Source organism: Kocuria sp. HSID17590 (assembly GCF_003989485.1).
In the GTDB taxonomy this organism is placed as follows: domain Bacteria; phylum Actinomycetota; class Actinomycetes; order Actinomycetales; family Micrococcaceae; genus Kocuria; species Kocuria salsicia.
On record NZ_RBMB01000027.1, the window covers coordinates 1 to 48433 of the forward strand.

The following is a 48433-nucleotide window of genomic DNA, read 5'->3' on the forward strand; positions in this document are numbered from 1 at the left end:
CGAAGGCGACCACCGCGCCGGGCTCCGGCTCCCCGGGAACCGGGCTGGGCGGCGTCGTCGGCCGGTCCTGGGGCCTCAGCTGCTCGGCCGCCGCTCCCGCTGCGCCGCCCGCGAGCGCGTCCCCACCGCGGACCCGCCGCACCACCAGCTCGGCGATCTCGGTGGAGCGCTCCAGGTGGCGCATGGCGCACAGGATCTGGACCACCGAGAGGTGGCCCCCGGCGGCGCGGACCTGCTCGATTCCCTCGGCCAGTCCCTGCTGGACGGCATCCACCGCGGCGTCGAGGGTGAGACCACCCGCCACGTGCTGCTCCGGCGCCCAGCGCACCTCCGCGTGGACGATTCCGTCCGCCACGCAGGTCTGCGTGTACTCGCGGGCCACACGTCGCAGGGCGTCCGCGGTCTGCATCACCGCCACCGTGTGCTCGAAGGTCTCCAGGTAGCGCACCAGACTGCCCGAGTTCGCACTGTCACGGAACCAGCGGCCCAGGGACTCGGCGTCGGAGGCGGGCAGCTCGTGACCCGCCTCGCGCGCGAGGTCGAGGACCGTTGCCGGGCGCACTCCCCCGTCCAGGTGGTCGTGCAGGCAGATGCGGGGACGTGGCCCGAGGGCCCCGCCCGCGGTGCGGACGGGGCCCTCGGGGGACTCTCGTGTGCTCATGCTCAGTAGTTCCAGTCCTGCAGCGCCTCGTTGACGTGCTGCGGGATGTTGGAGCCGGTGCGCGGGTACATCCGCAGCTCCTCCAGGTAGTTCTGGCCCGGCAGCCGCTGCTCGTAGCGCACGAACGCCTCCTCGTCCGAGTAGTCGAACGTGACCTCCGGGGGCAGCCCCGGACGGAAGCGGAACATCATGGCCAGCGGCGCACCGGAGCCCTCCACGTAGGAGTCGTCCTTGAGCTCCTGGACCTTCAGCAGGTCTTCGGGCACCAGGTCGAACGTGGGGCGCTGGTCCCAGAAGCCGTTGAGGCGCACGTGGGTCAGGGCGTCGTAGTAGGTGCCGAGCGCGCGCACGCGGATCAGCACGGTGGAGACCTCGCGGGCCGTGCCCTCCGAGCCGAAGAGGTGCCGCTGCGCCTCCGCGAGGCGGGCGAGCACGTCACCGGTGGTGAGGGTGAGGTTGCCCGGGGCCAGCGCGGACATGTCCACGCCCTGCTCCTGCGAGCCCCGGTAGGACGGGGACACGTCCGTGGCGGCCGCGAGCTGGGGCGCGCCTTCGGGGTCCTCGTCCGCGTCGGTCGCAGCACCCGGGACCAGCGGGTCGCTCGTCTCGGTGCCGAACGCCGACTCGTCCACGTGGGCGGGCAGGTCCTCGGAACCGGTCGCGGGGCTCTCCTCCGGAGCGGCCGTGGCCGCGGCCGGGAGCTCCTGCTCGTCCAGTGCCACGCCCCGCTCGGAGACGTTCTGTTCGGGGAGGTCCTGGCCGGAGAGGTTCTGCTCGGTGAGCTCCTCCCCCTCGGCGCTGGTCAGCGTCTGGGCGGTCCCGTCCGTGACCACCTCGTCCTGGGCGTCCTCGACGGGAGCGGTGAACGGGTCCTCGTCCGCCACGCCGGTCCCGGGCGCCACGTCCTCGGCGTCCCGGCCGTCCTGGGCGTCGAGGCCTTCGGCGCGGGCGGTGTCCGTGGTCGCGGCGTCCTCGGCCAGGGAGTCCCCTGCCGTGGTCTCCTGCGCGGCTGGGGCGTCCGTGACCAGCGGTGCCGGGTGCTCGCCGGCCGCCACGACGTCGCCGTCCTCGGCGGGCTGGGCCACACCGTTGTCGACCACGCGCACGGCGTCGTCCTGGCCGCCGAGCTCGGTCTCGCCCTGCGTCGCGGAACCGGCGCCGCCGGCACGGTCCGTGGATGCGACGTCGTGCCGGGCGTCCTCGGGGAGGCCGTCGGTGGAGTCCTCGGCGCCGCCGCCCCGGGAGGCCTGGTCTGCCGCGGCACCGTGCGCGGCTGCGGCCGCGCCGACGCCCGTGACTGCACCGTGGCCGACGGCACCGTGGCTGTAGTGCTCCACGCGGGACTCGCCGTTGGGGAAGTCGTAGGACACGGTGATCTCACGCCGCCCCTCGTGCGGGGCGGCCGCGGCGATGTCCAGCTGGCGCCACGGGCCCACGGGGGTGCTCATGGCCTGGGTGTAGAGGTCCGCGACGTCGTCGAACAGCGGGGAACCCTGGTCCACCGTGCCGTTCTCCACCTCGTCCTGCGCCTCGCCCACGGCCTGCCGCGTCTGGTGCGTCATGATGTTGCCGGACTGCACGAGCGTGAGCCGCGCACGGTCCGCGCCGCGGGAGAGCAGCAGCTCCACGAGGTTGTGCAGCGCACCGCTCTCGGGCAGGGGCGCCGCCTGGGTCTCGGGCCGACGCCGGGCGCTCTCCTGGTGCGCGGACGCCTCGGCTGCGTTCGGCTGCGCAGGGCGCTCCGCCGCGGGAGCGTCAGGCCGCGGGCCGGGCGACGGCTGCGGCGCCGGGCTGGTGTTCTTGTTGCTGCGGAACAAATCTCTCAAACCCACGTGATCGTTTCCCTTCAGAGCCTGGCGTGGTTTCTCGTCCAAAGTATATGCGGGGCGTCCCTGGCGGAGCCTGGACCCGTGACGTCGGGAGTCCCCGCGCGCACCGCCGTGACCTGCGCCGAAGCCCCGTCTGCCGCGTCCCCGCGTCCATCCTGCTCGCGCAGCCCTGAGCTCATGGCCCGAGGAGACGGGCGGGGCAGGGGACGGTGCCGGTCCGGCAGGAATCTCAGAGGTTCTGCGGCCCGAACGCGTCCGGCAGCACCTCGTCCATGGAGCGGACACCGCTGACGGTGAGCAGCTGCATGTCCTGGGCGCGGTGCTCGTAGAGCAGCTGGCGGCAGCGCCCGCACGGCATCAGGACGTCACCGTTGCCGTCCACGCACACGAACGCCACGAGGGACCCGCCCCCGGACATGTGCAGCGCGCTCACCAGCGAGCACTCGGCGCACAGGGTCACGCCGTAGGAGGCGTTCTCGATGTTGGCCCCGGTCACCACCCGCCCGTCGGAGACGAGCGCTGCCGCCCCCACGGGGAAGTTCGAGTAGGGCGAGTAGGAGTGGGCGAGGGCCTCCGTGGCCGCTCGCTGCAGCTCCTGCCACGTGGTCTCATCCACGGGGGCGTGGGTGTGTGCGTCCTGCATGGGTGCTCCTGTCTCCTGGCCGCCCCAGGCGGGCGGCGTCGTCATTCCTTGGTGTAGGGCTCCCCGGAGGCCGCGGGACCGCGCGAGCGGCCCACGAGCCCGGCCACGGCGAGGATCGTGACCACGTACGGCAGCATGGCCAGGAACTGGCTGGGGACCGGCGTCCCGAGGAACGAGAGCATGGACTCGAGGTTGGACGCGAAGCCGAACAGCAGGGAGGCCAGCAGCGCACCCACGGGGTTCCAGCGCCCAAAAATCAGTGCCGCCAGGGCGATGTACCCCGCACCGGCGGTCATGTCCCGGGTGAACGCCGAGACCGAGACGAGCGTGTAGAACGCGCCGCCGATGCCTGCCACCGCGCCGCCCAGCAGCACGTTGCGCACGCGCAGCGCGTTGACGGACACGCCCAGGGTGTCCGCGGCCTTGGGGTGCTCCCCCACGGCGCGGGTGCGCAGCCCCCAGCGGGTGCGGTAGAGCGCAAACCACACCACGGCCACCGCGAGGTACATGAGGTAGCCGATCACCGACTGGTCAAAGAGCACCGGGCCGATCACGGGGATCTCTGCGAGCAGCGGGATCCGCACGAGTGGCAGCCGCTCGGGAGCGTTGAACACCGCGGCGTTGGGCTCCAGCACGGTGGCGAAAAGGAAGCCGGTCAAGCCCGAGACCAGCACGTTGAGCACCACGCCCACGATCACCTGGTTCACCCGGAAGCGGATCGCGAACAGTGCCAGCACGGCGGAGACCAGCACGGAGCCGAGCACCGCCGCGAGCAGGCCCACCCACGCGCTCCCGGCCAGGGTGCCCGCAACCGCCGCGGCGAACGCGCCGAACAGCAGCTGCGCCTCGATTGCGATGTTCACCACGCCGGAGCGCTCGCACAGCAGCCCGCCCAGGGACCCGAAGACCAGCGGGGTGGCGAGTGCCACCGAACCGGCGAGCAGCGCGGTCACCGAGAGGCTGGGGGTGCGCGCGGTGGCCACGACCCACACGAGGAAGCCGGTCACGAACAGGAACCCTGCCAGCACGGCAGCCCAGCGTGGCAGTTTCCGGGCCCGGACGGCGGCCCAGACCGCGAGCGCCGCGAGCGCGACGGCCACGAACCATCCCCAGGGCGCGGAGGGCACGGTGAGGTCGGGCAGCCGGACGGCGTCGTCGTCCTCGGAGAGGCGGAACTGCACCGCCTGCCCGGAGGCGCCCAGTGCGAAGACCAGCAGGGCGAGGAGAGCGAGGACGCCCAGGCCGAGAGCGGGCCGCAGGGTCCGCACGCCCACGGCGCGGTTGGCCGCGGACGTGGCGAGCTCGGTCTCGGGAACGGACCCCTGGCCCTGGGCTCCAGGAGCCGGGGTGGTGGCGGTGCTCACGCGGCGACCTCCTGGGTGCGGCGACGGCGGGTGGCGAGCGTGAGCAGCGGCGGCAGTGCCACGAACAGCACGATGAGGGACTGCACGACGAGCACGATGTCGATGTTCGTGCCCGTCATCGACTGCATGGTCACGCCTCCGGCGCGGAACGCCCCGTAGAGGATGCCTGCGAAGAACGTGCCCCACGGCGTGGAGCGTCCGAGCAGCGCCACGGTGATGGCGTCGAAGCCGAAGGACGCCGCGACCCCGGAGGTCAGCGAGTGCTCGGTCCCGGAGATCTGGGCCGTGCCCGCGAGTCCGGCGAGCATTCCGGCGAGCAGCATCACGACGACGAAGCCGCGCGTCACCGAGATCCCCGCGGTCCGCGCGGCGCGCGGGTTGGCTCCTACCGCGCGCAGCTCAAAACCCACCGTGGAGCGGTTGAGCAGCCATGCGACGGCCACCGTGGCGAGCACGGCCACCACGAAGCCCCAGTGCAGCCGAAAGTGCTCCCCCAGCAGCTTGGGGAACATCGCATTCTCGTCGACGGCCGGGCTGATGGGGTTCGAGGAGCCCTCGCGCTGGAAGCCCGGCAGCGTGAGCAGCCACGCGACCAGGTTCAGTGCCACGTAGTTGAGCATGATGGTGAGGATGACCTCGTGCGCGCCGGTCCTGGCCTTGAGGAGGCCGACGATGCCTCCCCACACCGCGCCGCCCAGCGCGCCCGCAGCGAGCACGGCCAGCAGGTGCACGCCGGCGGGCAGGTGCCACGAGAACCCGACCCAGGCCGCGAGGGTGGCCCCCACGAGGATCTGTCCCTGGGCACCGATGTTGAACAGCCCCGCCCGGAACGCGAGTGCCACGCCCAGGCCCGCAAGGATCAGGGGTGTGGCCACGGTCAGGGTCTCGGTGAGGGGGTAGAGCTTTCCCGAGAGTCCCGCGCCGGACGGGTTGTAGACGGCCCCGTGGAACATCGCCACGTACGCGCTGGACGCCGCTCGCCACATCGCGGCGAACGTGTCCCCCGGGCGGGCAAAGAAGTACCCGGCGGTGTGGCGGACCTTCTCGTCCGTGACGGCGACCAGCAGCCCGCCCAGCAGCAGGGCGGTGACCACGGCGAGCACGGACTGCACCGTGGAGCCCAGCAGCGTCCTGCGCTGCCCGTCCGCGGAGAGCTCGGTAGGTGGTGGCGCGGAGACCTGCTCCGTGGGTGCCGGTGCGGTGGAGGCGCTCATGCGGTGGGGTTCCCCTCGGGTCGGTCGGTCGCCGCGGATCTGGGTCGCGCGGCGTCGGCACTGCGGACAACCGCGCCGTTGTCCTGCTCGCTCGGCGAGGGCTGCTGCGAGTAATCCCATGGCACGGGCGGCACCACCGCCACCGCGGGCTCGCCCGCCATCATCCGGCCCAGTGCCTCGCGCGGGGTGTCCGGGCCCACGATGCCCATGAGACGGCCGTGGAAGAGGACGGCGATCCGGTCTGCGAGGGCGTAGACCTCGTCCAGCTCGGTGGACACGATCAGCACGGCGGTGCCGGTGTCGCGCTCGGCCACGATCCGGCGGTGGATGAACTCGATCGAACCCACGTCCACGCCACGGGTGGGCTGGGAGGCCACGAACAGACTGAGCGGGCGCCCGAGCTCGCGGGCGATGACCACCTTCTGCTGGTTGCCCCCGGACAGCGTGGCCACTGCGGAGTCAACCGAGCCGGTGCGGATGTCGTACTCGGCCACCTGTGCGCCGGCGTGATCCGTGATCGCTCCGAGACGCAGGGACGGACCCCGGGAGAACTCCCGGTCCCGGTACCTGTCGAGCACGAGGTTCTCGGCCACGGAGAAGGTCCCCACGAGACCGTCCGTGGACCGGTCCTCCGGCACGAAGCCCACGCCGAACCCGAGCACCTCCCGTGTGCCGAGCCCCACGAGCTCCCTTCCCTCCAGCCGCGCTGAACCGCTCACCCGCTCCTCGAGACCCACGAGCGCCTGCGTCAGCTCGGTCTGCCCGTTGCCCTGCACGCCGGCCACCGCCAGGATCTCGCCGGGTGCTACGTCGAGGTCCACACCGTCCAGCAGCACGACGCCGTTGTCCCCCACCACGGTGAGGCCGCGCACCTCCAGTGCGGCGCCGCCGCCCCGGGCGGGCTTCTTGGCCACGGTCAGGCTGACGTCCCGGCCCACCATCAGGGCGGCGAGCTCGTCCGTGGAGGTCTCCGGGCCCACCTGCGCGACCACGCGGCCGCGACGGATCACGGTGATCACGTCCGAGACGGCGCGCACCTCCCGCAGCTTGTGGGAGATGAAGACGATCGAGGTGCCGCTCTCCCGCAGCTGGCGCATGATCTCGAGCAGCTCGTCCGTCTCGCGCGGGGTCAGCACGGCGGTGGGCTCGTCCAGGATCAGCACCTCGGCGTCGCGCACCAGCGCTTTGATGATCTCCACGCGTTGCTGGACACCCACCGGCAAGTCCTCCACCACGGCATCGGGGTCCACCGCGAAGCCGTAGCGCTCGGAGATCTCCCGGATCCTGGCCCGTGTGCTCTCCAGGTCCAGGGACGCCCCGCGGGTGCTCTCGTGGCCCAGCGCCACGTTCTCGGCCACGGTGAACACCGGGACCAGCATGAAGTGCTGGTGCACCATGCCGATCCCAGCCGCCATGGCATCCCCGGGGCCGCTGAAGCGGACGGGTTCGCCGTCGATCTCGACGGCCCCGGACGTGGGCTCGTACAGCCCGTAGAGGACGTTCATGAGGGTGGACTTGCCCGCGCCGTTCTCACCGAGAAGGCAGTGGATCTGGTGGGGTTCCACCGTGAGGCTCACCCGGTCGTTGGCGGTGAAGTCACCGAACTTCTTGGTGACCTCGTTCAGTGTCAGCTGCACGTGTCGGCTCCTGCCGGGAGTGATCGGTCAGGACTTCGGCGCGCTCTTGGACTCGACCGTGACCTTGCCGTCGATGACGTCCTGCTTCAGCTGCTGGACCTGCTTGTCGAGGTCCTCGCCCACCGCGTCCTCCTGGTCGTGGTAGGGAGCCAGGCCCACGCCGCCGTTCTCCAGCGTGCCCACGTACTGGGTGTGGTCAAAGGTGCCGTCCGCCGCCTGCGTCACGACCTCCTCCACAGACTTCGACATCTCCTTGAGCACCGAAGTCAGCACGTACTCCTTGCCGGAATCCAGGGACTCGTAGCCGTCGGTGTCCGGCCAGATCAGGCGCACCTCGTCGCCGCCCTTGTTCGCCTCGGACACCGCGTCCACCGTTCCCTGCGCAGCCTGTCCGGCCACGGGCAGCACCACGTCCGCGCCGTCCCCGATGAGGTTCTGAGTGACGGTCTTCGCCTTGGACGAGTCCTGGAAGGAGCTCAGGAACGTGCCGTTCTGCGAGTCCTTGTTCCAGCCCAGGACCTTGACGTCCTTCTTGTTCTTCTCGTTGTAGTACTTCACGCCGTCCGCGAAGCCGTCCATGAACACAGTCACGGTGGGGATGTCCATGCCCCCGTACGTGGCCACCTTGCCGGTCTGCGTGGTCCCCGCGGCCAGGTACCCGGCCAGGAACGCGGCCTCGGCGGAGTTGTAGACGATGGGCTTGACGTTGTCCGCCGTGATCGAGTTGTCGTCCACGATTGCGAAGTGCTTGTCCGGGTTCGCGGCGGCAACCTTCTTGGTGGTGTCCGCGAGCAGGAAGCCCACGGAGACCGTCAGGTTGCAGCCCTGCTGCGTCATGGAGGTGAGATTGGGCTCGAACTCCGTCTCGGACTGGGACTCCGCCTGGCTGACCTGGATTCCCTTGTGCTCCTCAGCTGCCTTGAGGCCCTCGTAGGAGCTCTGGTTGAAGGAGCGGTCCTGGAACCCGCCGTCGTCGGAGACGATGCAGCCCTTGAAGTCGGAGGCCTGCTGGCTGGACCCACCCGAGCTGTCCGGGGCGGAGCCGCAGCCGGCGAGGACCAGGCCGGTGACCCCGGCCAGTCCGAGCGCGCCGAGAGCGCGGAAACGTCGAGTGGTCATGGGGGTCCTCCGGTTGGTGGGGCTGGGGGACGCCGTGCGCTCGCGGGGCGGCGCAGGCGGCTCGTGAGTCTGCTCAGTGTAGCCCCGGAGAACCCCGTGAATGCCCTCACCCCGGGCGTGTCAAACCTCTGCGCCCTCCGTGCCCTCCGGCGGCAGTGTCGCATCCGCGAGTTCGCGCACCCTCAGGCGCAGGGCCCGCAGCGCGGTGGAGGCCATGACCTGGACGCCGCAGCGGATGGCCTCCTCCTGGGGGGCGTAGTCGGACTGGTGCAGGTCGAAGGTGCGCCCACCCGGCTCGCGCGTGCCCAGGCGCATCATGGCGCCCGGCACGTGCTGCAGGAACCAGGCGAAGTCCTCCCCGCCCATGGACTGCTCGACCAGCAGGATGCTCTCCTCCCCCAGCTCGGCGCGGGCCGAGATCTCCAGCAGGGTGGTCTCGGTCTCCCCGTTGACCACCGGTGGGACGCCACGGATGTGCTCGAGGTCCACGTTCACCCCGTAGGGCGCGGCCACCTGTCCCACGACCTCGTCCAGCATCTTGCCCGCCCGGTACCACGCGTCCGCGTCCAGGCAGCGCATGGTCCCGGCCATGAAGCCGCTCATGGGGATCGCGTTGGGCGCCACGCCGGCGTGGATCTGCCCCCACACCACCGCCACCCCGGAGCGCACGTCCACACGGCGCGAGAGGACGGCCGGCACGTCGATCGCGATCTGGCTCATCGCGTAGACGAGGTCTTCGGTCAGGTGCGGGCGGGAGGTGTGCCCGCCGCGCCCGGAGAGCTCGATCCGGATGGTGTCGGAGGCCGAGGTAATGGCGCCGATCCGGGTGCCCACGCTGCCCACGTCCACCTTGGGCTCGCAGTGCAGCGCGAACATCCGCGGCACCCCGGCCAGCACGTTCTGCTTGATGATGCTCAGCGCACCGCCGGGCAGCTTCTCCTCCGCGGGCTGGAAGACCACGCGGACGGTGCCGGCGAACGGCGAGGAGCGGTGCAGGTCCGCGAGCACACGGGCGACGCCGAGCATCACCGTGGTGTGGATGTCGTGGCCGCACGCGTGCATCACGCCCTCGTTGATCGAGGCGTAGTCCAGCCCCGTCTCCTCGAGGATGGGCAGGGCGTCGATGTCCGCCCGCAGCCCCACCATGACCGGACCACGGCCGATGTCCACGTAGCACCCCGTGCGCTCGAAGCGCACAGGGCGCAGCCCCGAGGCCTCCAGCGCGTGGACGATCCGCTCCGTGGTGCGGTACTCCTCGTAGGACAGCTCCGGGTGCCGGTGGATGTCGCGGCGGAAGCGGACCAGGTCCGGGAAGTAGTGCGAGAGCAAGGGTCCGATGGCGGGAGGCTGGCCGATGTCGTCGGCGTTCGGCAGTGGCAGATCCAACATGGCTCTCAGGTTACCGCCGGGGCTCTACCGCACGCGCCGCCACGCCCCGCGCCGTGGGGAACGGGTCACAGGACGTCCGTGTCCCCGTTGCGCTTGAGGGAGTCCACCGCGTTCTTCACGCGCTGGGCGTGCTCAGCCGTGGTGACCAGCAGGGCGTCGGGGGTGTCCACGACCACGATGTCGTCCACCCCGATCAGCGCGATCAGCCGGGCGGTGTCCGAGACGACGATGCCGGAGGACTCGTCCGCGAGCACTCGCTTGTTGCTGCCCAGGATCGAGACCTGGGAGTCCGTCTGCGGGTCCACCTTGTTCAGCCGGTTGATCGCCGCGAAGTCCCCCACGTCCTCCCACGTGAAGTCGCCGGGGACCATGGCCACGTCCCCGGCCGCCGCGGCGGGCTCGGCCACCGCGTAGTCGATCGCGGTCTTGGTGAGGGTGGGCCACACCTCGTCCACGACGGCGTCGCGCTCGGTGGTCTCCCACGCGTCCGCTATCCGGTCCAGGCCCTTCGCGAGCTCCGGCTCGCTGCGCCGCAGGTAGTCCAGCATCAGTCCCACGGGCGCGACGAACATCCCCGCGTTCCACGTGTAGCGCCCGCTGGCCACGTACTGCCGGGCGGTCTCCTCGTCCGGCTTCTCCACGAACTGCTCGACCGTGAGCGCGTGGGGGGCCTGCTCGAGGCCCAGGGAGCGCCCCGCCTTGATGTAGCCGAACCCGGTGGCAGGGGACGACGGCGTGATGCCGATCGTCACGATCCGCCCCGTGTCCGCGGCCTGGATGGCCTCGCGCACCACGTCCTGGAAGGCCTGCGCGGGCTCCACCACGTGGTCCGCGGCGAACGAGCCGATGATCGCGGTGGGGTCCCGCCGCTCGATGAGCGTGCACGCCAGGCCGATCGCCGCGGCGGAGTCCTTGGGGGAGGGCTCGAGCACGAGGTCGGTGGCGGAGAGCTCCGGGAGCTGCTCCTGCACCGCCCCCGCGTGCGAGCGTCCGGTGACCACCATCAGCGGGCCGGCGGACAGGCCCTCGAGCCGGTCGTAGGTGGCGCGCAGCAGCGACGAGCCGGAACCGGTGAGGTCCAGCAGGAACTTGGGCGCGTCCGCTCGGGAGAGCGGCCACAGCCGAGAGCCCACCCCGCCCGCGGGGATGAACGGATGGAATCGTTGCAATGGCGAAGTCACGACCGACAGTGTACGGGCCGCCCCCTCAGCAGCACCGGAACCCGGCTGTGTGACGCCCCGGGAGGGTGGCCCGGCAGCCAGTCGCGGGAACCCCTGCTCGATCCCGATTCGGACACGTCCGAGTGCCGTAATTCCCCGTCACGGCGCGGGTCACGCTTGCAGACACGTTGTCAGTCACCGTGCGCGGGGCTGGTATCTTTGCTGAGAACTACCGCATCATCCATGACAGAGCCAGCCAGGGCTCCGCCGTCGCCGTGCACGAGCGCGAGCGCGAGAACGCTGCCGCTTCCACCACTTTCAGTGCGCACGACGACGAGCGACACAGGGAGGACATTCCGTGGCGAACTCATCCAGGGGCACCCTTTACCGCGGCCAGTACGGCATGTGGTCCTGGGTTGCCCACCGAATCACCGGCGTGGCCATCTTCTTCTTCTTGTTGGTCCACGTCCTCGACACCGCCCTCGTGCGTGTCTCCCCCGAGGCCTACAACGCAGTGATGGCCACGTACAAGAACCCCGTAATGGGTCTGGGCGAGGCGGGCCTTGTGGCCGCCATCGTGTACCACGCCTTCAACGGCCTGCGCATCATCCTGATCGACTTCTGGAAGGGCGGGACCAAGAACCAGAAGGGCCTGCTCTGGGGCGTCATCGCCCTGTGGGTCATCGTGATGATCCCGTTCCTTATCCGTCACCTGTCGCACGTTTTCGGGGGTTGATACCGTGAGCACTCCTCTCAAGACCAAGATCCAGGTCCCTCGCAGCCGGGACCTCGAGGTCGACGGCGTGAAGTACAACCGCGCCAGCTCCTCCCGCAGCAGCTTTGAGATGTTCGCATGGCTGTTCATGCGCATGTCCGGCGTCGTGCTCGTCGTCCTCGTCTTCGGCCACCTCTTTGTCAACCTCATGGTCGGCGAGGGCGTCCACGCCATCGACTTCGGCTTCGTGGGCGGCAAGTGGGCCAACCCGTTCTGGCAGGTGTGGGACCTCCTGCTGCTGTGGCTCGCCATGCTGCACGGCACCAACGGCATCCGCACGATCATCGACGACTACGCCGGGCGCAGCACCACGCGCTTCTGGCTCAAGGTGCTGCTCTTCGTGGCCTCCGCGTTCGTGATCCTTCTGGGCACCATGGTGATCTTCACCTTCGAGCCGTGCCCCGCCGGTGCGAACCCGTCCCTGCTGGCCTCCTTCTGCCCCGCACAGTGACCCGGTGACCGGTGGCGCCCCTCGCGGGGCCACCGGTCACGGTCGTCCCGGCCCGGTGCCGGGCCCCGCACTTCTCACCCTCACCCACGTAGAAAGAACATCTGGTATGCAGGTTCACAAGTACGATGTGGTAATCGTCGGCGCCGGTGGCGCCGGCATGCGTGCCGCCATTGAGTCCGGTCAGCGAGCGCGCACTGCCGTGCTAACCAAGCTCTACCCCACCCGTTCCCACACGGGTGCCGCTCAGGGCGGCATGTGCGCCGCCCTCGCCAACGTCGAGGAAGACAACTGGGAGTGGCACACGTTCGACACCGTCAAGGGTGGCGACTACCTGGTGGACCAGGACGCCGCGGAGGTCATGGCCAAGGAAGCCATCGACGCGGTGCTGGACCTGGAGCACATGGGACTGCCCTTCAACCGTACCCCCGAGGGCAAGATCGACCAGCGCCGTTTCGGCGGGCACACCCGTGACCACGGCAAGTCCCCGGTGCGCCGCGCCTGCTACGCCGCGGACCGCACGGGCCACATGATCCTGCAGACCCTGTACCAGACGTGCATCAAGCACAACGTGGAGTTCTACAACGAGTTCTACGTCCTGGACCTGATCATGGTGGACACCCCGGAGGGCCGCCGCCCCGCAGGCGTGGTCTCCTACGAACTCGCGACCGGCGAGCTGCACGTGTTCCAGGCCAAGTCCGTGGTCTTCGCCTCCGGCGGTGCCGGCAAGGTCTTCAAGACCACCTCCAATGCCCACACCCTCACGGGTGACGGCATGGCGATCGCGTTCCGCAACGGCCTGCCGCTGGAAGACATGGAGTTCGTGCAGTTCCACCCCACGGGCCTCGCTGGGCTCGGCATCCTCGTCTCCGAGGCGGCCCGCGGTGAGGGCGGCATCCTGCGCAACGCGGACGGCGAGCGCTTCATGGAGCGCTACGCCCCGACCATCAAGGATCTCGCCCCCCGGGACATCGTGGCGCGCTCCATGGCCAACGAGGTGCGCGAGGGCCGCGGCTGCGGCCCCAACAAGGACTACGTGCTGCTGGACCTCACGCACCTGGAGCCGGCGCACATCGACGCCAAGCTGCCGGACATCACGGAGTTCGCCCGCACCTACCTGGGCGTGGAGCCCTACACGGAGCCCGTCCCCGTGTTCCCGACCGCCCACTACTGCATGGGCGGGATCCCCACGGACATCAAGGGCGAGGTCTTCCAGGACTCCGAGACCACCGTTCCGGGCCTGTACGCGGCTGGTGAGGTGGCCTGCGTGTCTGTGCACGGCTCCAACCGCCTGGGCACCAACTCCCTGTTGGACATCAACGTGTTCGGCAAGCGCGCCGGCACCTTCGCTGCCGAGTACGCCCGCGATGCCGAGTTCCTGCCCGTCCCGGACGACGCCACCAAGCGCACCGAGGCGCTGCTCGACAACGCGCGCAGCCCGCACGGCAACGAGAAGGTGGCCGCGATCCGCAAGGACCTGCAGGACACCATGGACCTCAACATGCAGGTGTTCCGCACCGCGGAGACCATCCAGAAGGCCCTGGACGACATCGCGGCCCTCGAGGAGCGCTACGCCAGCATCTCGATCCAGGACCAGGGCAAGCGCTTCAACCTGGACCTGCTCGAGGCCGTGGAGCTGGGCTTCCTGCTCGAGCTCGCCAAGGTGATGTCCGTGGCGGCCCTGCACCGTGACGAGTCCCGCGGCGGCCACTTCCGCGAGGACTTCCCGAACCGGGACGACGAGAACTTCATGGTCCACTCGATGGTCTACGAGGACCCCTCCTCCCCCACCGCGGGGATCCGGCAGGAGACCAAGCCGGTGATCATGACCCGCTACGAGCCGATGGAGCGTAAGTACTGATGTCCACTGCAGTCACCGAGAACCAGAACAAGGACGCTCAGCAGCCCGCTGCCGAGGGCGAAGAGGCCATCCCCACGTACGACATCGTGCTCAAGGTGCGCCGCTACAACCCCGAGTTCGACTCCGAGGCGCACTGGGACGAGTGGCCACTGACCATGTACGGCACGGACCGTGTGCTGGACGCCCTGCACAAGGTCAAGTGGGAGCTGGACGGCTCGCTGTCCTTCCGCCGCTCGTGCGCGCACGGCGTGTGCGGTTCGGACGCCATGCGCATCAACGGCCGCAACCGTCTCGCGTGCAAGACCCTGCTCAAGGACCTGGACCTGTCCAAGCCCATCACGGTGGAGCCCATCAAGGGCCTGCCGTGCGAGAAGGACCTGATCGTGGACATGGAGCCGTTCTTCCAGTCCTACCGCGAGATCATGCCCTTCCTGGTGAACGAGGACCACACTCCCACTGGGGAGCGGTACCAGTCCCAGGAGGACCGTGCGCGCTTCGACGACACCACCAAGTGCATCCTGTGCGCGGCGTGCACGTCCTCGTGCCCCGTGTTCTGGACGGACGGCCAGTACTTCGGCCCCGCCGCGATTGTGAACGCGCACCGGTTCATCTTCGACTCGCGTGACCAGGCGGGTGACATGCGCCTGGAGATCCTCAACGACAAGGAGGGTGTGTGGCGCTGCCGCACCACCTTCAACTGCACCGAGGCCTGCCCCCGCGGCATCCAGGTGACCAAGGCCATCGCCGAGGTCAAGAAGGCGGTCTTCGCCTCCGCCCTGTGACGCCCCGCAGTGCCTGAGCGGCCCCGGAACTTCTCGTCGAGTCCGGGGCCGTTTCACATCTCGCGCACGACGCCGCCGCCGTCGTGGTGAGCGCGGCTACCGGTCGCGGGGCGTCGCGGCGTTGCAGATCGCGTTGTCCTAGGAGACCGCGTCGTCGTCAGCGGACACCGTGTGGGAACCGGCGCGGACCGCGCTGCTGCCGGCGCTGGGGCTGTCGAAGCGCACGGCGGGTTCCATGCCCCTGCCCCGGGCCGCGTTCGGCAGGGAGGCGGCGGCGACGACCGTGACGGCGCGGTCTTCGCGCTCGGGCTGGGCACGCGCCCCGCGGATGTCCGCCTGCACCACCGCACCGGCGGCGGCCGCGAAGAGCAGGATCTGCCCGTAGAGGTTGAACCACAGCAGCACGCCCACGAGCACGGCGGCCGAGAGCACGTACGGGTTCTGTCCCACGCGCCCGATGATCTCGCTGCCGCCGTAGCGCAACGCTTGAGAGCCGACGGCACCCACGATCACCGTGACGAGCAGCGCCCTGCGGTGCAGTGCCAGCTGCGCCACGCCCCGCACGAGCGAGAGGCTCATGAGCACGTCCACGAGCAGGCCCACACCGAAGATGATCGCGGACTTTCCCCCGCCGTCCAGCAGGGGCTGCACCCGTGTGAGACCGATGCTGCCGAGCCAGCGGATCACACCGTCCACCGCACCGGAGGCGAAGACGCTCACAGTGGCGGAGGCGAGCAGCAGGACGCCGATCACCACGAGCCACGCGAGGTCCCGGGGCACGGCCGCGAGCGGGACCCCAGGGGCCGGCGGGAGCTCGAACATCCGGCGGGTGGCAAGGCGCACCCCGGCCACCCAGCGCCACGCGGTGAACAGCAGCACCGCCACGGCCACCGTGGACGCCACAGTGAAGGGCCCCGTGTTCTCGAGCAGGGTCAGGGGGATCACTCCGCCGCGGCCGTCGCCGGTGTCCAGCAGGCCGGGAATGTTGCGGATCAGCCCCTCCACCAGCGTCTGCTGCAGCGGCGAGTCGGTTCCCAGGAATGTGGCGAGCCCGGCGAAGAAGATCACGAGCAGGGACGTGGAGGCGAAGAGCAGCTGGTACGCGAGCCCGGCCGCCATGAGCGGGCCGCCGTGGAACATGTAGTGCGAGACCAGCCGCACGGGGTAGAAGGCCATGAAGCGGGCGAAGAGCCACGCAAAGAAGGCCCCCAGGCGCCGTGGTGCCGGTGCGTGGCGGGAGGCCAGGTCCCGCCGGACGGCCCGCAGCCTGTGGTGTTCCGCCACCAGGCCGGCCCGGTCCACGAGCGCCGGGACCACCGGGGGCGGCTCAGGGGCCGTCACGGTGCCCCACCGCTTTCGCACCGAAGGGGACCTTGTCGCGGACGTGCCAGGCCCCGTGCTCGTCCGCCTCGTAGAGGTCGATGTGGTCCACCATGAACCCCGCGCGGTAGGTGCGCAGCATGGCCTGTGCGCGGTTCAGGTCGTCCTCCGTGGTGCCGTGCGCCAGCGTCACGTGGGGGTGGAAGTCGAAGGGGGACGCGGAGCGCATCGTGTCCCCGTGGAGCTCGCGGTGCAGCCGGACGCACTCCTCGAAACCGCGCCCGATGCGCAGGTAGACCACGGGTGTCAGCGGGCGGAACGTGCCGGTGCCGTCGATCTCCACGTGGAAGGGCTCCCACCCGGAGACCACGTCCCGGACGTGGGCCACGAGCTCGTCCCAGTCCTTGCCGCGGGTGGAGATCATCAGGGTGATGTGGGCGGGAACGGTGCCGGCCTGGGTGTCCCCGAAGGATGCCCGCCAGTCCTGCAGCTCCCTGCCCAGGGGCTCGGGCAGGCGGATGACCACGCCGGCGTACACCTGCCCGGGTCGCACGGTGGGAGAGATGTGACCCTCGCTCACGCGATCCTCCTCAGTTCGGCCGCGTCCCACAGTATCCCACCGGCGTGATCGCACACACGGTGCTCAGACGCCGGGCAGGAACCCCATCCGGTCGTAGACCTCGCGCAGGGTCTGGGCGGCGATGCCCCGCGCCTTGTCCGCGCCGCGGGCGAGCAGACGGTCCAGTTCAGCGGGGTCGTCCAGCAGCTCCTGCGCGCGCTTCTGGATGGGGTCCAGGGTCTGGGTGACCACCTCCGCGAGATCCACCTTGAGGTGGCCGTACATCCTGCCCTCGTACTCGGCCTCGAGCGTGCCCACCGGCGTGCCCGTGAGCGAGGAGTAGATGGTGAGCAGGTTCGAGATGCCCGGCTTGGCCTGCCGGTCGAATCGCACCTCGGTGCCGTCATCGGTCACTGCGGACTTGATCTTCTTGGCGTTCTTCTTGGCCGGGTCCAGCAGCCGCACGAGCCCGGCGTCCGACGGCGCGGATTTGGACATCTTCGCCGTGGGGTTCTGCAGGTCGTAGACCTTGGCGGAGTTCTCCAGGATCTTGGCGTCCGGCACGGCAAAGGTCTCCCCGAAGCGGGAGTTGAAGCGCTGCGCGAGGGTACGGGTCAGTTCCAGGTGCTGACGCTGGTCCTCCCCCACGGGCACCTGGTTCGCCTGGTACACGAGGATGTCCGCGGCCATCAGCACCGGGTAGGTGAACAGGCCCACGGTGGTGTTCTCCGCTCCCTGCTTCACGGATTTGTCCTTGAACTGGGTCATGCGCGCGGCCTCGCCGTAGCCCGTGATGCAGTTGAGCACCCACGAGAGCTGCGTGTGCTCGGGCACCTGGGACTGGATGAGCAACGTGGAGCGCTCCGGGTCGATGCCCGCGGCAATGTACTGCGCGGCGGTCACCCGGGTGCGCTCGGACATCGTGGCCGGGTCCTGACCCGTCGTGATCGAGTGCAGGTCCGCCACGAAGAAAACGCAGTCGTTGTCGTCCTGCATGTCCACCCAGTTGCGCAGCGCCCCCACGTAGTTGCCCAGGTGCAGGCTGTCCGCGGAGGGCTGCACACCCGAGACGACGCGCGGTACCGCGCGGTGCTGCGTGCTCTGTTCGGTCATGGTGTTCCGGCTTTCTTCTCGGTCGTTGTTCTGGAGTGCGTGGCGCAGGGGGCGACGACGCCGCGGGGCCACCGCGGCGTCGTCCTCGTGTGTATGGAGTGGCCTTCCTGTACACCGTGCCCGGGACCGGCCCCCGGGAGTCACCGGGCGCATCGGCGGCGGGGTCTCACGGGCGCTCGACGCTCAGGCCAGGCGGTAGTCGACCACGAGCGGGGCGTGGTCGGAGAAGCGGGTGTCATAGGAATCGGCGCGGTCCACGACGGCCTCGGCCGCGAGCGCGGCGAGGCCCGGGGTGGCCATCTGGTAGTCGATGCGCCAGCCGGCGTCCGTGTCGAACGCCTTGCCGCGGTAGGACCACCACGTGTACGGACCGGGCACGTCCCCGGCGAGGCTGCGGGCCACGTCCACGTAGCCCACGTCCCCGAAGAACCGGTCGAAGTAGGCGCGCTCCTCGGGCAGGAAGCCCGCGTTCTTGACGTTCCCCTTCCAGTTCTTGATGTCCAGCTCAGTGTGGCCCACGTTGAGGTCCCCCACCACGAGGGTGTGGTCGCTGCGCGCGGCGAGCTGCGGCAGGCGGGTGAGCATGGCCTCCAGGAAGCGGTACTTGTCCTCCTGCTTGGGGGTGTCCACCTCGCCGGAGTGCACGTACGCGGAGACCAGCGTGAGGTTCTGTCCGTTGGGCAGCCGGACGTCGTTCTCGATCCAGCGCCCGGAGTCGTCGAAGTACTCCTCGCCGATGCCCACACGGGACTCCACCGGCAGCAGGGCGCCGTCGAAGGCGTCTCGGCGCGTGGCGATGGCCACCCCGGCGCGGCCCTTGGCCGCGGCCTCGGTGTGCCGCACGTCCCAGACGTCCTCGTCCAGCAGCTCGCGCGTGATCTTGTCCGGAGCGCGCACCTCCTGCAGGCACAGCAGGTCCACCCCGCGCGGGGCGAGCCAGTCCGCCATGCCCCTGCGGTACGCCGCGCGGATGCCGTTCACGTTCACCGTGGCAATGCGCACCGTCTGCCCTGAATCCGCCATGTCCGTCCGTCTCCTCGTGGTTCCTGCGCGTTGGTCGTTCGTACCGGTGGGGGCCGGTCTCAGTCCTCCACGGTACCGCTGACCGGCGTGCCGGAGTCCTTGAGACTGCGCAGCCCGTTGGCGGCGGTCATGTCGATGGTCTCCAGCGCGCGCTGGACGTGCTCGGCGTCCGGGTCCGGCGAGGAGAGCTGCTCCTTGACCACCTTGGACTGCACCAGGATCACCTGCATGCCGTGGGCGAGCTTCTCGTCCCGCAGGGACTGCCCAGGGCCGGCGGCCGCAGCGGACGTGGCGGGGGCCCGCCCGTGCTGCGCGCGCAGCTGCTCCTGCGCCTGACGCATCTGCTCGCGGCCGAATACCGCGGCCTTGTGCACCATCCACAGTGCCCACACGGCGAGCATGAGCCACCCGAGCGCGATGCCCGCCAGCACCCAGCCCAGCAGGGAGTTGGAGTGGGCCGCCTGGATGAGGGCCACCGCGAAGATCACCACCAGCACGGCGAGACCGATCACCGTTCCCCACAGGGCGGTGCGCCCGGTGCGGGGGCCCTGGGCGGAGGCGGCGGTGTGGGCGTTCGAGGATCCGATCGGCTGCATGGGGCCATTGTCTCAAAACCCGCGGTGCGCGCCGAATCCCAGCGCGCCCGGTGCGCCTCCGGGGACGACGACGCCGCGGGGCCCCTCGCGGACGAGGCGGCACCGCGGCGTCGCGAACCGGGCAGTGGTGGCGCTCAGGCGCCCTCGGAGACTGCCCGCTCGCAGGACTCCACCACGTTGACGAGCAGCATGGCCCGCGTCATGGGGCCGACACCGCCCGGGTTCGGGGAGATCCAGGAGGCAGTCTCCGCCGCCGCCGGGTCGATGTCGCCGGTGAGCTTCTTCTTGTCGGTCTCCGGATCCACCACGCGGGAGACGCCGACGTCCAGCAGCACGGCGCCCGGCTTGATCTGGTCCGCACCCACCATGTGCGGCCGCCCGGCGGCTGCCACCACGACGTCCGCCTGCGCGAGCAGCTCGGGCAGGTTGGTGGTCCCTGTGTGCGCGAGGACCACTGTGGCATTGACCGGCTTGCGCGTGAGCAGCAGCCCGATGGGCCGCCCCACCGTGACACCGCGTCCGATCACGAGCACCGTGCGGCCCGCGAGCTCCACGCCGTGGCGCGTGAGCAGCTCCACGATGCCGTTGGGCGTGCACGGCAGCGGAGAGGTCATGGGCTCGTTGACGTTGAGCACCAGGCGTCCCAGGTTGGTGGGGTGCAGTCCGTCCGCGTCCTTGGCCGGGTCGATCCGCTCGAGGATCGCGTTGGTGTCCATGTGCTCGGGCAGGGGCAACTGCACGATGTAGCCCGTGCACCGGGGGTCCTCGTTGAGCTCGTCGATCACCTGCTCGAGCTCCTCCTGCGAGGCGTCCGCGGGCAGCTCCCTGCGGATGGAGGCGATGCCCACCTGCTCGCAGTCGCGGTGCTTGCCCGCCACGTACGAGCGCGAGGCGGGGTCGTCCCCCACGAGGACCGTCCCGAGGCCGGGCACCACGCCCTGCTCCGCGAGCCGTGCCACACGCTGCGCGAGCTCGGACTTGATCTGTGCGGCAGTGGCCTTGCCGTCCAGGACCTGGGCCGTCACCTCACCACTCCTCGAGGCCGGGGTACAGGGGGAACTGCCCGGTCAGCGTCTCCACGCGCGAGCGCAGGGCCGCGATGTCCGCACCGGGCTTGAGCGCCTCGGCAATGATGTCCGCGACCTCGGTGAACTCCTGCGCGCCGAAGCCGCGCGTGGCGAGCGCCGGGGTGCCGATCCGCAGCCCGGAGGTGGTCATGGGCGGGCGGGGGTCCCACGGCACCGCGTTGCGGTTGACGGTGATCCCGGCCTGGTGCAGGAGGTCCTCCGCCTGCTTGCCGTCCAGCTCGGAGTCCCGCAGGTCCACGAGCGTGAGGTGCACGTCCGTGCCCCCGGTGAGCACGGAGACGCCGTGCTCAGCGAGGTCCGGGGAGACGAGGCGATCGGCGAGGATCTGGGCACCCTCGATGGTGCGCTGCTGGCGCTCGGCAAACTCCTGCGACGCGGCGATCTTGAAGGCCACGGCCTTCGCGGCGACGGCGTGCATCAGCGGCCCGCCCTGCTGGCCGGGGAACACCGCGGAGTCGATCTTCTTCTTCAGGTCCGCCTCGCACAGGATCACACCGGAGCGGGGTCCGGCGAGGGTCTTGTGCACGGTGGAGGTGGTGACGTGCGCGTGGGGCACCGGGTTCGGGTGCAGCCCCGCGGCCACGAGACCGGCGAAGTGGGCCATGTCCACCCACAGCTTCGCGCCGACCTCGTCCGCGATGGAGCGGAACGCGGCGAAGTCCAGCTGCCGGGAGTACGCGGACCAGCCGGCCACGATCACCGCGGGGCGGGCAGCCAGGGCCTGCTCGCGCACCTGGTCCATGTCGATCCGGTGGCTCTCAGGGTCCACTTCGTAGGCCGCGATGTTGTAGAGCTTGCCGGAGACGTTGATCTTCATGCCGTGGGTCAGGTGGCCGCCGTGGGCGAGCGAGAGCCCCATCAGCGTGTCACCGGGCTGCATGAGGGCGGCCATCACGGCGGTGTTCGCCTGCGCGCCGGAGTGGGGCTGCACGTTCGCGTGGTCCGCGCCGAAGAGCTTGCACGCCCGGTCGCGGGCGAGGTTCTCCACGACGTCCACGTACTCGCAGCCGCCGTAGTAGCGGCGGCCCGGGTAGCCCTCCGCGTACTTGTTGGTCAGCACGGAACCCTGCGCCTCGAGCACGGCCCGCGGCGCGAAGTTCTCGGAGGCGATCATCTCGAGCGTCGAGCGCTGGCGGCCCAGCTCGTCCTCGATGGCCTGGGCGACGTCCGGATCCACCTCTGAGAGCGGCTGGTTGGTCACGGAATGTCCCGGGGATTGCGTCATGCTCCACCTTCTCTGTGCGCTGTAGGGTCCGCCCCAGCATATCCGGGCCACCCCCGTTCGCTGCCCCGCCGGGGGCCCATCATGTCATGTGGTACCGGGAGGTCACATGAGGGTAACGTGTGTGTAGGTACCGCGCGCGTGCCAGCTGTCCGCGCGGAGCCCCGCGACGATGCCGGGCCACGGCCCTCGACCAGTGAACATGCGCACCCGCAGCACCCGATCTAGGCCCTCATTTCCCCGTGCTAGGAGTTCCCGCACCGTGAACGCTCTTCCCACTGCCCCGTTCACCACGGCCATGCCCCGCGTCGCGGACGGACCCGTCCTTTCCCACCCGGTGGACGTGCTGCGCACCTCCTACTCCGCGGTGATCTTCGACATGGACGGCGTGGTCACGGACACCGCCAGCGTGCACGCGCGCGCGTGGAAGAAGCTGTTCGACGAGCTGCTCGCGGACCCTCGCCTCGAACCCGCCCAGGAGGGCGACGAGGTGGACCGCTCCCCCTTCGACATGGTCGCCGAGTACCGTACGTACGTGGACGGACGACGCCGCGAGGACGGCGTGCGCGCCCTGCTCGCCGCGCGCGGCGCAATGCTTCCGGAGGCCGAGAACCGCGAGGACCCGCAGCCCGGAGACTGGACCGTGCAGGGCCAGGCCGCGGCCAAGGACGGCTACTTCCACGAGGAGCTCGACGTCCACGGCGTGCGCGTGTTCGACGGCACCGTGGCGCTGATCGAGCGGCTGCGCGAGGGCGGGGTCCCCGTGGGTCTGGTGACCGCGAGCCGCAACAGCGACGTCGTGCTGGCGGCGGCCGGGCTGCGGGACTCGTTCGACCGCATCGTGGACGGCAACTGGGCCGCCGAGCACGATCTCCCGGGCAAGCCCGCGCCGGACACCTTCCTGGAGTGCGCCCGGCTGCTGGACGTGGACCCGGCCAACAGCGTGGTCGTCGAGGACGCCGTGGCCGGCGTGCAGGCCGGCGCCGCGGGGGGCTTCGCGCTCGTCGTGGGCATCAACCGGGACGGCGCCCGCGAGCGGTTGTACCGGGCCGGCGCGCACGTGGTGCTCAACGACGTCGGTGAGCTGGACCTGGGCGCGCGGCGCACCGATCCCTGGGCACTCGTCTTCGACGGCTTCGACCCCGCGTCCGAGCCCCGCCGCGAGGCGCTGCTCACCCTGGCCAACGGCTACATGGGTGTGCGCGGCGCCGCGTGCGAGTTCCCGGCGAACTCCGTGCACCACCCCGGCACGTACCTGGCCGGCGTGTTCAACCGCGTGCTCAGCCACCTCAACGGGCGGGACGTGGAGCACGAGTCAATGGTCAACGCCCCCAACTGGCTGCACCTGGACCTGCGCTTCTCCGAGGGCCAGTGGTGGTCCGAGGGCGGGCTGGTCCCCTCGCACGAGCGCGAGGAGCTGGACCTGCGCCGCGGGCTGCTGACCCGCACGCTCGTGCTCACGGACGCGGACGCCGATCCGAACTCGGACGAGCCCGCCCGCAGCCTCGAGATCACCCAGCGGCGCCTGGTTTCGCTGCGCCACCGCCACCTGGGCGCGCAGGAGACGCGGATCGTCTCGCGAGGCTACACCGGGCGCCTGCACGTGCGCACGGGCGTGGACCCGGCCGTGACCAACAGCGGCGTGGCCGAGTACCGCGAGCTCAACGCCCACCACCTGGTGCTGCTGGAGTCCACCACGCTGCCGGACGAGCACGAGACCCTGCTGTCCCTGGTGCGCACGTCCCAGTCCAAGATCGAGATCGCGATGGCCCAGCGCACACGCGTCGACTCCGAGTCGCCTGTGCGCGAGCGCCGCGAGGTGCGTCCCGGCGGCATCGAGTTCCGCCGCCACACCGTGCAGATCTCCCCGGAGGCGCCGGTGCTGGTGGATAGCACCACCGCCGTGGTCACGAGCCGCGACGCCGCGATCGGCTCCCCGCGCGAGGGCGCCCTGGCGGAGCTGAACCGCACCCCGTTCGGCGTGCGCAAGCTGCTCGCGTCCCACGAGATCGAGTGGGCGCGGCTGTGGGACCGCTACGAGGTCACCCTGGAGTCCGCGGAGGACACCCCCCAGCATCTGAGCACCCAGCTGGCGGTGCGCACGCACCTCTTCCACGCCGCACAGACGCTGGCCCCTCACCTGTCGCTGCGCGACGCGGGTGTCCCCGCCCGCGGTCTGCACGGCGAGGGCTACCGCGGCCACATCTTCTGGGACGAGCTTTTCATTCTGCCCGTCATCAACATGCGCCAGCCGCACGTGACCCGCTCGCTGCTCTCCTACCGTTGGCGCCGGCTCGCGATGGCGCAGCAGCGCGCGCAGGACATCGGCCTCTACGGCGCGGCGTTCCCGTGGCAGTCCGGCTCGGACGGCCGCGAGGAGACCCCGCCGGAGCTCTACAACCACCACTCGCACCGCTGGCTGCCGGACAACTCCTGGCGCCAGTTCCACGTGGGCCTGGCGATCGCGTACAACGCGTGGCTGTACTACGAGTCCACCGGGGACATCGACTGGCTCTCGGGCCACGGCGCGGAGCTGATCATCGGCATCACCCGCCTGTTCGCGTCCCTCGCGGAGTACGACTCGCACGACGGCAAGTACCACATCGCGGGTGTCATGGGCCCGGACGAGTACCACGACGGCCCGGCGGGCCAGCACGGCGGAGGACTCAAGGACAACGCGTACACCAACGTGCTGGCGTCCTGGCTGTTCCGCCACTCGGCGCACATCTTCCACGACATGGTCGAGCACCAGCGCGAGGAGCTCGAGTCGCGCTTCGAGATCTCCGCGCGGGAGGTGCAGACCTGGCTGAACATGGCCAAGAACATGTACGTCCCGTTCAACGCGGACGGCACGATCGCGCAGTTCGAGGGCTACGACGACCTCCTCGAGCTGGACTGGGACTTCTACCGCAGCAAGTACCGCAACATCGGCCGCCTGGACCTGCTGCTGGAGAACGAGGGCGACCTCACGAACAACTACAAGCTGTCCAAGCAGGCGGACACCATCATGCTCGTCTACCTGCTGGGTCCGGACGGCGTGATCGAGGAGCTGGCCCGCATGGGCTACACCACGGACCTCGACGCCGTGCAGCGCACCGTGGACCACTACATCGCGCGCTCCTCCAACGGCTCCTCGCTGTCCCGCGTGGTCAACGCGGCGGTGCTCGCGTGGCTGGACCCAGACCGCTCCTGGGGCTCCTTCCAGGACTCGCTCATGATCGACATGGACGACACCCAGGGAGGGACCACCGGCGAGGGCATCCACCTCGGTGCGATGGCCGGTTCCGTGGACGTGGTGACCCGCGCCTACGCCGGGCTGCGCGTGCGCGGGAACTGGCTCGAGTTCCAGCCCGCCCTGCCCCGCGAGCTCGACGCCGTGGACTTCACGGTGCTCTACTGCGGCCAGGTGATCGAGGTCTCGCTGGACCACGACATCCTGGAGCTCGAGGGCGTCTCTGTGAAGGCCGCGCCCGTGACCATCCACGTCAACGGCGCCGAGTACGTCCTCAAGGGCGGGCAGAAGATCTCCGTGGCGCTGCGCCACCGGGAATCCCGCCGTCCCGAGAAGGCCATGGCAGCGCTCAAGCGTCGCTTCGTCTCGGACGAGGGCCGCGACTGAGCCTCCCGGCACCGCCGACGACGACGCCGCCCCGCCACCGTGCGGGGCGGCGTCGTCGTCGGCACCACGGGACACCACGCCCCGGCGTGAGGAGCATCCCGCACTATGCTGTGACGCATGACACCGCAGCACGAGCCCCTGATCCTGCCCTACGGCCCCCACCGCCCGTCCGTGGCGGAGACGGCGTTCGTGGCACCCACCGCAACCCTCATCGGCGACGTCACGGTGGGTCCCGGTTCCGGGGTGTTCTACGGGGCCGTGGTGCGCGGTGACCGCTCGCCCATCCGGCTCGGGGCGAACTCCAACCTGCAGGACAACGTGAGCGTCCACTCGGACCCGGGCCATCCCACGACGATCGGCGAGCGGGTGAGCGTGGGCCACGGCGCCGTCGTCCACGGTTGCACGCTCGAGGACGACGTCCTGGTGGGCATGAATGCGACCGTGCTCAACGGCGCGGTGGTGGGCAGCGGCAGCCTGATCGCCGCCGGGACCGTTGTGCTGGAGGGTCAGGTGGTCCCGCCCGGCTCCCTCGTGGCGGGGGTCCCCGGGAAGGTGCGGCGCCAGCTCACCGAGCAGGAGCGCCACGGGGTGAGTCGCAACGCGCAGAACTACATCGGTCTCTCCCGGGAGCACCGGGCACTGAACTCCTGAGCGCACCTGCCCCCTGAACTCGCTGACCTGCTGAATGGGCCGGGCCGAATTCTGAGCACGCTGAACTCTGAACGGGCCGACCGGCCCCGCGACGCCAGAGGCCCGCACCCCCGTGACGGACGTGCGGGCCTTCTGCGTACCTGTGCCGTGTGCTTCCGGAGGCCCAGCGCAGGCGGAGCACCATAATCAGGACCGGGGCGGGCGGTGTCAGCCCAGGCGGGGACGGCTCAGTGGATCATCAGTGGAAGAAGTGCCGCGCCCCGGTGACGTACATGGTCACGCCGGCCGCCTCGGCCGCCGCGACGACCTCCTCGTCCCGGATGGAGCCGCCGGGCTGGACCACGGCCTTCACACCGGCGTCGAGCAGCACCTGCAGCCCGTCCGCGAACGGGAAGAAGGCATCCGAGGCCGCCACGGCCCCGCGGGCGCGCTCGGCACCATCCTCGGCAAGCGTGTTGGCCCGCTCCACGGACAGCCGGCACGAGTCCACGCGGTTGACCTGGCCCATGCCGATGCCCACGGAGGCGCCGTCGTGGGCGAGCAGGATGGCGTTCGACTTCACGGCCCGCAGGGAGCGCCACGCGAACTCGAGGTCCGCGAGCGTCTGCTCGTCCGCGGGCTCCCCGGAGACAAGGGCCCAGTTCGCGGGGTCGTCGCCCTCGGCGTCCAGGCGGTCGGCCTGCTGGAACAGCGTGCCGCCGGACACGGCACGGTACTCGAGCGGATCGCGCGTGAAGTCCTCGGGCAGGGTGAGCAGCCGGATGTTCTTCTTGGCCTGCAGCACCTCCAGCGCCTCGGGCTCGAAGCCGGGGGCAATCACGACCTCCGTGAAGATCGGCTTGAGGTTGCGCGCCATCTCCCCCGTGACCGTGCGGTTCGCGGCCACCACTCCGCCGTACGCGGACAGCGGGTCGCACGCGTGGGCCTTGAGGTGGGCGTCCGCGATCGGGTCGGCCGCATCCGGGGTCGCCACGGCCACGCCGCACGGGTTGTTGTGCTTGACCACGGCCACGGCGGGCTGCTCGTAGTCGTAGGCGGCGCGCACGGCGGCGTCCGCGTCAACGTAGTTGTTGTAGGACATGGCCTTGCCGTGCAGCTGCTCTGCCTGGGCAACACCCGGGGACGCGGCGTCGTTGGTGTACAGCGCAGCCTTCTGGTGCGGGTTCTCGCCGTAGCGCAGGGACTCGGCACGCTGCAGCGCCAGCCCGGCGTAGGGCGGCCAGAAGTTGGCCTCGGGGTCGTGGTCGAACTGCTGGGCCGTCCACGTGGCCACCGCGGTGTCGTACGCGGCGGTGTGGGCGAACGCGGCGGCCGCGAGCTTCTGGCGGGCCGCGAGGTCGTAGCCGCCCTCGTGCGCGGCGCGCACGACGTCCGGGTAGCTCGCCGGGTCCACGACCACGGAGACGGCGGCGTGGTTCTTCGCCGCCGCGCGCACCATGGAGGGCCCGCCGATGTCGATCTGCTCCACGACGTCGTCCTGGGCAGCGCCCGAGCGAACGGTGTCCTGGAACGGGTAGAGGTTCACGATCACGAGGTCGAACGGGTCGATTCCGAGCTCCTCGAGCTGGTCCTCGTGCTCCTGCTTGCGGCGGTCCGCGAGGATTCCCGCGTGCACGCGCGGGTGCAGGGTCTTCACGCGCCCGTCCAGGCACTCCTGGAAACCGGTGACCTCGGAGACCTCGGTGACGGGCACGCCCGCAGCCTGGATGGTCTTGGCGGTGGAGCCGGTGGAGACGATGTCCACGCCGGCGTCGTGCAGCCCGCGCGCGAGGTCCTCCAGACCGCTCTTGTCGTAGACGGAGACCAGTGCCCGCTTGAGCGGCACGCGGTTCAGGTCGGAAGTGTTCACAGACTCTCCAGTGCAGACGTGGGTTCAAGTGCAGCGGTGCCGCCCGGGCGGGGAGCGCGGTGGACACCGCTGGTGTGGAGCTGGGGTGGGACGGCGACGTCGCCCGCGGGTCCTCCCCGCGCCCCTCGCCATGCAGAGAGGGCCGCCGGAGGTCCTGCGGACCGCCCGTTCCAGTCTACGGCCGCGCCCCAGGGGCCTGCGCGCCGTCGTGCTCACGCGCCAGGCGTGCCAGCGTGCTCACGAGCAGCTCCCGCTCCGCGGCCTTGATGCGCTCGTGCAGCTCGCCCTCGGTGTCCTGCTCGGCGACGGGCACAGCCACCTGGGCGAGGACCGGTCCGGCGTCCACGTCCGCGACGACCTCGTGGACCGTGGCACCCGTGATCTTCACCCCGTAGGCCAGGGCGTCGCGCACCGCGTGGGCACCGGGGAAGGAGGGCAGCAGCGAGGGGTGCGTGTTCACGATCAGGCCGGGGAACGCGGCCACGAACTCGGCGTCCACGATCCGCATGAACCCCGCGAAGACCACGCGGTCCGGGTGGTGGGACGCCACAGCACGCTGCAGTGCGCGGTTCCAGTCCGCGCGGTCGACGTGCTCGCCGGGCGGGACGACGAACGTCGCGATGCCGGCGGACTCCGCGCGCTCCAGTCCCTGGCAGGGCTTGTCCGCGCCCACCGCGACGATCTCCACCGGTTCCTCCCCCGCGTGCAGGGCGTCGAGCATCGCCTGCAGGTTGGTGCCGGAGCCTGAAACGAGAACCACTAAGCGCATGGACCCATGCTATCGGTGCGCCACACCCGGCGCGCTGCGCCGCCGGGGGGCATGGGCTGCCCCGCGCCTCCCCTACAGTGGAGGGCATGCACGAATCCGGCCCCCGGGGCACAGCACCGCACGACCAGCGCCCGGGCGGCCCGGCCACGGGCCCCCGCCAGGACGGCTCCGGATGGGTCCGGCTCGCCACGGCGGGCGCCGGCCTCTCCGTCCTGTCATCCGCCCTCGTGATGGGCGGGATCTGGTCCACGGCCGCGGGAGTGCTCGCCGCCGTGACGGGAACCGTCCTCGCCCTCGTGGCGCTCGTGCGCTCCCGGGGCACCACCTCGCGCGGGGTCGTGACGGCCCTGGCCATCCTCGCGATCGCGTGGGGCGTGCTCAACGCCGTGGGCGGCGGCACGCGCCTGGTGGTCTGGCCCGCCAGCGAGGCGTTCCAGCAGTGCACCGAGAACACGCTGACGCTGTCCTCCACCGAGCGCTGCGAGCAGCAGCTCACCGACAACGTGTGGCACCACTTCTCGGGCACCCCGCTGCAGACGGGTTTCCCGCAGGACTCGGCGTCCCCGACCGCCGGCCCGAACGCGTCCCCCGGTGCAGACGCCAGCGCGGATCCCAGCGCGAGGACGACCTCGTCCGCCACCCCCGGATCGGACCCCACCACGGCCTCACCCTCCGCGAGCGCCTCTGCCACTCCCTCGCCCACACCGACCACGAGCCCCACGGACCGCTGAGCACTGGCTGGAGGGCCCGGGAAACGTATCCGTCCACGGATCCAGCTCGGCCACGGCGTTCTTCTCGTCCGGTTGCGGTCCGTGACGCGGGCACGGCACCCGCTGAAGACTACCCGCGGTCGTCCTCGTCCAGCGCGGCGAGCCGGGCGGCCTTGCGCTTCGCGGACTTCTTCGCGGCCCTGCGCTGCCTGGCCTCTGCCCGCCGAGCCACCCGGTCCGACGTCTCCTCCGCGGGGGTCTCTCGGGTGCCGGCGCCGTTGTCCGCGCGCGTGCGCGGACGGGTACCGGAATGGACAGGGAAAGCCGCGGCGGGCCGCTCGGTCCGCTCGGCCGGCCGGGTGGCGCCCACTGCGGAGGACCCACCAGCGTGTGGCGCACGATCCGTGGCGGATGCGGACGGCGCGGGGGTCCGGGGAACACCTGCCCCGGGAGCCACGGACTGGGGGGAGACCCCACGGGCCGCGGTGCGTCCGCGCCGCGCTCCGGCCGCCGCATCGACGTCGTCGACGGGATCGGGATCCGCCGCGTCGTCGTCCGCCTGCCACGCGCGCGAGCGGTAGCCCTCCCGCTCGAGCCAGGGCCCCAGGACGTAGCCGAGCGCGGCGCCAACCGCGAACTCCGCGCCGAGCCACAGGAAGACCTGCCACGTCTGGGGACCCACGGTGGTCAAGCGCCCGATGCCCAGCGACCCGTTGGACAGCCACGCCAGCAGCGAGACGAGGCCAGCGCCCACGGCGGCGATGAGCACGACCGTGAGCAGCGTGGAGAGCAGGAACGTGAACCACCGCAGGGGCAGCCGGATGGCCATCCAGTCGTCCAGGTGGTTCTCGCCCTCGCGGCAGAACCACCACCCCGCGAGCAGACCCGCCAGCACCGGCAGCACCAGCACGGCGGGGGCCAGACCCCAGGGGTCACCGGAAGGCAGCGCCGCGAGCGCGGGCACCTGCGGAAGCGGTCCCAGGACGCTCTCGAACGGAGAGGTGATGGTGCCGGTGCCGAGCGAGAACCCCGCGCCGGTGGCCCATGCGAGCGCCCAGAGCACCAGGTTGGGCAGGTAGCCGAACTGCAGCGCCGTGAGCGCGGTGTCCCCGGCCGCGTCCGCGCCGAGGTCCTGGTAGACGGTGACCACGCGGTCCCAGTGCCACAGCAGCGTCACGGCGAACAGCAGGGCCCCGGCGCCCACCGCGGCCACGGCGGCCAGGAAGCCCGCCCGGATCACGGCCCACACGTAGGAGCCCGCCCAGCGGGAGTACTGGCTCGTGCGCTCCAACCAGGAGGCGGCGTCGGCCCCGAGGACCGCGGCGAGCGAGCGCGAGACGCTCCAGCCGCCCACGAGCGTCCCCAGCCCCGCGGGAATGAGGGGCAGCAGCGTGGCGGGCAGCAGCTCCACCCGGACCTGGTCCGTGCGGCTGAGCAGCCCCACGAGCCCGGCGAACAGTCCGTAGCCGATCATGCCCGCGACGAACGGCACCAGGAACTGGCCGCGCCAGCACGCCCGCGCGATCCGGCGGCCGGCCACCACGGCCAGACCGAACGGGATGAGCGTGAGCCCCAGGGGCACGAGCGTGAGCGTGCCGCCGCCGTCCAGGGAGAGGCCCTGCACGGACTCGATGGTGAGGGGCGTGCAGTGCGCGAGCAGCCAGACCTGGCCGGCCAGGCGGAAGCTGCCCGCGGCCCCGAGGGTCGCGAAGCCGCCGGCCACCCACACGGCGCCGAGCAGCACTGCGCTGAGCAGCAACCCCACCACGGCCACCACGAGCAGCTCGATCACGCCCTGCAGTGCCAGGGGCATGGGCATGCCCGGGTTCTCGCCACGCGGAGGTCGGGTGCGCCCGGTGGCACCCGCGGCAGTGGAGCCACTGGTGCCCGAGCCCGGGTTGCTGGAGTCCCGGTTGCTGGAGCCGCGGGTGGTGAATCGGTCGCGTACGCCCGAGATCGCGCCGGGCACAGAGGGAAGTTTCATCGGCTTCATCTTTCCACGTCCGCGGGGGCGGGGCCCGCAGCCGTGTTCGCCCGTTCTTCACCGGCGCGTCACTGCCGCGTGACCCGCCCGTGGACCGGACCCGTCACGGTGGGGGCATGAGAATCGCAGTGGTCGCCGAACAGTTCCTCCCCCACATGAACGGTGTGACCCACTCGGTGCTGCGAGTGGTGGAGCACCTGCGGGCGCACGGGCACCGCGTGATGGTCGTTGCCCCGTCCTACGAGAAGGGTCTCTTTCCCGGTGCGGAGCCCGGGCTGCCCGGGGTGCACGTGGAGCGCATACCGTCCCTGCCCCTCGCCGGCTACCCGGAGGTGCGTGTGGCCGGCTGCACGGTGCACCGGATGCAGCGGGTGCTCAGCCGCTTCGCTCCGGACGTGGTGCACGTTGCCTCCCCGTTCGTCCTGGGGTGGCGCGCCATCCAGGCTGCTGCCGCCCTCGGCCTGCCGAGCGTCGCGGTCTACCAGACAGACGTGCCCGGCTACGCGGCGCGCTACGGCGCGGGAGTGCTCGAGACCGCGCTGTGGGCACACGTGCGCACGATGCACAACGCCGCCACCCTCACGCTCGCGCCGTCCACGGCGTCCCTGCGGCAGCTGCGGGGCCACGACGTGCAGCGCGTGCACCTGTGGCGCCGGGGCGTGGACACCGTGCGCTTTCGCCCCGAGCTGCGGGACCACGCGTGGCGCGAACGCGTGGGTCAGGGACGCAGGCTCGTGGGCTACGTGGGCCGGCTCGCACCGGAGAAGCAGGTGGCGGACCTGGCGGTGCTGGACTCCCTGCCGGGCACGCGGCTCGTGGTGGTGGGCTCCGGGCCTGAGAAGGACGCGCTGCGCACCGCGCTGCCCCGCGCACACTTCGAGGGCTTCCGCACCGGTGACGAGCTGGCCGCGGTGATGGCCTCCCTGGACGTGTTCGTGCACCCCGGCGAGCACGAGACGTTCTGTCAGACCATCCAGGAGGCCATGGCCTCGGGCGTCCCCGTGGTGGCGGTGGGGCGCGGCGGGCCGCTGGACCTCGTGGACTCCTCACGCAACGGGTGGCTCTACCCGCCCGGGAACACGGCACGGCTGCGGGAGCTCGTGCAGGACCTGGTGGGCGACGAGGCCAAGCGCCGCGCCTTCGCCGCCACCGCGCGGGGCACGGTCCGGGACCGCACCTGGCAGGCCGTGTGCGACGAGCTGCTCGGCCACTACGAACGTGCCATGGCGACGTCGCCGCGCCCCACGACGCTGCGCACCCGACGCACCCGACGCACCCGAACTGCACACCTGGCACGCAACGGCACCTTGGTTAAATTTTGGTGACATTCTCGGCCCGGACCTGGTTGCGGCACAGCTCACGCGGATAGGCTCGACAACGACTTCATGAGATGTGCCTGCGCACGGGCACCACGCCCGCGCGCAACCGGAGCTCCAACTCGGCACACGCCAACCCTCGGTTCAGGGGTGGATTGGATGACGAAGCGGCCGTGTCCACACCTGTGGCCCCGGCAAGCAACCAGGAAAAACTCAGAGGCACAGAACATGAACACCGCAGCACAGACACCCCCGCAAGCTCCCGAAGCGAGCAACGAGTCCCGCGAGCAGTGGGTGGACGTCACCGTCAACGCGGACCCCGTCCGCCACGTCGTCGCCCTCACTGGATCGGACGGCACCCCCCACGAGTACTTCGCGGACGACGTCCGCGAGCTCGCCCTGGCCACCCAGCACACCAAGGGCCGCGGCCAGTGGTGCGCCAAGTACCGCAGGCTCCTGGTCCCGGGTGCGTCCCGCGTGACCGGTGGCGCCTCCTTCTACAAGCTGGAGCCCATGCCGGCCTGAGCCGCGGCTGCGCACCCAGCACAGAGGGCGGGCCCGGCGCGTGAACCACGCGCGGGGCCCGCCCCTTCTCATGTACCTGTGCTCATCAGAGTCGGTGCCGCGAAGATCTCGTGCCCCATGGAGCCGGCACTTCCCGGGCCCCTCCCACAAGGAGAGGCGCACCCGTGCCGGAAGCCGGCAGAGACGCCCGCAGCGGGTCGCGTCGGGCCCTGGCCCCGACTACTCGCCGGCGCGCTCCTCGCGGATCAGCTCCGCGGCGCGCTCGCCGATCATGTAGACGGTGATGTTCGGGTTCACCGTGACGAGCTCCGGCATCACCGAGGCGTCCGCGACCCGCAACCCGCTGACGCCCTTGACCCGCAGCTGCGGATCCAGGGGCGAGTCCGCGTCCGTGGCCGGGCCCATGCGGCACGAGCCCGCCGGGTGGTACACGGTGTTGTGGGTGCGGCGGATGTAGTCCGCGATCTCCTCGTCGCTCTGGACATCCTCTCCGGGGAACAGCTCCCGGCCGGCCCACTGCGAGAGCCCGTTCTGGGAGACGATCTCGCGGGCCCGGCGGATGCCCGCAGTCATGATCCGCATGTCGTAGCCCTCGGGGTCGGTGAAGTAGCGCGGGTCCACGCGGGGCTTGTCCCGGAAGTCACGCGTGCGCAGCCGCACGGTGCCGCGGGAGCGGGCGTGCGTGACGTTCGGGGTGAGGCAGAACGCGTTGTCCGCCGTGGGGTAGCCCTGCCGGTAGGTGTGCATGTCGAAGTTCACGCTGCCGTAGTGCATCATCAGGTCCGGGCGGTCCAGGCCCCCGTCCACCTGGTCGAAGATCCCGATCTCCCACCACTGGGTGGAGTCTTCCACCATGGGCTTCTTCGCCTCCCACTGGATGACCGCCTCCGGGTGGTCCTGCAGGTGCGAGCCCACGCCCGGAGAGTCCACGAGCACGTCCACGCCCACCTCGGACAGGTGCTCGGCGGGGCCGATGCCCGAGAGCATCAGCAGCTTGGGGGTGTCGATCGCACCCGCCGAGACGACCACCTCGCGCCGGGCGGAGATCCTGTGAGCCTTGCCGAACGCGTTGTCCGTGACCTCCACACCGGTGGCGCGGCGGTTCTCGTCGAAGAGCACGCGCTTGACCTGCGTGCCGGTGAGGATCGTGAGATTCTCCCGGTCCTGCGCGGGGTGCAGGTAGCTGACGGAGGAGGACGAGCGGGTGCCGTCCTCCCGCGCGCTGATCTGGAAGAAGCTCGCACCCTGCGTCACGGTCTTGCCGGTGTTGAAGTCCGCGCGCGGGATCCCGGCCTGCTCGGCCGCGTCCAGTAGAGCGACGCCGCACGGGTCCACCGCGGGCACGTTGCGCAGCCGCACGGGCCCGTCGTGGCCGTGGTGAGCGCCCAGGTCCTCGTTGTTCTCGAGCTTCTGGTAGAGCCGGAACGCCATCTCCGAGTTCCAGTCCTCCAGCCCGTAGACGGACTCCCACTCGTCCAGGTCCTCCGACGGCGCCCAGAAGGCGATGCACGAGTTGTGGGACGAGCAACCGCCCAGCACCTTCGCGCGGGCCATGCGCATGAAGGAGTTGCCGTTCTCCTGTTCCTCGAGCGGGTAGTCCCAGTCGTGGCCGGACCCCAGCAGCTCCATCCAGCGGTTGAGCTGCAGGATCTCCGGGTAGCCGGAGTCGTGGTCCCCGGCCTCGAGCAGTGCCACGGTGACGTCCGGGTCCTCGCTCAGCCGAGCGGCGACCACCGCTCCCGCGGATCCTGCGCCCACGACCACGTAGTCGTACTCGGCGATGGGGTTCTTCTCACTCATGTGTTCTCCGTTCGGTGGGTGCCCGACGCCGTGGGCGCTCCCGCGCGGCGGCGGTGCGCACGCGGCGTCGTCGGCGGTGACTCGTGTCCCCGCCGCGCCGGGCCGGAACCCGGCGCGGCGGGGAGGAGCTCAGTGGTGCTGAGCTCCGTGTGACGAACCTCGGTGGAGCGCGGCGCTCAGTGCTGTGGGAACCACCCGGTCACCGCGGGGCGGATGTTCTGGTAGACGTGCTTGGTCTCCTGGTACTCTCCCAGCCCGTCGTGGCCGAGCTCGCGGCCCACGCCGGACTGCTTCATGCCGCCCCACTCCGCCTGCGGCAGGTAGGGGTGGAAGTCGTTGATCCACACGGTGCCGTGGCGCAGCCTCCCGGCCACACGCTGGGACTTGCCCGCGTCCTGGGTCCACACTGCACCGGCGAGGCCGTAGTGGGTGTCGTTGGCGATCGCCACGGCCTCCTCCTCGGTGCGGAAGGTCTCCACGGTCACGGTGGGGCCAAAGGCCTCATCGTGCACGCAGTCCATGTCCGGGGTACAGTTGTCGATCACCGTGGGCAGGTAGAAGAAGCCGTCTTCCAGCTGCAGGGAGCCGTCCGCGGAGGGGCCCTCCGCGAACCGGCCACCGCAGCGGATCCGGGCGCCCTGCTCACGAGCGTGCTCCACGTAGGCGTGCACCTTCTCGCGGTGGGCCTCGGAGATCAGGGCACCGGTCTCGGCCTTCTCGTCGAACGGCCCGCCCAGCAGGATGGCCTCCGCGCGCGCAGCGAGGTCGCCCACGAACTGTTCGGCGATGGACTCCTCGACCACCAGGCGTGCGCCGGCGGAGCAGACCTGCCCGGAGTGCACGAAGGCGGCGTTGAGAGCGTTGTCAAGCGCAGCGTCGTAGTCGGCGTCCGCGAAGACCACGTTCGGGTTCTTCCCGCCCAGCTCCAGCGCCACCTTCTTCACGGTCGTGGCGGCCTCTCGGGCGATCACCCTGCCCGTGACGAGTCCGCCCGTGAAGGAGACGAGGTCCACGCGCGAGTCCGAGGACAGCGGCGCCCCGGCCTGGGCGCCCGCGCCGAGCACCAGGTTGGCCACGCCCGCGGGCAGCTCGAGCTCCTCGAGCACCTGCATCATGAGGATGGCCGTGTGCGGGGTGAGCTCGGCGGGCTTGAGGACGAACGTGTTGCCTGCGGCCAGAGCCGGGGCGATCTTCCACGCGGCCTGCAGCAGCGGGTAGTTCCAGGGGGTGATCAGCCCGCACACACCCACAGGCTCGTGCACCACGCGGCTGACGACGTCCGGGTTCCCGGCGTCGACGACGCGCCCGGCGTCGTCGGCCGCGATCTTGCCGAAGTACTCGAAGCAGTCCGCAATGTCGGACATGTCCTGGCGGGACTCCTCGATGCGCTTGCCGGTGTCGAGGGACTCCGCGCGGGCGAACTCCTCGGCGCGCTCGCGCAGCCGGGCGGCCACGCGCAGCACAAAGCTGCCGCGCTCCCCCGCAGGCACGTCCGACCAGCGGCCGTCGTCGAACGCCCCACGGGCGGCGGCAATCGCGCGCTCGGTGTCCTCGGCAGTGGCCTCGGCGACGACGGCCACCTCAGTGCCGTCCGCCGGGCAGTGGATGGTGCGGGTGCCGCCCTGCAGGGCGGGGACCCACTGGCCGTCGATGTACAGGGTGTTGCTCATGCGTCGTCCTCCTTGGTCGGTGTGACCTCCAGCTCGGACGTCGGGAGTCCGATCTGGGTGCTTCCGGGGTGGTCGTGGTTGAGTCGGATGAATTCGAGATGGCGCTCGTAGCAGTCCAGGGCGTCGTTGATGAGCTGCTCGGACGTGTACCCCAGGACGTCGTAGCCCAGGGAACCCGTGGCCGTGAAGACCTCCAGGCGGTAGTACTGGTCAGAGTCCGGGTTGGTGCGGAAGCCACCGAAACCCGGGGTGGGGAAGGCCACCGGATGCACCCGGTAGACGAAGTCCCGTTCCGGTGCCAGGTCCACGTGCAGGCACACCTGCTCCACGGCCGGGTGGCCCTCGGCGGGCTTCGCCTGCACCGTGACGCCCACTCCGGTCTCGCGGATCTCGTCCGCAAACGTGGTCAGTGCGGGTACGACAACGTCGCGCGCGTAGCGCTGGGCTGCGCGGGCACCCGGGTAGCTGCCCAGCCGGGAGAGCCGGGAGCGCCAGTGGGTGTCCCGCCCGGTGCGACCCGCCACGGCAGAACGGCTGGCCACCGCGCCCGAGGCCGCGGAGCTGACCTCCACGCGCAGCGAACGCCACAGCCCCACCATGATGAGGTACATGACCACCGAGAACGGCAGGCCCATGATGAGGGTCGCGTTCTGCAGGGTGCTCACGCCGCCCACCAGCAGCATGGCCAGTGTCAGCACGCCGGTGCTCACGGCCCAGAACACGCGCAGCCACTTGGGACCGTCCTGGTTGGGGTCCTCGATCCGGGACGTGAAGTTGCTCATGACCAGGGCCCCGGAGTCCGCGGACGTCACGTAGAACAGCAGACCGGTGAATGTGGCGATCGAGGCCGCCACGGTGGCGCCGGGGTACTGCTCGAGCAGCGAGTAGAAGGCCCGCTCGGGGGTGTTCATGGCCACCTCACCGAAGGCCCTGTTGCCGCCCACCACGAGGTCCAGGGCGGAGTTCCCGAAGATCGAGATCCACAGCAGGATGAACGCGAACGGAACTGTCATGGTGCCCAGCACGAACTGGCGCAGGGTGCGCCCGCGGGAGATCCGGGCAAGGAAGAGCCCCACGAACGGCGCCCAGGCGATCCACCAGGCCCAGAAGAACAGCGTCCAGGCGCTCATCCACTCCTGCGGCGCCTCGAATGCAAACGTGTTCAGCGTCATCCCGGGGAACTGGGAGATGAAGTCCCCGATGTTCATCACGATCGAGTCCAGCAGGAACGCGGTGCGCCCGGTGACCAGGACGTAGAGCATGAGCCCAATGGCCAGCAAAATGTTCAGCTCGGAGAGCCGTCTGATGCCCTTGTCCACGCCGGAGACGCACGAGACCACGGCCATGCCCACGCCCAGCGCGATCAGCGCGGACTGCACGGCGAGGTTCTCGGGCACGCCGAACAGGGACTTGAGCCCGTAGTTGAGCTGCACCACGCCGATGCCCAGGGACGTGGCCACACCGAAGACCGTGCCCAGCAGGGCGGCGGTGTCCACCGCGTCCCCCGCGACCCCGTGGATCCGCTTGCCCAGCAGGGGGTAGAGCGCAGAGCGGATGCTCAGGGGCATCCCGAAGCGGTAGGCGAAGTAGCCGAAGGCCATCCCCATAAGCGCATACATGGCCCACCCGGTGATCCCGTAGTGAAACAGCGTCCACACGACCGCCTGGCGCGCGGCCTCGAGGCTCTCCCCCTCGCCCGTGGGCGGCGCCAGGTACTGGCTGACCGGTTCGGAGACGGAGAAGAACATCAGGTCCACGCCGATGCCCGCGGCGAAGAGCATCGCTGTCCAGGTGAACATGTTGAACTCGGGCCGCGCGTGGTCCGGCCCCATGCGCACGGTGCCCCCGCGGCTTGCGGCCACCATGATCACGAAGACAATCACGAGGGTGGCGGTGAGGATGTAGAACCAGCCGAGGCGCGAACCCACCCACGCGACCACCCCGCCGATCACGGTCTCCGCGTGCTCCGGAGCCATGATGGCCCACACGGACAGCGCCACGATGGCTGTTCCAGCCGCGATCAGCACCCGCCAGTTGATCGGAAGCCGCGGCTCGGCATCGGCCGATGCGGACTGCCCCGGTTGCGCGGGTCGATCTGGCTGCGGGGGCCGATCTGGCCGCGCTCGTCGATCCGGCTTCACCGTGGTGTGGGCGCGGCTCGCGGAGGATCCGGCAGGCTGCGGAGGTGTGGTCGAGGATTCACTCATGGAAGGGTCCACATATCTGGGCCGGACGCGGGCGACCCGGGGTCGAGACGTCGTGTTACCGCACGGTAGTCCGCTGCGGCCCTCCCACTGTAGGGCAGTCGCACGCGAACGGCACATCGCGCGCTGGAGCTCCGGACCCGCCGAGCGGGCGGCACGCGGAGGCTGCACGGTGCCGCTCGGGGGACAGCACAGGAGCCACCCGGTGCCGTTTGGGGCCGCTGCGGGTCCCCGGACGGCACGGACGAGACGGCACCGGACGGTTCACCCCAGCAGCTTGGCCACCAGCGTGTGGGCGAACTCCGGGGAGATGTCCCCGTAGTTCAGGGAGAAGTCCTCGTCCACGAGCGTGGGCAGCAGCCCCGAGCACAGCACCGCGGCCCGCCCGTAGAGCCCCGGCAGCGCGGCTCCGATGGGCACTGAGAGCAGCCGCAGCTCGGGGTCGTAGCTCACGAGCGCCACTCCGGTCTCGCGTGCCACCACGTGCTTGCCGAGGTTCGAGGACACGGACCGGGCGTGGCCGGAAGCGACATCCTCGGCGGTGCGGTACGCGTAGCGCGTCTTGTGGTGGTGGTTGATCCGGTACAGCCCCGGCTGGTTGCGGTCCTCGGTGTGCTCCCATGTGGCGTCCTGCGGCACGAACCTCTCCGCCACGCCGTTGTACTGCATCTCCCGCAACGGCAGCTGCGCGATCACGGAGGAGAGCGGGGGCAGGGTCTCGAGCATCACGGGCCCGGCATCGAAGACCACGTCGCACATGCCGCTGGGCAGTGCCCGGCTCAGGACATCGAGGTCCACGTCCTGGAGCATCGTGGTGGCGTGATCCTCCGGGGAGAGCACGACGACGTCCCCGCCCTGTGCCGCCACAGCCGCGGTGACGGCGTCCTCCTGCTCCGTCTTCCACCCGCCCGTGAGCAGCACGGAGCCGTCCACGAGCTGAGTGAGCGCGGGCGAGCACACCTGCCAGCGGCGGGCCGTCCAGTTCTCGTCCCGGATCACCTCCAGGAACCCGAGGGCCTGCAGGTGGCCCACGAACCACTCTTCGAAGCGCTCGGAGTCCTCCAGCTGACGCGCCACGATGGACAGGCTCGAGCGCTTGCCGCCGCCCAGGAACGTGAGGGCGTCCTTCAGCGGCGCCCACGAGCCGGGGTACTCACCCTCGTCCGGGCCGATGAACTGCAGCGCCTCCACGGAACCGGTCTGGCCCACCGCGGAGAGCTTCGTCAGCCGCCCGGGGTAGCGCTTGGTCAGACCGCAGAACTTGCAGCGCCCGAAGACCCACGCGGCCTTCGCCTTCGGATCCATCGGGGGAAGGACCACCTTGTGCTTGCCGGTAACCATGCAGGAGACGTCCGGCGCGGCGGGCAGCTCGTTGCTGCGCTCCGGGAACATCTGGCCCTCGGCGGACTCCCAGCCCGGGACCTCGGGCACCTCGGCGGTCGCGGCGTCGTCGTCCTGCCCCCAGGGGTCCATGTTGTCGAAGGAGCCCTGGACGTACTCGTCCGGGAGCTCGTCCCGGGTGACGGCGGTGACGGGCCACAGTGGCTCCTGCGCCACGTGCACCATCTCGCCCTCGTAGCCCAGCGAGCGCTGCGTGATGTAGTACGAGCTGTCCCTCACACGGAACTCGAGGCGCTGCTTGACGGTGCGCCCGGCACGCAGCACGAGCGTGTAGTCGTTGGGCTTCAGGCGCCCGTCCGGCAGCGCGAGCTCGGTGCGTCCCAGGCTCACCTGGAAGGGGGGCACGCGCGACGGGGTCAGCTTGGTGCTCACGAGCTTGAACGAGTGCGGGTTGCGCCACTCGCACTCGACCGACAGGGGGTCGTCACTGTCGGAGGTCACGGTCAGCTGCGGTGGGCGCAGTGCCGAGAAACGGTCCACGTCACCGGGGATCCGCAGGCCGCCGGAGAGTGTCATGGCAGGCACCAGTCGCGGGACGAGCGCCGAGAAGTTGTCGTTCACTGTCAGGGCGGGGTCCCCGGCACGCAGCACCTGGACGTCGTCGAACAGCACCCAGCCCTCCGCCACGCCATTCTCGCCCGGGCCCACCACGCGGTAGTCCGGCGACGCGGAGTCGTCCAGGATCGCGCGGATCTGCTCCACCCATTCCGGCTCGTTGCGCACCATGATCCGGCACGGCCACGCGGCGGGCACGTGGTCCACGGACAGGAAGGTGTCCGAGTAGGCGTCCTTGGCGAAGACGACGACGGGGCGTGGGTTGCGCGTGAGCGTCAGCTCCCCCGCCGTGACGGTGAGCTGCCCGGAGAGCAGCGTGTCGCTGGTCATGCGGGCGCTGTACGCGGAGATGCCGAGGAAGGCGTCTCCGATGTAGGACAGGAACATCGTGCGCGGCCCGGCGGTGGTCGCGAGGTCAACCTCGCGTCCCGGGACGAGCCGCTTGGGCACCACGAAGCCCAGCTCGTACACGGGGTTGCCCACGTAGTCCGTACCGTCCGAGAGGGACAGCTCCGGGCTGCGCGTGCCGAGGTGGCGCGTGCCGCGAGTGGCCGCCGCGGCGTCGTCGTCCGGAGCAGACTCCCACGCGGCCAGCTGGGCCAGCGCCACCTGCAGGGCGGGATCGCGCGTGAGCGGGTTGGACCAGATGCTGCGCATGCTCCTGGACACGTCCGTGTCCGCGATGTCGAGCCAGAAGTCGATGTAGATGCCCAGCTCACCCGCGCTGAGGCCCTGCGCCGTGGTCAGCTCGAGGTCCTCGAAGACCTGGTGCAGCTGGCGCAGCTCCGAGGGCCCGAACAGCGTCTGGGAGAGCGCGAGACCCACCGGGCGGTGGTTGACGGCGTACGCCGAGGGCAGGCCCAGCTGGCCGTCGAAGGCCTCGAGCCAGTAGCGCAGCGCGTCCCAGTAGGTCTCGGAGTCCTTGCGCACGGACGCCTCGAGCGCCTTGACGTTGTCCTGCCCGGCCTGCAGCAGCACCGCGAGCGGGAGGTAGAAGCTGGACACGGACTTCTTGCCCGTGCGGGCCGCGAGCGCGGACATGTGCCGGCCCGCCAGTGAGAGCAGTGCGAGCAGCGCCACGATGGGCGGAGGGCCGATCTTCGTGAGGTCCTCGAGCTGGCGCCGGGACATCCGGTACCAGACCTCGGTGAGCTTGTTGAAGGCGTCGAACACGGAGCGGCGGGAGCCGTCCGTGACGAGCAGGGGCGTCACGGAGTCTGCGAGCGCACGCAGGGTCGAGGGGCCGTCCAGCCCGAACTCCGAGCCGATCTGCTCGAGCATCTTCTCGTCCAGGTCCAGCTGGACGAGGTCCCCCGCGCGCCTGGGGCCGAAGAACGCGCGCGCCACGGCGTCGTTCCAGCGCAGGTACTCGACCTCCTGGGGTCCGGATGCAATTGCGTGGTCCCCAGTGTGGAAACCGGCAGCGTCAGCCACAAATCCTCCGTCTGCGCCGTACGGCGCTCGGTCATCGTCACAGTCGTCCCAATTATAGGTTCCCGGCGGCCACGCGCTCACGGGCCGCCCGCCCGTCCCCGGAAGGGCCGATGCCGCGGGCGCGCGCCGTGCGTGCCCGCCCGGCGTCGGGCCGGACGGTACGGTAGACGCCATGGTTGGTGCTGCGCAGTTCCCGGACGCCCCTCTGCCCGGTGCGGATCCGGACTGGCGCAGCGAGCTGTCCCTCATCGTGCCCCGCTCCGGCGGGGGCAGGGTCGTCGCGGACCCGGACTCCGGTCCCGCCGCGGCGCTCGAGCTCGACCTCGTCCGCGTGCAGAACCGGGCCCCGAAGGCGTGGCAGAAATCACCCGGGGAGATCCCTCTGACTCTCTCCGCGAGGCCCGTGGTGCGGGGACGCCGCGGCTGGGTGCGCTCCGGGATCGACTGGTCGAACCTGGGCTCCAACGCCCGTTCCGGCGTGCTCGACGACGACCAGCTGGACTGGTTCGAGGAGCTGAGGACGCTCGCTGAGTCCCACCGCGGCAGCTACGCCGCGGACCGCTACCAGCTGCGCCTGGAGCGCTACACCTCACCCCTGCTGTGGCCGCTGCTCGCGCGCGCCGAGGCCCTCGGCATCCCGCTGGTCTCCCGGGGCACGGGTGCCCCCGTGGTCCTGGACCCCGCGGGCCGCTTCGAGGTCCGCGTGGACCCGGGCGAGAACGGGGAGCTGCGCCTGCACCCGCAGGTCGTGGTGGGCGAGAAGGAGATCCCCCTGCGCTGGACGCGGATCATCGGCCACCCCGGCCACGGCCTCTTCTACCCGCAGGCGACCCCCGAGGCCCTCGACGCCGCGGAGGACCTCAACCAGTTCCCGTTGCACCTCGTGGCGCTCGGCACGCGCCTGAACCAGCAGCAGCGCTCGTTCCTGGACCGCGCCGAGACGTTGACGGTGCCGCAGGAAGGAGTGGAGGAGTTCTTCGAGAGCTACTTCCCGCGCCTGCACCAGAGCATGCACGTGACCGCCGGGGAGGAGTCCCTGGTGCTGCCGCAGGTCGCGGACCCCGAGTTCGTACTCACCCTCCACCACGACGACCTCACCGAGCGTGTCGAGTGGGAGTGGGAGTACCAGAAGGGCCGCGAACGGGTGCGGCTGCCGTTCAGGCCCCTGGACCCGCTGGGGGACGAGGCTGTGGCGCGGGAGTCCGGCTGGGAGTCCTCCATGGTCCAGGCGGTGCACCGCAGGATCCCGGACCTCGACTTCCGGCGTGGCTCCTACGCCGCCGAGGATGCACTCACGCTGCTGCGCACCTGGCTCCCCCAGTTGCGCAGGATCCCGGACCTGCGTATCGAAGAGACCGGCGGGCGCCCCGCCTACGAGGAGGTCAACGAGCCCACGCAGATCACGGTCTCCACGGCGCCCACCGAGCACCACGACTGGTTCGGGCTGGGAGTGACCGTCCGCGTGGGCGAGCATTACCTGCCGTTCTCCGAGATCTTCCAGGCCCTGGACCGCGGCCAGGACGTCATGCTGCTGCCGGACGGCTCCTACTTCTCCCTGGACCGTCCTGAGTTCATCCGATTGCGGGAGCTGATCGCCGAGGCCCGGACCCTGCAGGAGGACAAGGGTGGACCCCTGAGCCTTAACCGGTACCAGAGCAGCCTGTGGGAGCAGTTCGAGGAGCTGGCCACGGACACCGAGCAGGCCGAGCAGTGGCGCACCGGCGTGCGCGCCCTCGCGCACCTTGACGAGATCCCCTCTCCGCCGGTGCCCCCGCAGCTGCAGGCCACGCTGCGCCCGTACCAGTACGAGGGGTTCCGCTGGCTGAGCTTCCTGTGGGACCACGACCTCGGCGGGATCCTCGCGGACGACATGGGCCTCGGGAAGACCGTGCAGACCATCGCGGCCGTCCTGCGCGCTGTGGAGCGGGACCCGGACCTCCCGCCGTACCTGGTGGTCGCCCCCACCTCCGTGGTGGCCAACTGGTCCGCAGAGCTGCGCCGCTTCGCCCCCTCCCTGAGCACCACGGTGCTCACGAGCACCAAGGACTCGGTGACCGACGCCGCGGCGCACTCCCACGTGGTGCTCACCTCCTACGCGCTGCTGCGCCTGGACGCCGAGGCCTACCAGGACGTGGACTGGGCCGGAGTGGTCATGGACGAGGCCCAGTTCGTGAAAAATCCGCGGACCAAGGCCTACCGCGCGGTCAAGAACCTGCGAGCCCGCACCCGCCTCGCCATCACGGGCACCCCCATGGAGAACAGCCTGTCCGAGCTGTGGTCCCTCCTCTCCCTCACCGCTGCGGGCCTGTTCCCCTCGCGCAAGCAGTTCACGGAGCACTACCAGCGGCCCATCGAGCGCGCCATGGACTCAGACGCCCTGGCCAGGCTGCGGGCCCGGCTGCGCCCGTTCATGCTGCGGCGCACCAAGGCGGACGTGGACCTGCAGCTGCCCCCCAAGCTCGAGCACGTGCTGCCGGTGGGTCTGAACCCGGAGCACCGTGCCGCCTACGACCGCAGGCTGCAGCGCGAGCGCGCCAAGATCCTGGGGCTGCTGCGGGACTTCGACCGCAACAGGTTCACCATCTTCCAGTCGCTCACCACGCTGCGGATGCTCGCGCTGGACCCAGCGCTCGTGGACCCCGAGTCCACCGCGGCGTCCTCCAAGCTGGACGTGCTCTTCGAGCAGCTTCCGCAGCTCGTCCAGGAAGGCCACCGGCCACTCGTGTTCAGCCAGTTCACCAGCTTCCTGAAGATCGTCGCGGACCGTCTGGACGAGGCCGGGATCGCATACGCCTACCTGGACGGCAGCACCCGGGACCGTGCGGGCGCCCTCGAGACGTTCCGCAGCGGCCGCGCCCCCGTGTTCCTCGTGAGCCTCAAGGCCGGCGGCTTCGGCATCAACCTCACCGAGGCGGACTACTGCTACCTCCTGGACCCGTGGTGGAACCCCGCCGCGGAGAACCAGGCGGTGGACCGCACCCACCGGATCGGGCAGACCAAGAAGGTCATGGTCTACCGGATGGTCGCGGAGAACACGATCGAGGAGAAGGTCATGGAGCTGAAGACCCGCAAGGCAGACCTCTTCAGCGCCGTGCTCGACGACGAGCGCGTGTTCTCCGCAACCCTGAACGCGGACGACATCCGCTCGCTCGTCGGAGTCTGAGCCGGCAAGTTCGGGCTCCCGAAAGCACCTCCCGCGGCCCCGCGCGTAGGATCCCCAGTCATGCCACGAACCACCACGCCGTCGTCCACGCCGCCCGAGACCCACGAGCCGACTCCCACCCAGATCCGCCGCTGGCGCCACTACCTCGCGGACGAGCTCGCGGAGGCCGCCACCTACGAGCACCTGGCCCGCCACAGCTCCGGGCGCCACGCTGAGATCCTGCACAGCGTGGCGGAGGGCGAGGGCCGCCACGCGGAGCACTGGCGCCGACTGCTCGGACCCCACGCGGAGAAGACCGTGCGCCCGGCACTGCAGGCGCAGCTGCTGATGTTCCTGGCCAAGCACGTGGGCTCCGTCTTCGTGCTCGCCCTGCTGCAGCGCGCCGAGTCCCGTTCCCCGTACCGGGAGGACCCGGACGCCACCGACGCCATGGCGGCGGACGAGGCCGTGCACGAGGAGATCATCCGGGCACTCGCCACGGACGGCCGCACCCGGCTGTCCGGGAACTTCCGCGCGGCGGTGTTCGGCGCGAACGACGGCCTGGTCTCGAACCTCGCGCTCGTGATGGGCGTGGGCGCCACGGGCACCTCGAGCTCCATGGTGCTCTTCTCCGGGGTGGCCGGCCTGCTCGCCGGCGCGCTGTCCATGGGCGCGGGCGAGTTCGTGTCCGTGCGCTCCCAGCGCGAGCTCCTGGACGCCTCGCAGCCCACGCAGGTCACGCTGGAGGTGGCACCCTCCCTGGACCTCGATGCGAACGAGCTCACCCTGATCTACCGGGCCCGTGGCATGAGCGAGGAGGCCGCCGAGCACCGCGCGGCAGAGCGTCTCGGCTACCACGACTGCGACTGCGACCCCTCGCTGTCCTTCCAGGACGAGCGGGCGCGGCTCGCGCTGGCCACGGACGACGACGCCCCGGCCGCGGGGGAGAACCAGGCCCTCGGCACGGACCTGGGTGCGGCGGCCTCCAGCTTCTGCTTCTTCGCCTCCGGCGCCATCATCCCGATCCTCCCGTACCTGTTCGGCCTGAGCGGCTGGGTGGCGATGGCCGTGGGCATGGCACTCGTGGGCCTGGCGCTGCTGGTGACTGGCGGATTCGTGGGCCTGCTCTCCGGCGCCTCTCCGCTTAAGCGGGGACTGAGGCAACTCGGGATCGGCTACGGCGCGGCAGTGGCCACCTACCTGCTGGGGCTGGCGTTCAACACGGGGACCGCCTGAAACGGTCTCGCCGCTTCGCGCGGGCTACCACCTCCCGCTTGTCCCCTCTAGTGCCCACATTTTTATCAGTTATCCAGGGCATAGGTCAGTCTTCGCCTTCGCTAATCATGTCCGGCCGAAAAGATCTGATCGTTTGCCCTAGTCAGAGGCCTATTGAGCCGGAAAATGGTCGCCGCGAGCCCCCTCCGCGATATCACACTGCGAGTTGGCAGAAAGTGTATGCAAAATCACAAGCTCCGAGTAATCTGAGAAATTCGGATATTCTGAGGGCGTGGTTCTACGAACCACCGCAACGGGAGACTTCGCGCAGGGAAATCGCCACACCTGCACTGGGGGGTGCACTGTGGCAGATGCTGTGCGTCGGTAGCCGCTCAGCCCACGGCTTGATCCCGTTGAGGCGTTATCGCCTGCCGGTGGCCGCTGGTTCTCTGACAGAGGCGCACCTCTCCCCGCGCCGGACGGGCTCCTACCGTCCGCTCTCGCGGCCACCGGTCGACAACGCCCCCGCGGCTCCCCGAAGGGCCGGTTTCTTGGGGCCCACAAGCATCCCGAGACACGTCATCATCCCACCGACGGGCAGAGCACCGAATCGGGCAGGTCCCGGAATGGGCAGCCGCCCGGGACGCGCGAGGTCCGGGGGACGATAGGATCAGCTGCGGCCGCGCCACCGGACGAGTGGTCTGACGAGCCGCACCGTGACCCACCCTGACCCAGGAGCATCCCCTCATGTCTGCCCAGACGGCCGCGCCCGACGAGCACATCCTGACCGCCCACTGCCCCGAGGCGTACGGCCTTGTCAGCGCCGTGGCCTCCAACCTCACCGGCCAGGGATGCGACATCTTCGACGTCAAGCACTTCTCCGACCGCCACAACAACGAGTTCTTCATCCGCTGCCACACGATCAGCGAGCCCGGGACAGTGACCACGGAGTCGCTCATCGAGGGCTTCCGCCCCGTGGCGGAGAAGCACCGGATGGACTTCCGATTGGTGGATGCGCGCAAGAAGACCAGGGTTCTCGTGATGGTCTCCAAGATCTCGCACTGCCTCGTGGACCTGCTGCACCGCGCCCACGTGGGCTCCCTGCCCGTGGAGATCGTAGCGGTGGTGTCCAACCACACGGACCTGCGCCCGCTCGTGGACCTCTACGAGGTGCCGTTCCACCACGTTCCCGTCACCCGGGACACCAAGCCCCGGGCGGAGACCCAGCTGCTCGAGTTCGTGGACGCCTACGACGCCGAGCTGGTGGTCCTCGCCCGCTACATGCAGATCCTCTCGGACGAGCTCACCCAGCAGCTCACCGGGCGTTGCATCAACATCCACCACTCGTTCCTGCCCTCGTTCAAGGGTGCCAAGCCCTATCACCAGGCGTACGAGCGCGGCGTGAAGATGGTGGGGGCCACCGCCCACTACGTCACCCCGGACCTCGACGAGGGCCCCATCATCGCCCAGCGTGTGATCCCCGTGGACCACGCCCACGCCCCGGAAGACCTTGTGGCGGTGGGCTCCGAGGCGGAGACCCAGGCCCTGTCCCGCGCAGTGAAGTGGCACACCGAAGGCCGCGTGGTGGTCTCCGGCAACCGCACCATCGTGCTCGCCTGAGCCGTTCCACAGACGAACGACGCCGCTCCCCACCGAGGTGGCAGTTTCTAGTGGTCCTCGCAACGCCCTGAATTTTTGGGGAGTTGCGAGGACCATGGCGTCTCATGAGGTGAAGGACGCGTTCTTCCAGGCACTGGAGCATCTGGAGGGCAGCATCACTGCTGCC

35 protein-coding genes are annotated in these 48433 nt (G+C 70.5%); 12 read left to right on the forward strand and 23 right to left on the reverse strand.

Annotated elements, in window-relative coordinates; genetic code table 11:
* From D8M39_RS09695 to D8M39_RS09735, 9 genes are all read right to left on the reverse strand, one after another.
* Positions 1 to 661 (reverse strand): adenosine deaminase (locus tag D8M39_RS09695; RefSeq protein ID WP_371413778.1); only part of this gene is annotated, 661 nt, incomplete at its 3' end.
* A 2-nt stretch (positions 662 to 663) separates the two neighbouring features.
* Positions 664 to 2493 (reverse strand): hypothetical protein, encoded by a 1830-nt coding sequence (locus tag D8M39_RS09700; protein WP_161971390.1) that lies wholly within the window; start codon positions 2491 to 2493, stop codon positions 664 to 666.
* Between the two features lie 226 nt (positions 2494 to 2719).
* On the reverse strand, positions 2720 to 3133 hold the full coding sequence (locus tag D8M39_RS09705) for a cytidine deaminase (protein ID WP_055083513.1): 414 nt from the start codon (positions 3131 to 3133) through the stop codon (positions 2720 to 2722).
* A gap of 41 nt (positions 3134 to 3174) precedes the next feature.
* Positions 3175 to 4497 (reverse strand): ABC transporter permease, encoded by a 1323-nt coding sequence (locus D8M39_RS09710; protein WP_126874915.1) that lies wholly within the window; start codon positions 4495 to 4497, stop codon positions 3175 to 3177.
* Complete coding sequence (locus D8M39_RS09715; RefSeq protein ID WP_055083508.1) at positions 4494 to 5711, reverse strand: ABC transporter permease; 1218 nt, start codon at positions 5709 to 5711, stop codon at positions 4494 to 4496. The genes D8M39_RS09710 and D8M39_RS09715 overlap by 4 nt, the downstream gene beginning before the upstream one ends.
* A complete protein-coding gene (locus D8M39_RS09720) occupies positions 5708 to 7348 on the reverse strand; it encodes an ABC transporter ATP-binding protein (protein ID WP_055083506.1) in 1641 nt (546 codons plus the stop codon). Before D8M39_RS09720 ends, D8M39_RS09715 begins: the two co-directional genes overlap by 4 nt.
* Before the next feature lie 27 nt (positions 7349 to 7375).
* Positions 7376 to 8467 carry a BMP family protein gene (locus D8M39_RS09725; RefSeq protein ID WP_126874916.1) on the reverse strand — a complete coding sequence of 364 codons (1092 nt, stop codon included), beginning with the start codon at positions 8465 to 8467 and terminating at the stop codon, positions 7376 to 7378.
* Between the two features lie 120 nt (positions 8468 to 8587).
* Positions 8588 to 9856: an amidohydrolase gene (locus D8M39_RS09730; protein ID WP_055083502.1), complete on the reverse strand. Its 1269-nt coding sequence runs from the start codon at positions 9854 to 9856 to the stop codon at positions 8588 to 8590.
* Between the two features lie 65 nt (positions 9857 to 9921).
* Entirely contained in the window at positions 9922 to 11037 is a 1116-nt protein-coding gene (locus D8M39_RS09735) for a mannose-1-phosphate guanylyltransferase (protein WP_055083500.1), read from the reverse strand.
* 337 nt (positions 11038 to 11374) lie between these two features.
* Here D8M39_RS09735 and sdhC point away from each other — a divergent pair, with 337 nt between their 5' ends.
* The 4 genes from sdhC (at position 11375) to D8M39_RS09755 (ending at position 14882) form a co-directional block, all read left to right on the forward strand.
* The gene (gene sdhC / locus D8M39_RS09740; protein ID WP_083482375.1) at positions 11375 to 11752 is read left to right on the forward strand and encodes a succinate dehydrogenase, cytochrome b556 subunit; all 378 of its coding nucleotides are present in this window, start codon (positions 11375 to 11377) and stop codon (positions 11750 to 11752) included.
* 4 nt (positions 11753 to 11756) lie between these two features.
* Complete coding sequence (locus tag D8M39_RS09745) at positions 11757 to 12242, forward strand: succinate dehydrogenase hydrophobic membrane anchor subunit (RefSeq protein ID WP_126874917.1); 486 nt, start codon at positions 11757 to 11759, stop codon at positions 12240 to 12242.
* Between the two features lie 106 nt (positions 12243 to 12348).
* Positions 12349 to 14100 (forward strand): succinate dehydrogenase flavoprotein subunit, encoded by a 1752-nt coding sequence (sdhA, locus tag D8M39_RS09750; RefSeq protein ID WP_126874918.1) that lies wholly within the window; start codon positions 12349 to 12351, stop codon positions 14098 to 14100.
* A complete protein-coding gene (locus tag D8M39_RS09755; RefSeq protein ID WP_126874919.1) occupies positions 14100 to 14882 on the forward strand; it encodes a succinate dehydrogenase iron-sulfur subunit in 783 nt (260 codons plus the stop codon). Before sdhA ends, D8M39_RS09755 begins: the two co-directional genes overlap by 1 nt.
* Before the next feature lie 138 nt (positions 14883 to 15020).
* Here the strand turns inward: D8M39_RS09755 and D8M39_RS09760 are convergent, their stop codons facing one another.
* The 7 genes from D8M39_RS09760 to glyA form a co-directional block, all read right to left on the reverse strand.
* The gene (locus D8M39_RS09760) at positions 15021 to 16223 is read right to left on the reverse strand and encodes a YihY/virulence factor BrkB family protein (RefSeq protein ID WP_126874920.1); all 1203 of its coding nucleotides are present in this window, start codon (positions 16221 to 16223) and stop codon (positions 15021 to 15023) included.
* A complete protein-coding gene (locus D8M39_RS09765) occupies positions 16210 to 16782 on the reverse strand; it encodes a 2'-5' RNA ligase family protein (RefSeq protein ID WP_055083486.1) in 573 nt (190 codons plus the stop codon). Before D8M39_RS09765 ends, D8M39_RS09760 begins: the two co-directional genes overlap by 14 nt.
* Positions 16783 to 16845: 63 nt before the next feature.
* The gene (gene trpS, locus D8M39_RS09770; RefSeq protein ID WP_055083484.1) at positions 16846 to 17874 is read right to left on the reverse strand and encodes a tryptophan--tRNA ligase; all 1029 of its coding nucleotides are present in this window, start codon (positions 17872 to 17874) and stop codon (positions 16846 to 16848) included.
* A gap of 183 nt (positions 17875 to 18057) precedes the next feature.
* Positions 18058 to 18897 (reverse strand): exodeoxyribonuclease III, encoded by an 840-nt coding sequence (locus tag D8M39_RS09775; protein ID WP_126874921.1) that lies wholly within the window; start codon positions 18895 to 18897, stop codon positions 18058 to 18060.
* Between the two features lie 59 nt (positions 18898 to 18956).
* Positions 18957 to 19493 carry a hypothetical protein gene (locus D8M39_RS09780; protein WP_126874922.1) on the reverse strand — a complete coding sequence of 179 codons (537 nt, stop codon included), beginning with the start codon at positions 19491 to 19493 and terminating at the stop codon, positions 18957 to 18959.
* 134 nt (positions 19494 to 19627) lie between these two features.
* Positions 19628 to 20518, reverse strand: a complete 891-nt coding sequence (locus D8M39_RS09785) for a bifunctional methylenetetrahydrofolate dehydrogenase/methenyltetrahydrofolate cyclohydrolase (RefSeq protein ID WP_094393553.1) — start codon at positions 20516 to 20518, stop codon at positions 19628 to 19630.
* A 1-nt stretch (position 20519) separates the two neighbouring features.
* Positions 20520 to 21806 (reverse strand): serine hydroxymethyltransferase, encoded by a 1287-nt coding sequence (gene glyA, locus D8M39_RS09790; RefSeq protein WP_055083476.1) that lies wholly within the window; start codon positions 21804 to 21806, stop codon positions 20520 to 20522.
* Positions 21807 to 22065: 259 nt separating this feature from the next.
* On the opposite strand from glyA, the gene D8M39_RS09795 reads away from it, so the two are divergent.
* Both D8M39_RS09795 and D8M39_RS09800 read left to right on the forward strand, forming a co-directional pair.
* Positions 22066 to 25422, forward strand: a complete 3357-nt coding sequence (locus D8M39_RS09795) for a beta-phosphoglucomutase family hydrolase (RefSeq protein ID WP_126874923.1) — start codon at positions 22066 to 22068, stop codon at positions 25420 to 25422.
* Positions 25423 to 25539: 117 nt separating this feature from the next.
* Positions 25540 to 26073 carry a gamma carbonic anhydrase family protein gene (locus D8M39_RS09800; RefSeq protein WP_126874924.1) on the forward strand — a complete coding sequence of 178 codons (534 nt, stop codon included), beginning with the start codon at positions 25540 to 25542 and terminating at the stop codon, positions 26071 to 26073.
* 238 nt (positions 26074 to 26311) lie between these two features.
* On the opposite strand, the gene purH is transcribed toward D8M39_RS09800, so the two are convergent.
* Both purH and purN read right to left on the reverse strand, forming a co-directional pair.
* Positions 26312 to 27922, reverse strand: a complete 1611-nt coding sequence (gene purH / locus D8M39_RS09805; protein ID WP_055083470.1) for a bifunctional phosphoribosylaminoimidazolecarboxamide formyltransferase/IMP cyclohydrolase — start codon at positions 27920 to 27922, stop codon at positions 26312 to 26314.
* 175 nt (positions 27923 to 28097) lie between these two features.
* Entirely contained in the window at positions 28098 to 28691 is a 594-nt protein-coding gene (purN, locus tag D8M39_RS09810) for a phosphoribosylglycinamide formyltransferase (protein WP_055083468.1), read from the reverse strand.
* A gap of 86 nt (positions 28692 to 28777) precedes the next feature.
* Here purN and D8M39_RS12580 point away from each other — a divergent pair, with 86 nt between their 5' ends.
* Positions 28778 to 29422, forward strand: coding sequence for a hypothetical protein (locus D8M39_RS12580; RefSeq protein WP_153245895.1), 645 nt, complete (start codon positions 28778 to 28780; stop codon positions 29420 to 29422).
* A gap of 109 nt (positions 29423 to 29531) precedes the next feature.
* Here D8M39_RS12580 and D8M39_RS09820 read toward each other — a convergent pair whose 3' ends face one another.
* Positions 29532 to 31385, reverse strand: coding sequence for a DUF6350 family protein (locus D8M39_RS09820; RefSeq protein WP_238694040.1), 1854 nt, complete (start codon positions 31383 to 31385; stop codon positions 29532 to 29534).
* A 116-nt stretch (positions 31386 to 31501) separates the two neighbouring features.
* On the opposite strand from D8M39_RS09820, the gene D8M39_RS09825 reads away from it, so the two are divergent.
* Both D8M39_RS09825 and D8M39_RS09830 read left to right on the forward strand, forming a co-directional pair.
* The gene (locus D8M39_RS09825) at positions 31502 to 32710 is read left to right on the forward strand and encodes a glycosyltransferase family 1 protein (protein WP_126874926.1); all 1209 of its coding nucleotides are present in this window, start codon (positions 31502 to 31504) and stop codon (positions 32708 to 32710) included.
* A gap of 219 nt (positions 32711 to 32929) precedes the next feature.
* Complete coding sequence (locus D8M39_RS09830) at positions 32930 to 33226, forward strand: hypothetical protein (RefSeq protein ID WP_126874927.1); 297 nt, start codon at positions 32930 to 32932, stop codon at positions 33224 to 33226.
* Between the two features lie 219 nt (positions 33227 to 33445).
* Here the strand turns inward: D8M39_RS09830 and D8M39_RS09835 are convergent, their stop codons facing one another.
* The 4 genes from D8M39_RS09835 to D8M39_RS09850 all read right to left on the reverse strand — a co-directional run bounded on the left by D8M39_RS09835 (position 33446) and on the right by D8M39_RS09850 (position 42290).
* Entirely contained in the window at positions 33446 to 35026 is a 1581-nt protein-coding gene (locus tag D8M39_RS09835; RefSeq protein ID WP_126874928.1) for a GMC family oxidoreductase, read from the reverse strand.
* Positions 35027 to 35202: 176 nt separating this feature from the next.
* The gene (locus D8M39_RS09840) at positions 35203 to 36696 is read right to left on the reverse strand and encodes an aldehyde dehydrogenase family protein (RefSeq protein ID WP_126874929.1); all 1494 of its coding nucleotides are present in this window, start codon (positions 36694 to 36696) and stop codon (positions 35203 to 35205) included.
* Positions 36693 to 38723 (reverse strand): choline BCCT transporter BetT, encoded by a 2031-nt coding sequence (gene betT / locus D8M39_RS09845; protein WP_238694041.1) that lies wholly within the window; start codon positions 38721 to 38723, stop codon positions 36693 to 36695. Before betT ends, D8M39_RS09840 begins: the two co-directional genes overlap by 4 nt.
* Positions 38724 to 39164: 441 nt before the next feature.
* Positions 39165 to 42290, reverse strand: a complete 3126-nt coding sequence (locus D8M39_RS09850; RefSeq protein WP_094393549.1) for a hypothetical protein — start codon at positions 42288 to 42290, stop codon at positions 39165 to 39167.
* A gap of 172 nt (positions 42291 to 42462) precedes the next feature.
* Here D8M39_RS09850 and D8M39_RS09855 point away from each other — a divergent pair, with 172 nt between their 5' ends.
* From D8M39_RS09855 to purU, 3 genes are all read left to right on the forward strand, one after another.
* A complete protein-coding gene (locus tag D8M39_RS09855; RefSeq protein WP_055083453.1) occupies positions 42463 to 45453 on the forward strand; it encodes a DEAD/DEAH box helicase in 2991 nt (996 codons plus the stop codon).
* A 60-nt stretch (positions 45454 to 45513) separates the two neighbouring features.
* On the forward strand, positions 45514 to 46668 hold the full coding sequence (locus D8M39_RS09860; protein ID WP_055083450.1) for a VIT1/CCC1 family protein: 1155 nt from the start codon (positions 45514 to 45516) through the stop codon (positions 46666 to 46668).
* Positions 46669 to 47394: 726 nt separating this feature from the next.
* A complete protein-coding gene (gene purU, locus D8M39_RS09865; protein ID WP_055083448.1) occupies positions 47395 to 48267 on the forward strand; it encodes a formyltetrahydrofolate deformylase in 873 nt (290 codons plus the stop codon).
* The last annotated feature ends 166 nt before the right edge of the window (positions 48268 to 48433 follow it).

Excerpts from the sequence above, each read along its gene's own strand:
- D8M39_RS09855 (WP_055083453.1), top strand. The coding sequence starts at position 42,463 with ATGGTTGGTGCTGCGCAGTTCCCGGACGCCCCTCTGCCCGGTGCGGAT.
- trpS (WP_055083484.1), bottom strand. The coding sequence starts at position 17,874 with ATGACCGAACAGAGCACGCAGCACCGCGCGGTACCGCGCGTCGTCTCG.
- D8M39_RS09715 (WP_055083508.1), bottom strand. The coding sequence starts at position 5,711 with ATGAGCGCCTCCACCGCACCGGCACCCACGGAGCAGGTCTCCGCGCCA.
- D8M39_RS09820 (WP_238694040.1), bottom strand. The coding sequence starts at position 31,385 with ATGAAACTTCCCTCTGTGCCCGGCGCGATCTCGGGCGTACGCGACCGA.
- D8M39_RS09705 (WP_055083513.1), bottom strand. The coding sequence starts at position 3,133 with ATGCAGGACGCACACACCCACGCCCCCGTGGATGAGACCACGTGGCAG.
- D8M39_RS09825 (WP_126874926.1), top strand. The coding sequence starts at position 31,502 with ATGAGAATCGCAGTGGTCGCCGAACAGTTCCTCCCCCACATGAACGGT.
- D8M39_RS09860 (WP_055083450.1), top strand. The coding sequence starts at position 45,514 with ATGCCACGAACCACCACGCCGTCGTCCACGCCGCCCGAGACCCACGAG.
- D8M39_RS09830 (WP_126874927.1), top strand. The coding sequence starts at position 32,930 with ATGAACACCGCAGCACAGACACCCCCGCAAGCTCCCGAAGCGAGCAAC.
- D8M39_RS12580 (WP_153245895.1), top strand. The coding sequence starts at position 28,778 with ATGCACGAATCCGGCCCCCGGGGCACAGCACCGCACGACCAGCGCCCG.
- D8M39_RS09780 (WP_126874922.1), bottom strand. The coding sequence starts at position 19,493 with ATGCAGCCGATCGGATCCTCGAACGCCCACACCGCCGCCTCCGCCCAG.
- D8M39_RS09755 (WP_126874919.1), top strand. The coding sequence starts at position 14,100 with ATGTCCACTGCAGTCACCGAGAACCAGAACAAGGACGCTCAGCAGCCC.
- purU (WP_055083448.1), top strand. The coding sequence starts at position 47,395 with ATGTCTGCCCAGACGGCCGCGCCCGACGAGCACATCCTGACCGCCCAC.
- glyA (WP_055083476.1), bottom strand. The coding sequence starts at position 21,806 with ATGACGCAATCCCCGGGACATTCCGTGACCAACCAGCCGCTCTCAGAG.
- D8M39_RS09800 (WP_126874924.1), top strand. The coding sequence starts at position 25,540 with ATGACACCGCAGCACGAGCCCCTGATCCTGCCCTACGGCCCCCACCGC.
- sdhA (WP_126874918.1), top strand. The coding sequence starts at position 12,349 with ATGCAGGTTCACAAGTACGATGTGGTAATCGTCGGCGCCGGTGGCGCC.
- D8M39_RS09775 (WP_126874921.1), bottom strand. The coding sequence starts at position 18,897 with ATGGCGGATTCAGGGCAGACGGTGCGCATTGCCACGGTGAACGTGAAC.
- D8M39_RS09835 (WP_126874928.1), bottom strand. The coding sequence starts at position 35,026 with ATGAGTGAGAAGAACCCCATCGCCGAGTACGACTACGTGGTCGTGGGC.
- D8M39_RS09840 (WP_126874929.1), bottom strand. The coding sequence starts at position 36,696 with ATGAGCAACACCCTGTACATCGACGGCCAGTGGGTCCCCGCCCTGCAG.
- D8M39_RS09730 (WP_055083502.1), bottom strand. The coding sequence starts at position 9,856 with ATGTTGGATCTGCCACTGCCGAACGCCGACGACATCGGCCAGCCTCCC.
- D8M39_RS09725 (WP_126874916.1), bottom strand. The coding sequence starts at position 8,467 with ATGACCACTCGACGTTTCCGCGCTCTCGGCGCGCTCGGACTGGCCGGG.
- purN (WP_055083468.1), bottom strand. The coding sequence starts at position 28,691 with ATGCGCTTAGTGGTTCTCGTTTCAGGCTCCGGCACCAACCTGCAGGCG.